The following is a 55,601-nucleotide window of genomic DNA, read 5'->3' on the forward strand; positions in this document are numbered from 1 at the left end:
CATAACGTTGTCAGTTGCCATTCCCTATAAACGGAAAAACACATTGAGAAACAGGGTGTTTTCTTGATGCGCATTGATCCGATATCGGGAGATACTGACATGAGTTACGCGGAAAATCTCTGGCTTTTCTTTCTGGTGCTTTTTGGCATCGTCATTCTGCCGGGCATGGACATGCTGTTCGTTCTGGCGAGCGCGTTGACGGGCGGCAGGCGAACCGGCCTGTCGGCGGCAAGTGGCATGAGTGCGGGCGGCATTGTGCATTCCCTGTACGGTGCCGTTGGTGTGGGGGCGCTTGCTGTCTGGATACCATCGCTGTTCAAACCGCTGTTGATCGCCGGTGCAGTCTATATGGTCTGGATCGGAATCAGCCTCGCGCGCAGTTCCATCGTCGTGAACGGTGGCGAAGCGGATGCCAGCGCCTCGGCCAGAAAAGCGTTCTGGCGCGCCATGCTCACCTGCCTGTCGAACCCCAAAGCCTATCTCTTCATGATGGCGATCTATCCACAATTTCTCAAACCCGCCTATGGGCCGATCTGGATGCAGGGCGCGGTGATGGGCCTCATGGTCGCGGTAACCCAGTTTGCGGTCTATGGCGGGCTGGCATTAACGGCGGACAGAAGCAGGGCATGGCTTGTTTCCTCACCTGCTACCACTGTTTTCATCGGTCGCGCTGCGGGTGTGATGCTGGTTGCAGTCGCATTGCTGACACTCTGGGAAGGGTTGTCTTAGGCTTCTGTTTTCACGCGAAATTTCACTTCAATGTGACTTCTTTTTGCCTGACGGAACGGGCATCCTCGCCCCGTTCGTATCAAGCCCGTTACCTGTCGGGATCAAGGAGAGAGTTCATGAAACCGAAAACCATCACGGCAGCGATGCTGTTCGGCTGTCTGTGCGCCGGTGCGGTTTACGCAGCCGGCGAAGTCGAAAAGCGCGAAGGCATGATGAAGCAGATTGGCGGTGCGATGGGGTCGCTCGCCGCCATTTCCAAGGGGCAGAAGCCTTTTGACGCCGAGGCGGTCAAGACTGCCGTGACGACAATCAGCACCAACGCCAAGGCTTTCCCGGACCAGTTCCCGGCTGGCTCCGAAGCTGGCAGTGCGGCAGCACCCGCCATCTGGGAAAACTTCGAGGACTTCAAGGCCAAGTCTGCAAAGCTCGGTGAAGATGCGGACGCGATTCTTGCCAGCCTGCCCGTGGATCAGGCCGGCGTCGCAACCGCCATGCAGAAACTCGGCGCCGATTGCGGCACCTGCCATCAGACCTATCGTCTGAAGAAGTGATGTTCATCGCATCGGGAAAGTCGCCTTCGGGCGACTTTCCCTTGAGGCGTCGGATCGATCCGGTGCGCTCAGTGCAAATGTGAATGTCGATTGGTCTGAGAGGGGAGAGGGGTATGCCTTCCATCTGGACGAAACTTGCGGGCGGCGCCGTATTGGCCGCAGCCGCTGGTTTCTGTATTTTTATGGTCGTTACGGCGCCGGAGCGGCAGGCGCCAAGCCACTGGGCGAGCCTTGGAGAGCCGGACCTCGCCAACGGCGAGACGCTGTTCTGGGCAGGCGGTTGCGCAAGCTGTCATGCTGCGCCCGGTGTAACAGGTGATGCACTTCTGACGCTTGCTGGCGGTCAGGATCTGCCGAGCCCTTTCGGAACCTTCCGTGTGCCGAACATCTCGTCTGATCCGCAGCACGGTATTGGTGGGTGGACGCTGGCGCAGTTTGGCGACGCCATGACACGGGGCGTCGGCAAGGATGGTGAACATCTTTATCCGTCCTTCCCCTATGCATCCTATGCCAGGATGACCTCCAAGGACATCAACGATCTCTTCGGTTACCTCAAGGCGCTTCCCGCGAGCCAGAACGATGCACCGGGACACGACCTGCCATTCCCGTTCAACATGCGTGTCACCTTGGGTGGCTGGAAATTCCTTTATTTCGATAAGGGCGCCCCTCGTGTCGAACTTGCCAATGCCGATGCCGAACTGCTGCGTGGCCAGTATCTGGTGGAGGGCCCTGGCCATTGTGGCGAATGCCATACGCCGCGAAATGCGCTTGGCGGCTTCCTTGCGGACAAATGGCTGGCGGGCGGTCTCAACCCGGAAGGTGAGGGCAGAATTCCTGACATTACGCCAGCATCTGAAAGCATCGGCGGTTGGGCCGCCGAGGATATCGCAAGCTACCTCGAGACCGGCTTTACACCGGAGTTCGACAGCGTCGGCGGCTCCATGGTCAAGGTCCAGCAGAACATGGCACGGTTGACGGCGGACGACCGGGACGCGATTGCCGCCTATCTGAAGGCTGTTCCGGCGCGTTGAGGTGGAGAGGCATTGACTCTCCACTATCGCCGTCGGATAACAAAACTGTGATGGTTCCTTCCGGAAATCCGGAAGGTGAAAAGGGAACACGATAAGGAGCAATCCCCATTCGTGGCTGCCCCCGCAACTGTGAGCGGAGAGCCTGAAACGGAAATACCACTGGTCGGCTGCATGGCTGGAACCGAAAGGTTGGGCTCATGCGGGGGATAACCCGGCCGGGAAGGTGTTTCAGGTTTTGACCCGCGAGCCAGGAGACCTGCCCTCACGGAAATGTTTATGCCGGCGGGGTGTCCGGAGCAGCAGGATTACAGGGGCAGGTGACTGCGCCTGTGTCAGTCTCGCATTCCCCGTGGTGAATTGTATCGATGCGGTCCTGCGCCTGGATTGGACGCTTGCCCGCTCACAATGGCGCGAATGCGCCGGGAGAGGCTCACCATGTCTACCATCAATCAAAATACCGCCAATGCCGCTGTAACAGCGAAAAGCAGCAGCATTGCCCAATCGCTGACAGCGATCGTTCTCGGCCTGTTCATCGTCGGTTTCGTCGGCTTCTCGCATGTCGAAGCTGTTCACAACGCAGCGCATGATACGCGCCACGCCAATGCGTTTCCCTGCCACTAAAGCTGAATGATTTCGGGGACTTTGTACCCTGAACGCGAAGCTGCTCCAGAATTTGAGGAAACAGGGCATGATGACGTTCGAAAGCCACCGATGCTTTCGGGTTCATGCTCCTGAGGGGGAAATTGCATGTCGTCTTTTCGCAATATTGTTTTTACGTCGGTGCTGGTCGGCTTGATTGGCGGCGTCGCCGTTTCGGCCATGCAGGCCGTTGGCACCACACCGCTGATCCTGCAGGCGGAAACCTACGAAAGCGCTGGTGGTGAAGCTCCACACAGCCATGACACAGCGCCGGCAACTGATGCACAAACGACCGCACAGGCTCCAGCCCACACACATGAACATGACGAAGACGCCTGGGCTCCGGCTGATGGTTTCGAACGTGCGGCCTATACAGTCGCAGTCAATGTTCTGACGGCCATCGGTTATGCACTCGTCTTGACCGGCCTCTTGTCGTTGCGCGGCACCAACGGTGGTTGGCGTGAGGGCCTGTTGTGGGGTGTAGCGGGGTTTGCTGCCGTCATGCTGGCGCCGATGATCGGTCTTCCGCCAGAACTGCCTGGAAGCCCGGCTGCCGCACTCGCCGCTCGTCAAACCTGGTGGATCGCAACCGTTGCCGCGACTGGCGGCGGTATTGCGCTGATCGCTTTCCGGCGTGAACCCTGGACGGCGGTTCTGGCTCTGGTGCTGATTATCGCGCCGCATGTGGTGGGTGCGCCGCTTCCGCCGGAAGGTGAACATGCGCTGGCGCCTCTGCCGCTGGAGCGTCAGTTCATCGTTGCCGCGACGGTGACGAGTTTCGTCTTCTGGGCATTGATTGGAACGCTGAGCGCCTTCTTCCTGAAGCGTTTCCAGTCGGTTTGACACCATGCGGGACGCGGCAGAATGGAGCGACGAACTCGACGCGCTGCGTTTCGCCGTTCCCGGTCACGGCGCGACCTGCGCCGTGCACCGCCTGGCCTTCAAGGCGTTGTTGAAGGGCGAGCCGGATCAGATGGCCGTTCTTGAGTATTTTCAGCAACACAGTGTCGAGTTCATTGCCGCTGCAAAGGCCAAGATCGCCCGCCTGGACCTTCCTCTCGATCGCAGTCTGCATCTCAACAGCCGCGATATTCGTCGCGTGTTAGCTGGCGAGGGCGACGCTGTTACCCCTCGCATCTGCCGCGTTCTGGATCGCGGCAGATAGCTTCTGTCCTACTTCGTGTGTTCCGCTGCGAAAATTCTCAATTCCGCTTCGGCCTCCGGACCAAAGAGGCCAAGGGCTTTGAGAATTTCCGTTGCGAAACTGACCGGTGCGCTGCCCGGTGCCGTGACGATACCGCCGTCGCTGACGGCTTGCGGTTGATCGCGATAAAGACCTTCACCCAGATAGGCTTGATAGGCACGATGCGATGCCAGCGAGTTGCCGGTATGAGCGACATCGTTGAGGATGCCGGTTCCCGCAAGTGCGCTTGCGGCGGCGCAGATCCCACCGATCACACGCCCCCCGTTTCGAAACCGGTGCACAAGGTCACTGATATCCGCGGCCTCGCCTTTTTCCCAACTGAGACCACCGGGGATCACCAGGGCATCGATATTATCTGGATCAAGCGCGTCGTAGCGCATGTCGGGTACGACGTGCATCCCGCCCATGGAAACCACCGGCTGTCCGCTTGGCGACGCATGAACGATGTTCACGCCCAGATAGCGGCGGGCTGCTGCGGTGAGCAGTGCGGGCTCCCAGTCGGCAAAGTCTTGCGCCAAGGCGATAGCGATCCGAGTCATGGCCTTCTCCGTTGAGGATAATCAGGCGATGGATTGCATGTAACGCATGCCGGTGACGGGGCGCGGCACGAAATCCATGTTTTCATAGAAACGATGGGCAGCGACGTTGCCGGTAGCCGCACCAACGGAAAGGTAGTCGCATCCGAGGCGCTTGGCGATATCGCGAGCCCGCGATACGAGGTGCTGCCCGGTTCCATGGCCGCGATGGCCGTCACGCACGAAGAGATGGTGCAGTTCAAGGCCGCGTCGACCTTCCTGCGCCCTGTAGAGCGGCAGAAGCAGTGCGTAACCGATCAGCTCGCCGTCCGCTTCAGCAACAAGACCGTGAACCCAGGGAAGGGCGCCAAACAGATCGCGTTCCAGCTTTTCGGGTGTCATCACAGATGCATCACCGTGATGAGCGGCAAGCAAGGTGATCATTTCGTTGAGTTCGGGAAGATCGGTCTTGCGCGCGCCGCGAATGATGACGACGGGCGGTCTGGGCAGTGTAAGGGCGCTATCTTCGGTCATTTTTCTGGTCCTTCGGTTCTATTTTTGCCGTCAGGACGCTTGAAAACAACAAAGCCGCCTGACGGCGGCTTGTTGACAATATGATCTGTCGAGCCGCCCTTTACAGGTAGGCCCAAAAGTACGAGCAGGAGATGGGTGCGCGTTCGTTGATCATGCGCAATGGATGCTCTCGAATCGGAAATCTGTCAAGGCCGTTTACAATGCAAATCGTGCGGTCGCTGAAAGAATGGCATCTTCCATCCCCGTGTCACTCGTTGCGTGCCCGGCGCCGTCGACGAGTACGAGTTCACTCCCAGGCCAGGCGGCAGCAAGTTCAAAGGCGGTCACAGGCGGACCCTGCAAATCCTGCGTGCCCTGAACAAGCACGCCAGGGATGCCCGCGAGCACCTCTGCCTCTCGGATCAAGGCCCCGTCCTCAATCCAGGCGGCGTGTTGGAAATAATGCGCACAAAGGCGCGCGCGGGTTAGCCTGTAACCATTGTCTTGCCATTTCGCAGGAAAGGCAGCCCCGGGCGAGGATGTTATCGAGCCGGATTCCCAAAGGTGCCATTCCAACGCGGCGGCTTCGCGAATGGTGACATCGGCATCGGTCAGGAGCTTGTAGTAGGCTGCTACCGGATCGCACTGCATCTCCGCATCCGGTATGGCGGCGATAAATCGCTGCCACTGCCGGGGGAGAAAAATCGATAGGCCTTTGTAGAGCCACTCGATTTCCATTTTTCGCGTTGTGGTGACGCCGGCCAGCACCATGGCGCGGACATGTCGGGGGAAGCGTTGGGCATAGGCCAGCGCCAAGGTCGTCCCCCACGACGTGCCAAACACCATCCAGCTTTCAATGCCGATGGATGCCCTGATGGCCTCCATATCGTCGATCAGATGATGAGTCGTATTATGTTCGAGGCTCTTCGCTGCGTTCGGGGTGCTGAGCCCGCATCCTCGTTGGTCGAACTGTATGATGTGATAACGCGACGGATCGAAATATCGCCGCGCTGATGCCGACATGCCGGAACCAGGACCGCCATGCAGCAGCAGAGCTGGAAGTCCCTTTGGCGTACCAGACAGGGCCACGTGCAGTCGGTGTCCATCGGAAACGTCGAGGAACCGCGTTTCATAGGGTTCGATGGCGGGGAAGATTTCGGTCATGCAGCCTATCTCTTTGAGGGGAGAGGAGCGCAGTACATGCGGTGAGTGACAGTTGCGTGTCACCAGCCAAGGTCAATGTTCGCCGTGGCACATGCCGTGGTCGGAGAGCGCGCGGATCACATAGCAATCCTCGATCGAATGGCCGTCGCAGTGCGAGACGATACGCTCAAGCTCATGTTCGAGCTTTTTCAGCCGCGCAATTTTTTCTCGGACGTCTGCGAGATGTTCGGCGGCGATACGGTCCGCACCCTCGCAGGGCATTTCGCGGTGTTGGCTGAGCGCAATGAGTTCGCGAATAGTGTCGATATTAAGTCCGAGATCGCGGGCATGGCGGATGAAGGCCAGACGTTCCAGATCGGTCTTTTCGTAACGGCGCTGATTGCCCTCGGAGCGATCCGCCTCGCGGATAAGTCCCATCTGTTCGTAATAGCGGATGGTCGGCACCTTGACGCCGGTGCGTTTGGAAAGTTCACCGATCGAATACATCTATCTCTCCAGAGCTATAGTGACTGGAGAGATAGGTTTTTCCTGGAGAATTGCAATATTACAGCGACAATACCGTCCGCTGTTCGTCACCGGCCTGCTCGGCTTTTTGATTGTCAGGGTCGAGCGACCGCTTGATCACGTCTGCAATCTTGTCCTCGATGGCCTTGCGTTCGTCAGCCGGCATTGCCGCAAGTTCGTCTTCCGAAATACCCATCTGCTCAAGAGCTCTTGCGCGGATCATTTCGGCAGGCGTCATTTGCGACCATTCCTGCAGTTCGGCCAGCAGGCGGTCGTCGGAAGAGGTGTCTGCCGCCTCGCCCGAGAGCGTGGTACGGACCGCATTCGCGCTGTCCAGTTCCCAAAGTGCAGAAGCAAGAGACGAAGAGCTGATGCTGGCGATGCTGTCGCCACTGTCGGATGCGGACTGGCCGGCGGTGGCTGGTTGCGCCGTCGACACGCTGGGAGAGGTGAACCCGGCATCGGCTATCGACTCACGCGTTCTGTATCGTGTCAGATAGTAGCTGTCTGAAGTCGAGATGGTGGTCACTGCGATTCTCCTTCCTGCGACCCGAATGACCAACAGGTAGATTCCGAAGCATTCGCGAGGGTTGCGTCCCACCGGCGCAGCGCAAGAGAATGCAGCTTCTCATTCTGATATCCTTATAGTATACCCCCCTATTCTATATGGAGGGTGACGATGTCCCACACGATCAGAGACAAGGACAAGCTTCTGGCTCGCATCCGCCGCCTCAAAGGGCAGATGGAGGCCGTGGAACGAGCGCTTGAGGCGGGCAAGCCCTGCGGTGACGTCCTGCAACTGTTGGCGTCCGTGCGTGGTGCCCTGACCGGTCTGACAGGGGAAATCATGCAGGAGCACCTGCATGAGCATGTCGTGCATGCTGAAAATGAAGACGAGCGGGCAAAGGCGGCGGAAGAGCTGGCTGCGGTGCTCAAGACCTATATCCGGTAATTGAAGACGGGGCGCTGCATCATGACGATGACGACAGACACATTGACAACAGCTTCACACGAGCACGTTTTTCTTGGCGATAATCACGAGCGCAACGAAAAGCGTGTCTGGATGGTCATCGCGTTGACGACGGTGATGATGGTGGCCGAAATCGTCGCGGGCAACTGGTTCGGTTCCATGGCGCTGACCGCAGACGGCTGGCACATGTCGACCCATGCCGGTGCCATGTTGATCTCTGCACTGGCCTATATGTATGCCCGCCGCGAGATCAAAAATCCGCGCTTCACCTTCGGGACCGGCAAGTTCGGTGATCTCGCAGGTTTTGCCAGCGCGGTCGTGCTGGCCGTTGTTGCGCTGATGATTGCCTGGGAAAGCGCCCTGCGGTTTGTCTCTCCGGTCGAGATCGATTTCAATCAGGCGATCCTCGTCGCCATCATCGGTCTCATCGTCAACCTTGTCAGCGCCTGGTTGCTTAAGGATGATCATCGCCATCACATAGGTCATGACCACGATCATGGAAGTCATGCGCATCACGACAGCCACGCCCATCATGGAGATCATGCCCATCACGGTGAACACGCGCATCATGGCGGCAAGGATAACAACTTGCGCGCTGCCTACCTGCATGTGCTGGCCGATGCACTAACCTCTGTTCTGGCCATCGTTGCGCTGCTGCTTGGCAAGTGGAATGGCTGGTCGTTTCTCGATCCTGCCATGGGCATCGTCGGCGGGTTGGTGATTGCCCGTTGGTCGTGGGGTCTGATCCGCGTCACGGCGGCGACACTTGTTGATGCCGTGCCGATGACGGAAGATCTGCCGAAGGAAATTCGAGAGAAGGTAGAGACGGCCGAAGACCGGATTACCGATCTGCACGTCTGGCAGGTCGGCCCGGGGCATCATGCCGCAATCGTCGCCATTCGTTCCGAGGTACCAAAGGCGCCTGCCTTCTACAAACAGAAGCTTGCGGCGATACATGAGCTTTCGCACATAACGGTCGAAGTCAGTCCGCTAACGGCCTGAAAAGAATCGACCTAGTCGTCGTACTCGGAATAGGCGCTTCGAACCCACTGGACCTGTGCTTCCGCCTTGTCCTCGGCGGAGGCCGGTGTGGGGCTGTCCTGATAGGTGGGGGCGTTCGCGCTGCCTACGGCCCACAGCACATTGGCCAGCGAGGTGGAGAGCACTGTACTGGAAACAGTGGGGTTGCCAGGGCCGCGCTTCACGGCCTGTTCTTCGGCGGCATTCTGTTGGCTGCCGCCCTTGTCTATGTCCCGGACACGTCCTTGATAATTGTATCCGCTGAGGCTGCTATCGATCTGCATGGCAGTGATTCCGCGTTTAAAAGTTAACAAATGGTTAACGCGGACAGCTTGTGCGAAGCTTGCAGATGCTGCGTTGCAGCGACGTATTGGCTTGACAGCAGAGGAAGTGCTGCTTCGTTTTTGCGTTTCCGGGGCTTGCAAAACAGCAAAATGACGGGAGCCGGACCGATTCCCTCAAAAAACGCCGCGCGTCCTTTCGAACGCACGGCACTTGAATAGTCGCGTATGGCGCATCGCAATACGCCAATCAGGCCAGTTGTTTCTCCGGCGCTTTCTCCGGGGTCTCGTCGTCTGCTACGACCTGATCTTCCGGTTCCTGATCAGGCTCTGCTTCCGGTTCCTGCGCTGCAGGCGTTACCATCGCAGCCACCAGGGTTTCGATGCCAATGGTGCCGACCGGCTTGCCATCTTCGTCAACCACGTGCGCGGTTGTTTCATTGGCTTCGGAAAGATCGCGAGCAATGGTTTCCAGCGTTGCCGTTTCCGGCACCGGCATACCTTCCGGCTTGGCCACCAGCGGCTCCATTACCGTCGTCGCCTGCAACACACGGCCGCGATTGACGTCACGCACGAAGTCGCTGACATAGCCGTCGGCCGGCGAAAGGATGATGCTCTGGCCGTCACCCTGCTGCACGACTTCGCCGTCTTTCAGAATGGCGATGTGATCTCCCAGACGCAGCGCTTCATCCAGATCGTGGGTGATGAACACGACCGTCTTTTGCAGTTCCTGCTGCAGTTCAAGCAGCATCGTCTGCATGTCGACACGGATCAGAGGGTCAAGCGCCGAATAGGCTTCGTCCATCAGCAGAATGTCGGCGTCATTGCTCAGTGCGCGGGCAAGGCCAACGCGCTGCTGCATGCCGCCGGAAAGCTGGTTCGGGTAGTAATCCTCATATCCTGCCAGGCCGACCCGCTCCAGCCAGTAACGGCCTTTCTCTTCGCTCGTCTTGCGCGGCACGCCCTGGATATCGAGTCCGTAGACGCTGTTTTCCAGCACGGTACGGTGCGGTAGCAGGCCGAACTTCTGGAACACCATTGCCGTCTTGTGGCGGCGAAACTGGCGTAGCGCCGAGGCATTCATCGAGCAGATGTCTTCCCCGTCATACAATACCTCGCCGGCGGTCGGGTCGATCAACCGGTTGATGTGACGGATCAGGGTGGATTTACCGGAGCCCGAAAGACCCATCACAACAGTAATCTTGCCGCCCGGCATAGTGATGTTGATGTTGTTCAGACCGAGCACGTGGTTGTGCTTGTCGTTCAGCTCGGTCTTGTCCATGCCGGCGCGAACCGCTTCGAGATATTTCTCAGGATGCTTGCCGAAGATCTTGTAGAGATTCTTGATTTCGATGCTTTTAGCCATGGCTGACCTCGCGATGTTTCTGGAGACGTTTGCCGAATGCCTGGCTGGCGCGGTCGAACATGATGGCGATGGCCACCAGCGCGAAACCGTTCAGGAAACCGATTGTGAAGAACTGATTGTTGATGGCTTGCAGCACGTTTTTGCCAAGACCGCCGACGCCGACCATGGAGGCCACGACGACCATGGCAAGTGCCATCATGATGGTCTGGTTGATGCCGGTCATGATCGTGGGCAGCGCCAACGGAAGCTGGACATTGAACAGCTTCTGGCGGTTTGACGAACCGAAAGCATCGGCCGCTTCAAGCACTTCACGATCCACCAGCCGGATGCCGAGGCTCGTCAGTCGAATGACCGGCGGAATGGCGTAGATGACAACCGCGATCAGGCCGGGCACCTTGCCGATGCCGAAGATCACCACGACTGGGATGAGATAAACGAAACTCGGCAACGTCTGCATCACGTCGAGCACCGGATTGATGATGCGCTGCATGCGATCCGAGCGGCCCATGACGATGCCAAGTGGCAGGCCAATGACCATGGCGATGAGGGTGGCGATGGCGACAATGGAAAGCGTCGTCATCGCATCACGCCATAGACCAACCGCGCCTATCAGGCAGAGCGAGAGAGCGGTGCCGGCGGTGATGCGGAAACTGCGACCTGCAAGATGCACAAGGGCGAGAATACAGAGAAAGATGATGATCCATGGCGTCTGGATGAAAAAACGTTCCGATGCGTTCAGGAAGAGCTGCAGCGGGTGCACGACCGTATCGATGATGTCGCCATAATTGCGAACGATGTCGCGGAACCCGTCATCGATTGTTTTGCGCGCCACGCGCATGGTGCTGTTGCCAATAGCCGGAAACTTGCACAGCATGTCCGGCATGTAATCACATAAGGCCATTATTGTTGTTTTCCTTATTGTCGCTCACGGGAGCGGAGTAGCGGCCGCCAAAGGGGGCGGCATGTCTTGGACATGCCCATAGCCGCTCAAACCACGGGCGGTTTGAAGGGATAGGGGCGAACGAAGGCTTCCGCCGGGTGGTGTTCCCGGCGGCTGCATGGTTTTGTCTGTTCAGGCTCAGATCGATGCCTTGATCTTTTCGGCGACTTCCGGCGAAACCCACTTCGTCCAGATTTCCTCGTGGTTTTCGAGGAAGTACTGTGCGCCGTCTTCGTTGGTGCCCTGATTTTCATCCATCCAGGCAAGGATTTCGGCGACGGTGGTGTTGTCCCACTGGCGCGCCTTGACGTAGTCGGCAGAGGCGCCGGCCTTTTCGGCAAAGTCCTTGGTCACGACGGTAAACACATCCGCGACCGGATAGGCGTTCGGCTTTGGATCGGCACAATCCACTTTGGCCGTGCAGGCATCAAAAGCTGCACGATCGAGTTCCACGCCGTCATCCAGCTTTACCATCTCGTATTTGCCGAGGATGGCCGTCGGTGCCCAATAGTAACCAAGCCAGCCCTGCTTCTTCTCGAAAGCATTGGCGATGGATCCATCGAGACCTGCGGCAGAGCCGGTGTCGACGAGCGTGAAGCCCTTCTTGTCGCCTTCGCGCGCCTTGTAGAGGTTAGCCGTCGTCACCTGGCAATTCCAGCCAGACGGGCAATTGTGGACGGCGCCCTTGCTGGCATCTTCCGGGGCAGGGAAGAGTTCGGGATGCTTCAGTGCGTCCTCGACGGTCTTGATCTCAGGATTTGCGTCTGCAACGAATTTCGGGATCCACCATCCTTCAACGCCGCCGTCAGTCAGGATTTTGGTGGCTTCAACCAGGCGGCCTTCCTTGATGGCCGCATCGAGCGGATCACGAACGGCGTTGACCCAGAGTTCCGGCGCCATGTCCGGTTGCCCCTTTTCGTTCATGGAAGCGAAGGTCGGCATGGTATCGCCGCTGACGATGCTGACCGTGCAGTCGTAACCGTTTTCCATGATGAACTTGTCGACATACGCTGCGACACCGGCCGATGCCCAGTTCATTTCGGCGATGGAGATTGAGCCGCATTCTTCGGCGGCGTTGGCGGAACTTGCTGCACCGGCAGCGACGAAAAAGCCCGTTACGAGAATGGTCGAGGCGAGGAGTTTCTTCATGGTTATAAGACCCCCAAGTCTAATGCAGTGTTTTCAAAAGGCATACCGGGGCACTGCAAAGCCCGGCCTGCCAGAACATCGGCGCGAAAATCACGATGATTTTCGAAAAGCGCGATGCATTGCGAAACCCACGAAGAACCGTTCATGCCGGTGCTCCAGGGCAGACTGACATGGCGCTGGAAAAGCTGGAAAAGACCAGCCGAAAGAATAGTCGCAAGGCAAGCGACGAGAGCGCCGCGAAACCAGCGGCGAAAATGCGCATAAATATGTCAACGAGCTGAATAATACGGCTGAAACGTGATATTGCAACCCGAAACGCCGCATTGCTGCCATGCGCATGATTGGCGGAACATTTTCGGGATTCGATTATACTTTGAATTTTGGTGATTTATTCTTTTTGTTTTCTTGATCTATAAATACAAAAGAATAAAAATTCTACCGTTCAGAATGGAGTGTTTAATATCCGGCAAGTAGTAAAATTATTTGGAAAAATTGTCTCTCAAAGCGCCATACATCGGAATTTTTTCTCCGACAGTGCGGTGGCGACGGCCCGTTTCGGCCGTCCGCCACTCTTTTCGTCAGATGGCAGTCTTGTTCGCCACCTTCAGCGCGAAGGCATATTCGAAGGCTATTTCTTCAAGCCGCTGGAAACGGCCGGATTTACCGCCATGGCCCGCTGCCATATTGGTCTTGAGCAGGATCGGGGCGCTGCCAACGGTCTTTTCGCGCAGCTTCGCCACCCACTTTGTCGGTTCCCAATAGGTGACGCGTGGATCGGTCAGACCGGAAATGGCAAGGATCGGCGGATAGGGCTTCGCAGCGACATTGTCATACGGCGAATAGGCGGCGATCCACTGATATTCCTCTTCCGACTCCAGCGGGTTACCCCATTCGGGCCACTCCGGCGGTGTCAGCGGAAGGGTGTCGTCCAGCATTGTGGTGAGAACGTCCACGAAGGGCACTGCGGCGATAATGCCCGCGAATTTCTCCGGTGCCATGTTGGCGATGGCGCCCATCAGCATGCCGCCTGCCGAACCACCCTCGGCAATGATACCGGCATAGGCGGTGAAACCTTCCTGAACCAGATAATCCGCGGCCGCGATGAAGTCCTTGAAGGTGTTCTGCTTGTGCTCCATCTTGCCGGTCTCATACCATTCGAAACCCTTTTCCTTGCCGCCGCGAATATGCGCGATCGCATAAACGAAACCGCGATCTGCCAGCGACAGATTGTTGGTGCTGAAGGAGGCGGGAATGGTGATGCCATAGGCGCCATAACCATAGAGCAGGCAAGGTGCCGAGCCGTCGAGCGGGGTGTCCTTGCGATAGAGCAGAGACACCGGCACCAGCGCACCGTCATGCGATGTGGCCATGACGCGTCGCGTCACATAGTCATCCGGGTTATGGCCTGACGGCACTTCCTGGGTTTTCAGAAGCGTGCGCTCACGTGTCACCATGTTGTAGTCGAAGAGCTGCGACGGCGTCGTCATCGAGGAGTAGGAGAAACGGATGACGTCGGTATCGTATTCCGCCGCGCCGTGCAGGCCAAGCGAATAGGCTTCTTCAGCAAAAGCAATGGAATGTTCTTCACCGCTCTGACGATCGCGGATGATGATGCGTGGCAGGCCGTCACGGCGTTCCAGCCAGATCAGGTGACGAGCATAGGCATCGACGGAAAGAATGAGGCGGCCTGGTTCATGCGGAACGACTTCCTTCCAGCTTTCCTTGCCGGGGGCAGTGATCGGCGCCTCCATGATCCGGAAATCCTTGGCATCGCCATCATTGGTCAGAATGAAAAAGACGTCACCGCCTTCAGCCATCGAATATTCGATGCCCTCTTCACGCTCCGCCACGACCTTCGGTTCTGCAAGCAGGTCTTTCGTGGAGAGAAGACGATATTCGCTCGTCTCATGGTCGTGGATATCGATGAAGATGAAGTCATCGAGCACCGAGGCACCCACGCCCATGAAGAAGCCTGGATCTTTCTCTTCGTAAACCAGACGGTCGGCTGACTGCGGTTCGCCGATAATATGGTGGAAGACCTTGGAAGGGCGATGGTTTTCGTCTTGCAGCGTATAGAAAAAGCTCTTGCCATCGGGTGCCCAGGCACCACCGCCACCGGTGTTTTCGATGACGTCGGTCAGGTCTTCACCTGTTGCCAGATCGCGGATGCGCAGCGTGAAATATTCCGAGCCCTTGTCGTCGTAGCTCCAGATGCCGCGATTGTGATCGGTGGACTGGTCCAGACCACCAAGACGGAAATAGTCCTTCCCCTCGGCTTCCTTGTCACCATCAAGCAGAATGTGCTTCTCGCCCCCGTCGCGCGGGGTGCGGAAATAATGCGGCTGCTCGCCACCGGTAACGAACAGCGTGCCGTAGGCATAGGGGCCGTCATTGACCGGGACGGAGGAATCGTCCTGCTTGATGCGCCCCTTCATCTCCTCGAACAGCTTTTCCTGCAGCGGCTTCGTATCGCCCATTGCCGCTTCCATATAGGCATTTTCCGCTTCCAGATGGGTGCGGATGGCCGGGTCCAGAAGGCTGGGGTCCTTGAACATCGCCTGCCAGTTGTCAGCCCGGAACCAGGCATAGTCGTCAGTGCGGGTAATGCCGTGATGCGTGTCGCTGACCGGCTTTTTTTCAGCGATCGGCGCGGCGGGCAGGTTCTTGAAAATCGACAAGGGAAACTCGCTTTCGTAACAAAAATCAGTCTGCGTTGGCCAAGATGTAGAGTGCGCCTCAAGGCCGATCAAGTTTCAAATCTCCACAGGCCTTTGGAGCGGCGGGCACATTTTCGTCAGTTTTCGATCACATTTTGGCAATATGCGGCAAACAAGGCCTCTCGGGTCGCCGTGAGTCGAAAGAAGAAACGAAAGAATCTGACTGAACCCATGCGAACGCTTTTCCCACTTGTCTTCTCTACCGTGTTTGCCTCCCTGTCTGTTTTGTCCCCAGCCTTTGCAATCGACGCCAGCGTCATGCGCCAGTTGAACAAACTTGCGCCGGAGGAGCGTCTTGAGCAGCGCTGCGATATCGAGGCGATGGAACGCATCGCCACGGAACAGAAAGGCATGCGGCCGGACAAGGTAATCGCCTACACCTTCGGCGATCCGCAGGTCGGCAAGAACTCGATAAAGGCGCCGGGCGCCGCGTTCAGGAGTTCTGGGGAATGGTACAAGCTGAAATACAAGTGCCAGCTCAAGTCGGATTCTCTCAGCATCCAGTCTTTCGACTACCGCGTCGGTGACAAGATCCCCGAGGCACAGTGGAAGAAGTTGTATCTTTATGACTGACCGCTGATATTTTCACGACTACCGGTTTTTGTTGACCGCTTCGCTTGTCGGGGCGGTCTTTGACTTGTACCCCTTGTTCGGAAGCGAATGCGAGGGGAAGCAGCATGCCATCACGGTTCAAGGGACTTTCGGCATTTCCGATCACACCGGCCGAAGAAAACGGTCGTGTTGATGCCGAGGCGTTTTCGGCGTTGCTCGAACGTCTTGTTGCCGCCGAAGTCGATTCCGTTGGCATTCTCGGCAGCACCGGCAGCTACATGTATCTGTCCCGGGAAGAAAAGCGCCGTGCAGTGGAGACTGCGGCCTCCGTCGTCAAGGGTAAGCGTACGCTGATGGCGGGTGTTGGTGCGTTGCGAACGGATGAGGCCGTGACGCTGGCGAAGGATGCGGAGGCCGCCGGGGCTGACGCCCTGTTGCTGGCGCCGGTGTCCTATACACCGCTGACGCAGGAAGAGGCCTATCATCACTTTGCAGCGGTTGCGGGGGCGACCGCGCTGCCACTGGCGATCTACAACAATCCAGGCACCACGCGTTTCCTATTCAGCGACGAACTCCTGGTTCGTCTTGCCTATATCCCGAACATTCGTGCCATCAAGATGCCGTTGCCGGCCGATCAGGATTTCGCCGCAGAACTTGAGCGGTTACGGCCGAAACTGCCTGACGATTTTGCCATCGGTTATAGCGGCGACTGGGGCTGTGCTGCGGCTACTCTTGCGGGTGGTGACGCCTGGTACAGCGTTGTTGCCGGTTTGCTTCCCGTCCCAGCCCTGAAGCTGATGCGTGCTGCGCAAGCTGGCAACGTCGATGAGGTGCAGCGGGTCGATGCGGCGTTCCAGCCCTTGTGGACGCTGTTCAAGGAATTCGGCAGCTTCCGGGTTGTTTATGCAGCCGCAAATCTGATGTCGGTAACCTTGATGGAGCCGCCACGTCCGATCCTGCCACTCACCAGCGCGGAACGTCAGCGGGTTGAAGAGGCGTTGAACGTGCTGTCGGGACTGGAAGATTTGCCATAATTCAGGCGCTTTGCGGGCCGATGCCGATGCCGCCTCTTATCTGGAATACAATCATGTCCCGCCACCTTCTCATTGCTGCCCTGCTTTTTTCAGCCTCGACATCTGCTTACGCCGGTTCCGGCCTGGTCGAGCCGACGCTGAAAATGACACCGCATCGCGACGGCGCTGTGCATGTGGCAATCACGCTCGATGCCTGCATGGGCAAGACCGATCACCGTATTCTGGATACCTTGGTCAATGAAAAAATACCGGCGACGATCTTCGTCACCGCACGCTGGCTCAAGCACAATGCGGATGCGCTGGCTGTAATGCAGTCGCATCCGGATCTGTTTGAAATCGAAAACCACGGCGAGAACCATGTTCCTGCCGTCGACAAACCGGTTTCGATCTATGGCATAGCTGCGGCCGGTTCGGCCGAGGCCGTCAAGCAGGAAGTGGAGGGCGGCCGCCTGGCCATCGTTGCCGCAACCGGCATACAGCCTCAGTGGTTCCGAGGCGCAACCGCCAAATACACGGCATCGTCGATGGCTGAAATCAATCGCCTGGGCATGCGCGTCGCGGGGTACTCGGTCAATGGCGATGGCGGCTCGCTGCTGGGTGCTGCCGCAACCGCAAAACATATTGCGTCCGCTAGAGATGGCGATGTCATTATCTCGCATATCAACCAGCCGACCCATGAGGCGGGTGAGGGCGTTGTGAAGGGTCTGTTGGCTTTGAAAGCCCGCGGCGTGATCTTTACACGGCTGGATGATCCGGCCTTCGCTCCACCCGGTAACTGACACTTCAGGGACGCGTGACGGTTCCCACATCGATGCCCGTTTTTCGGCGGCATGTCGTTTCGATTTGCGCTAGCATCCTCTCATGTTGTTCAAACGCCCCGACACCGAAACCCTGTATTCTGCCCTTGTGAACAAGGACCCCGCCTATGAGGGCGTGGCCTATGTCTGTGTCACCTCGACGAAGATCTTCTGTCGTTTCACCTGCACAGCGCGCAAGCCGAAGCCGGAAAACTGCCTGTTTCAGGATAACATTGCGCAGTGCCTGGAGGCTGGCTTCCGCCCCTGCAAGCGGTGCAAGCCGATGCTGGCTTACGGCTCGGCCGATGCCACAGTCACCGATCTGTTGACTGCGCTTGAAAAGGAACCGCAGCGTCGTTGGCGCGAGGAAGATGTCTCTGACATGGGTTATGATACCTCGACGGTACGCCGGGTATTCAAGCGCCGTTTCGGCATGAGCTTCCTTGAGATCGCACGATTGCGCCGGGTGGGTGACGCGGCGACAAGCCTCGCATCAGGCGATGCTGTGATCTGCGCGCAGCTTGACGCCGGATATGAATCAGGCAGCGGTTTCCGCTCGGCAATCAACCAGTTTTTCGGCACGTCGCCGGCTGCACTCAAGGGCAAGGCATTTTTGAAAGGCGACTGGATCGAAACGCCGATCGGCCCAATGCTGGCGGTGGCCGACGACCACGCGCTGCATCTCCTCGAGTTCGCTGACAGGCCAGCACTGCCCGCGGAACTCAAGCGGCTGACTGCCCGAACCGGCGCGGATATGGTTCTCGGTCGCACACCTGTCACCGATGCGATCGGCCGGGAACTCGACGCCTACTTTGCCGGGAGGTTGACGACGTTTGAAGCGCGCCTTGCTGGTCACGGCACACCTTTTGAACGAACGGTCTGGGATGAGTTACGGAGAATTCCATCCGGTGCAATTGCCAGCTATTCGGCAATTGCCGAACGACTGGAAAAGCCATCCGCCGTCCGCGCCGTGGCCCGTGCCAATGGTGCAAACCAGATTGCCATCGTCATTCCGTGCCACCGCGTTCTCGGCGCTGATGGCAGCCTGACCGGATATGGCGGCGGGTTATGGCGCAAGAAATGGCTGCTTGAGCACGAGCGCCGTGTCGCGGAAAAAGAGACTGTGGCTCTGGCCTCCTGAATCACATCAATCCGGCAGGTGCGGCACGATCCGGCGTGACGGAAACAGGTCGCGGCTTACCGTCATGGCGATCAGTGAAAGCGGCAGCGCCAGCATGGCGCCAGCCGCGCCCCACATCCACGTCCAGAAGATAATCATCACGAAGACGAGGAAGGGATTGATCTCCATGTTGCGGCCCACCACCGCCGGAAAGGCGAGATTTTCCATCAGCAGGTGAATGGTGAAGAAGATGGCTGCAGGGAGCAGGGCGAAGAAAAGATTGTCGTGGGTGATGATGCCGGCGACAGTCAGCGCTATGGTCATGGCCGTGATGCCGAGAAATGGCACGAAGCTGGAGAGAAAGGCAAACAGCCCCCACAACAGCGGCATTGCCAGTCCACCGAAATAGGCAATCACCACCATCGTCACGCCAAGCCCCGCGTAGATCAGCGCCGCCGTGGCAAAATAAGTGCCGAGCACTTCCTCGATAGAGGCAATCACCCGGATGGTCCTAAGCCGCTGGTGGCGGGCCGGAAAGGCCATGATGAGGGCCTTGCGCAGGCGCGTGCGGCTGTAGAGAAACATCAAAAGTGCGGCGAAGAAAATCAGTCCTTGTATGATCGCTGGAGTGACGTTGGCGCCAAGTACGGAAATGATTTCGCCACTTCTCGCCAGCAGCGATTCCATCGACATCGACCCCATGCTGAAGGTCGCGGCCGAAATGTTCAGCCAACTCAGTCGCTGCAGATAAGGGAGAAAGCGATCGATGCTGCGTTCGATGAGGGCTGGACCTTCCGATGCCAGCAACGACAGCGGGTCAACAAGGGAATTGATGACGAAGAAGATAACGGCCGCGACCAGTGTCGAGAGGATAAGCGCGACACCGGAACCCGGAATACCGTACGAACCGAGTTTTTCAGCCGCAATACCAAGGATCATGCCAACGACGATCGCCATGACGACCGGAATGAGGATCAGCGAAAGTTCGTGAATGATCGCCATCATCATGATGATGAAGATGCCGATGATTGACCAGGCAACGGCCACATCCAGAGCCTCGCGACCCAGAGGTTGCTGGCTTCGTGCGTCGTCGCGTTTTGACGTCGCTTGCGGCATGTCGGGTTTCACACCCGGGATAGATGCCGCGACACCATGGCCGGGCTTGGCATTTTCATTCATCAAACGGTCCCCCAAATCAGGACAAAAACGTTCGAGGAATGTGCAGGTTCCGAGGCGACGCAAATTTTGCGGCGCCTCGGCAAAACATTAGGCAGAAAGCTTGAGGCTGATGCCCCAGGGGTCGCGGATCGCGATACCGTCGCTCTTGCGTTCCGTTGCGATCTCCAGCCGGTCGAGCGCTGCAATTGCGTTATCCAGGCTTCCCTGCTCGTTGAATTTCAACGAATAACCGGAGAGCCCAGTCATGTTTGCCTTGCGCGCCTGCGCGCCCCGGCTGTTCCAGATATTCGCAGCAACATGGTGGTGATAGGCACCCGAACCGAAGAAGCTGGCGCCGGGATAGCGAGCCATGATCTTTAGGCCGAGAACGTCCTGATAGAACTCGTCAGCTTGAGGAATATTGCCGACCTGCAAATGGATATGGCCGATTGCCGTACCTTCGGGAGCGCCTTCCCATGCCGTTTTCGGTGCGCTGTTATAGAGCTCCTGGAGGTTGAGCCCGAGGGTTGCCATCTCCACTGTGCCGTCCTGTTGGTAGTTCCACTCCATTGGCGCGCGGTCGCGATAGACCTCGATGCCATTGCCTTCGGGATCGGCGAGATAGATAGCTTCACTGACAAGGTGATCAGATGCGCCTTGAAGCTGAACGTTGTTATGCGCCGCATTCGCCAGCCAATGAGCCAGGTCCTTTCGGCTGGGCAACAGGAAAGCGGTATGGAACAGGCCGGCTGCATTGCGTGGCGCCCGCTCCGCCGTATCGGAGGTTTCAAGTGTCAACAGTGGTTGACCATGCGCGCCCAGAATTTCACCGCTCGGGCTCCGTTCAAGCACGGAAAGACCGATCATTTTCTGGTAGAAATCGGAGACGCGTGGCAAATCGCGCACGACCAGATGGGCCTGCCCCACATAGGCTGGTCGCGTCAGGGCGAATTGTTTGATTTCACTCATCATAATCTCCATATTGATTGTGACGCACTGACGATGCGAGTTTTTCGCCCGGGTCACGGAACGCCGCTTCGCGGCGATTGTTGACAGGGAATATGAAGGCTTTTCGTCGTTCAGCAAAGATCGCCGTTTGGCGATTGACCGTCCATTATTTGTTGACAATACCCCTTCACGACTTTGACTTCGATCAAGGCACTGAGGGCACCGCTAGGGAAGTATGAACTGGTCCGATAACTGAAACGGCGCATTTCGCCGAAAGAAGGAGACACCATGTATAAGAAGATCATAGTAGCCGTCGATTTGAGCGCCATCGAAAAAGGCGAGAAAATCCTCGACAAGGCCAAGTCGCTTCTCGATGTCGACGGCGAGATTGTTCTCATCAATGTTGTCGAGGAACTGCCCGGCTATCTGGCTGTCGATCTTCCCGTCGACCTGATCGAGAATGCGCTCAAGGACGCCAAGGCGAAACTTGCCGCCCTGAAAGCAAAGGTATCCTTCCAGGGCAAGGAAGAGATCAGAAGCGGCGCACCGGCACGCGAGATCATTGCCGCTGCCGCCGACCACAAGGCCGATCTTATCATCATTGCCTCGCACACACCGGACTTCAGCAATTATTTCATCGGCGCGACTGCTGATCGCGTAGTCCGCCATGCGAAATGCTCGGTGCTGGTTGATCGTTGAACGTGCCGTGAAAACGGGGCTGTGGTCGACATCGTCCACAGCCTGCCGGAGGAAAAACAGATGAACGTTGAGACCTACGAAAAAATTCTGCGCGACCGCCAGCGTGAACTCTATCGACGCCTTCACCGGATCGAGGCTGATTTCGAAGAGCCGCGCAACCCCGACGACGAAGACCGGGCCGTTGAGCGCAATAATGACGAGGTGCTGGACGAACTCGGCCAGGTGGGGCAGGACGAACTGCGCGCCATAGACGCCGCCCTCGACCGTGTTGCTCAAGGCACCTTCGGCAAATGCGTCAGATGCGGCAAGCAGATTTCCGAAGACCGGCTGAAAGCCGTGCCCTATACGCCTTTCTGCCAGAAGTGTGCATCCGAGCTCTGACAGACGTGTGACTTCCGCTTTTGCAACAATTGTGAACGCAATTTGATTGCAGTTAACCGGTCGTTGTCTTGTTCCCGTCGAATATTGCCGTCATGCTTCAATAAAAGCATGCAGACGGGAACGGACTATGAGTGACGTTTGGCGGTTCGGACGCCAGTATGATTTTCACGAGATTGTCGCCGATGGCATTGTCCACGGCGTCGGCATCGTTTTTGCGCTGATTGGCGCAACGGCGCTGATTTTCTATGCGACCGTTTGGGACAGTGTGAGCGCCATTGCCGCTGCCTGGATTTATGGTCTTGGGCTCGTTGCCTGTCTATCGGTTTCCTTCACCTATAACATCTGGCCGCACTCCCAAGTGAAATGGGTTTTAAGGCGCTTTGATCATTCGGCTATCTTCGTTCTGATCGCCGCGACCTACACGCCGTTTTTGCAACGCGGCATCCACGAGCCGCTGATCGCCGTAACGCTGGCGCTGATCTGGCTTGCGGCTATTGGTGGCGTGTTGCTCAAGTGTCTTTACCCCGGCCGCTACGACAAGGTTGCCATCCTGCTTTATCTCGGCATGGGCTGGAGCGGTGTCATGGTGGCGGAGCCGCTGTCGACACACCTTGCTCCCGTCACGCTATGGCTGATCGTTATTGGTGGCATCATCTATTCGCTCGGCGTCATTTTTCACGTCTGGGAAAAATTGCGGTTCCAGAACGCCATCTGGCATGGGTTCGTGGTCTCCGCTGCCATGGTGCACTATGTAGCGGTGCTGACATCCTTCTCCATCGCGCCGGTCATTTCCTGATGGCGACGCAAAACGTCTGCTGGACAGTTGTCCCGTACGTCGCCTAAACCATGTTTCGGCCTGCCGTGACCATACGCAGGATCAGGGCTTTATGGCCCGGAAGCAAAAGGGCGGACGGATAATGACGGTTGAATTGCGTGACGCGACGGTAGACGATCTCTCCAGCATCATGGAGATCTATAACGACGCGGTGTTGAACACGACGGCGATCTGGAACGAAACGCTGGTCGATCTCGAAAACCGCAAGGAATGGTTTGCAGCACGCAAGTCGCGCGGCTTTCCGGTGATTGTCGCGATCCTTGATGGCAAGGTTGCCGGTTATGCGTCCTACGGCGACTGGCGTGCGTTCGACGGTTATCGCCACACCCGCGAGCATTCGGTTTATGTGCACAAGGATGCCCGCGGCCACGGCATCGGCAAACGTCTGATGCAGGCAGTTATCGATCATGCATCAGGCAATGACGTTCATGTGCTGATTGCGGCAATCGAGGCGGAGAACACGGCGTCCATCCGTTTGCACGAAAGCCTTGGCTTCCGCGTAGTCGGTCGTTTTTCGGAAGTTGGCACCAAGTTTGGCCGCTGGCTGGACCTCACCTGCATGGAACTGAAACTTTAAGAGCAGATAGCCTGTGGCATGCCGGATTGGCTCCGGCATGCTGGAGAGAAATTCGTAAACCGTTATATTGCTTCGAACACCATCGAATGGCCGTTGATGCAATAACGAAGGCCTGTCGGGGGCGGGCCGTCGGGGAATACGTGCCCCAGGTGCCCACCGCAATTGGTGCAGCGGATTTCAGTCCGCACCATGCCATAGCTCGCATCCCGGTGCTCTGTCACCGCATCCGGTTTTACCGGCTCGAAGTAGCTCGGCCAGCCGCAACCCGCATCGAATTTGGTGTCAGACAGGAAGAGCGGCTCGTCACAGGCGGCACAGCGATAAAGACCCTTTTCAAAGCTGTTCCAGTAAGGGCCGGTAAAGGCGCGCTCCGTGCCGTGTTCACGCAGGATGTGATATTGCTCGGGCGTCAATTGTTCGCGCCAATCGGCATCCGTCTTGTTCACTTTGGGGGATTTGAGATCGCTCATGGAATGATCCTTTCTGTTCTCGCCAGAAATAGGCATTCGGACGGCAAGTTGAAAGAGGGGGAAGACACAACGCCACTCATAACGAACGCGTTATGGCGGCTTGTTGGAACCGATTTGGGTTGAGGTGGTACGTCCTTTGCCTTAACTGGGACATTCGATTTTAAGGGAGTCGCCAGAGACTGGCGCGGTGGGTCGAATCTGAGGTTGGATTGTGCTGCTGGCGGCGATCTCACCCACAATCGGGTTCGAACATACCACCGGGAACATGAACTTGTTAGTGGTCCTTGAGATTTCGAGATTTGCTCTCGCGCAGGCTGCGAATGGATGCAAATGTCGAAGCTGGATCACAGGGCCGGGAGATACAATGACCGAAAATGTCACGTCGCTGACATTCATTTCGCTATTTCTGCCATTTCTGGCGGCGCTTGCTGCGCCTGCTCTTGTTCGCAAGGTGGGCCACAACGCGGCATGGATATTGGCGATAGCGCCTGCATTGGCTTTCCTGAACTTCGCCGGAATGCTGCCTGAGATTGCCGCGGGCGGCGTCGTGACAGGCGGCTATAGCTGGGTCCCGAGCTTCAATCTCAGTTTTTCCTGGTTCATCGACGGTCTGTCGCTCACCTTCGCGCTGCTGATTACCGGTATCGGCCTGCTGATCGTGCTTTATGCAGGCGGCTACATGAAAGGCCATCCGCAGCAGGGTCGGTTCTTGTCTTTCCTGCTGCTGTTCATGGGCGCGATGCTTGGCGTCGTGGTTTCGGACAGTCTGATGATGCTGTTCGTCTATTGGGAACTGACCTCGATTACATCGTTCCTGTTGATCGGCTTCGATCATGAACGTGCTGCCTCCCGTCGCGCCGCTCTTCAAGCACTTGTCGTCACCGGGGGCGGCGGTCTGCTTTTGCTCGCCGGTCTGATCTTCATCTGGAATATCAGCGGCGTAACGCAACTGTCGATCCTGGTGCATGGGGGCGACGTCCTGCGCGAAAGCCCCTTCTATCTGGCTGCGCTGCTTTTGGTCCTCGGCGGCGCTTTCACCAAATCAGCACAGTTTCCGTTCCATTTCTGGCTACCCAACGCCATGGAAGCGCCAACACCGGTTTCGGCCTATCTGCATTCGGCAACCATGGTGAAGGCGGGCGTCTACTTGCTGATGCGCCTCAACCCGGTGCTTGGCGATACGGCCGCCTGGCAAATCCTTCTGCCGTTCTTCGGTGGCCTGACGATGCTGGTTGGTGCGTTGCTTGCGGTGCGCCAGACCGATCTCAAGCTGATGCTGGCTTACACCACGGTCTCGTCGCTTGGCCTTCTCGTCATGCTGACAGGTTTTGGGTCGGAACACGCCATCGAAGCAGCGGCGCTCTATCTCGTGGCGCATTCGCTGTTCAAAGGTGCGTTGTTCATGGTTGCCGGTATCATCGACCACGAAACGGGAACCCGCGACCTGACGAAGCTTGGTGGCTTGCGCAAGGCAATGCCAATTACCTTTGCTGCCGCGCTGGGCGCTGCCATTTCCATGGCGGGACTGCCGCCGTTTTTTGGTTTTCTCGCCAAGGAAGAGATTTATTACGCACTAGCCCACGGTGATCCGCGCAGTGTGCTGTTTACCGGTGTTGCCATTCTTGGCAATGCGCTGATGTTTGCCGTGGCTTTCGCGGTAGCCCTCAAGCCTTTCCTCGGCAAGCCGGTAAAAACCCCGAAACACGCCCATGAAGGTCCGGTTCTGCTATGGCTTGGGCCAGCGCTCCTGGCAGTCAAGGGACTGACCATCGCTCTGTTTTCGGGCATCGCACATTTTTATGTTTCGACGCCGATGGCGAGTGCCATCGCTGCCAAACCGCGTGAGGTCGATATCTCGCTCATCCCACACATAGGTGTGCCGCTTGGTCTGTCGCTGTTGACCATTGCGGCAGGCATACTGATTTTTTCGAAACTGGACGCAATCCGCGGTCTGGTGGCCCGCTCGCTCGAAGCCATCGGACCCGGGCCGGACAGAGGTTTCGACGCTTTTATCTCTGCACTCGTAAAACTGTCGTTTCATGTGACACGGTTCCTGCAGCCGGGCCGGCTGGAATTCTATGTCACTGCGACATTCGCGGTGGTAGCCGCTGCTCTGCTGGTGCCGCTTTTCGTGTATGGCGAGCTTCCAGCCATGCCGGCTTGGCCGCATGACATTCTCATCCATGAACTGACATTCGTGGTGATTGCTGTGGCCGGTCTTGTTGCCGTCCTGACAGCGTCGAGCCGCCTGACGGCAATCATTGCGCTTGGCATTCAGGGGTTTGCGGTCGCCGTGATCTTTCTGCTGTTTGGCGCACCGGACCTGTCTTTCACGCAGTTCATGGTCGAGACGCTGTCCGTCGTTATCCTCACGCTCGTGATGACGCGATTGCGTCTGTCGCTTTCCGATCATCGCGGTCTTGGCCAGAAGCTGCTCGACAGCAGTATTGCCATTGCCTGCGGAATGGGCTTCGCGCTGTTTCTGCTACGCGCCACGCAAGCGACTTTCGACAACCGCCTGACCGATTTCTATAACGCCTATTCCAAGATCATCGCTCACGGCGCCAATGTCGTGAACGTCATCATCGTCGACTTCCGTGGAACGGATACGTTGGGCGAGATCGCAGTGGTGATGATTACCGGTCTTGCTATTCTTGCCCTCATCCGCATCCGCCCGGCTGCCGCGATACCAGGCAAAACGAAAAAGACCTTGAAGAAGGGGGCGGGCGCATGAACACGTTGATCCTGCGCACCGTCGCACCCGTCATTACAAGCCTCATGGGGCTGTTTTCGATCTTCGTGCTGTTGCGCGGTCACAATGAACCGGGCGGCGGTTTTATCGGTGGGCTGATTGCCGTGTCAGCGCTGGCAATCTATGGCATTGCCTATGGCGTTGTCGCGGTCAGACGCGCGATCATCTTCCATCCGCTGTCGATTGCCGGTGCAGGGCTGCTTCTATCGCTGCTTTCAGGTGTCATCTCGATTGCCGCCGGTGTTCCCTTCATGACTGGTCTGTGGATCTACCCGGAAGTGTTCGGCGTCGAGATCCCGCTTTCGACCGTCATGTCGTTCGATATCGGCGTCTATCTCGTCGTGGTAGGCGCAATCACCTCCATTGCGCTGGCTTTGGAAGAAAGGGAGAGCGACTGATGGAAGCGATCTTCTCTATTCTCGTCGGCATCTTCTTTTCGGTTGCGATCTACCTCATGTTGTCGCGCCACAGCATCCGTATCCTGCTGGGCATTGCGGTTCTCGGCAACGCCGTGAACCTGCTGCTGTTCACGGCCGGAAGGCTGACGCGCGAGGTGCCTCCAATCATTCCGGCTGGAATGGACACCTTGCCCGCAGGCACGGCCAACCCCTTGCCGCAGGCGTTGATCCTGACGGCTATCGTCATTTCCTTTTCGTTCTTCTGCTTCCTTCTCGTCCTTACCTGGCGCGCTTTCCAGGAGTTGAACACCGACGATACGGATGAGATGCGCACCGCAGAACCCGCAGGCGAGCCCTTGCCGCCGCTCGGCTATTGAGCAAGGCAGGGTAGTAAAAACATGGCTTCACCGACGACCACTGTCATTTCCGATCTTTCCGTCGCGCTCGTTCTCGACAAGGTGCCGCTTGCCGACTGGCTCGTTATCCTGCCGATCGCGCTTTGCATCGGCACGGGTGCCGTGCTGATGATGTTGCGAAAATCCATTCGCCTGCATGCGACGATCGCCATTTCATCTCTTGGCCTTCTGGTTTTCCTGAATGCGGCGCTGTTGCGCAAAGTTGTTTTCGACGGCCCATTCACTATGGTCATGGGACGCTGGCTGCCGCCCTTCGGCATTGCTTTCACTGCCGATCTGACAGGCGCGCTTCTGGCGCTGGCCGCCTCCATTGTAGCCTTTGCCGCTGCCATCCATGCCAGCGTCGATATCGACAATAGCGGCCGACGCTATGGGTTTTTTCCGTTCCTGATGTTGCTGATGGCGGGCGTCAACGGCGCCTTTCTCACCGGCGACATCTTCAATCTCTATGTCTGGTTCGAGGTGCTGCTGATCTCGTCTTTCGGCCTGATCGTACTCGGTTCGACGCGTGAGCAGATCGATGGCGCGCTGAAATACGCCATCCTGAACCTCATCGGCACAACGCTGTTCCTGATCTCTGTTGGTTATCTCTACGCCATATTCGGTACGCTCAACATGGCCGATATCGCGCTCAAGGCGACCGAGTTGCGCGCCACGGCGCCGCTGATGACACTGGCCACCCTGTTCGCGCTCGCCTTTGCGATGAAGGCTGCGGCCTTCCCGGTGAATTTCTGGCTGCCTGCTTCCTACCATACACCACGTATCGTCGTGTCGGCGCTGTTTGGTGGTCTGTTGACCAAGGTCGGCATCTATTCGCTGCTGCGCGTCATGGTCATGTTGTTCCCCGTGGAGCGGGAGGAACTCAGCCTGGTCATCGCCATTTCCGCCGTTCTGACCATGGTGCTTGGCGCGATGGGAGCGCTCGCCCAGAACGATATTCGCCGTATGCTCGGCTACATCGTCATTTCGGGCATCGGCTACATGATGGCGGGTGTGGCGATCGGCACGCCGGCCGGTGTTGGTGGTGCGATCTTCTACGCACTGCATTCAGTCGTGCTGATGACCGCGCTTTATCTTGTTGCAGGTCATGCCGCCCGTCTGGGCGGCGGCTGGACGTTGACGGCATTGGGCGGTCTTTATAAGCGCGCGCCCTGGTTCTCCGCCGCGGCGCTGGCGCTGTTCTTTGCCGGTTCTGGTCTGCCACCATTTTCAGGTTTCTGGCCGAAGGCCGTCCTGGTGAAATCCGCGCTCGATATTGGAGCGTGGTGGCTTGCAGCCGGCATCCTCCTGTCCGGCTTTATCGCCACCATTGCCTTTGGGCGGGTGTTCATTCTGTGCTTTTGGTGTCCGCAAACCGTGGAAACGCCCGTTCCGTCAATACCCGCGCCTAAACCGCCATCCTTCGCACCGGTGGTGATCCTGACCTTGTTCGTCGTATTCTTCGGGTTGTTCCCGCAAACACTCCTGGACCTCAGCCAGCAGGCGGCGGAGGGGCTCGGTAATCCGGCGCGCTATATTCAGTCCGTCTTCCCACAGGGGGGCAATCCATGAGCCTCTACGTTGTCCAACTGCTGTTCGTGATTGTCTGGCTTGCCGTGACTGGTAGCCTGACCCTGGCGAATATCCTTTTCGGCCTCGTCGTATCGACGCTGGCACTCGGCCTGATCCGCCACCAGATTCCCGGTGGCAGCAATTACTGGATCAGGCTGGTGCGTGTTCTGTCGCTGGTCATACTATTCTTCAAGGAACTGGCGCTGTCCGCATGGAAGGTTGCCGTCATGGTGGTCAAGCCGAAGCTGGACGTAAAACCCGGTATCTTTGCCTATCCGTTGACGGTGACGAGCGATTTCGAAATCACGCTTCTTGCCAATCTCATCACTCTGACACCCGGAACGCTTTCCGTTGATGTCTCTGATGACCGAAAGACGCTATTTGTTCACGCGATCGACTGTGCTGATATCGAGGCGACCAAAAACGACATCAGAAACGGTTTCGAAAAGAAAATCATGGAGGCGTTTCACTGATGACGCCCGAACTGCTTGTTTCCTATACGACGATCCTGGCTTCCGGCCTTTTGTCCGTTGCCTTTCTGGCGACGGTCTATCGGGTCGTTGTCGGACCGACGCTACCTGACCGCATCATCGCGCTCGATATGCTCGTGGGTATCGCCATCGGTTTCATTGCCGTCATCGCCATCCGCACCGGCTTCAATCTCTATGTCGATATCGCCATTGCGCTTGGACTGGTCGGCTTTCTGGCGACGGTCGCCTTTGCGCGTTTCGTTTTGTCGCGTGGCCCGGACGGAAAACGTCGCAGCAGCACACCACTCGACGGGGAAAAGACACCCGACAAGTCCACGAAGGCGAGTGACATCGGAACTGGCGCGAACGGGCGCAGCAAGCCGAAAGGCAACACGGCAAGGGGCAGAAACTGATGGACTGGATTATCGCTGTTCTGGTGGTTGTTCTGATGATGTCGGGCGCTGCCTTTTCGCTGATCGCCGCGATTGGCATCAACAGGCTGCCAGACCTCTATACGCGCATGCACGCAGCTTCAAAGGCGGGCACTGTCGGCTCGGGACTGCTGCTTCTGGCTGTCGGCATCCACTCCATGGAGCTTTCAACTCTGGCGCGATCTTTGGCGGGTTTTCTTTTCTTTGTTCTGACAGCACCAGTTTCGGCACATCTTCTTGCAATGGCGGCGCATAAGGCAGGTTATTTGCTTGATAAGAACTCGGTTGTCGATGATTTAAAGAAAATGCAAAGTTGAATTTACCCCAAATAATCAGGGGTACTTATTTTTAATTATACTACGGGTGATTATTTTATTACCCGTTATTTTTTGTATTGCAGTTAGACTGTTTTGAACTGGAAAAGCAGTAAATAGCAATTTGACTTTCGTTGTTTTAATGTTATCCAAAACAAGTGTAAGATTGCTGATCGCGATTTGCATTTGATCTTTTCATAGTCAGCTTAGGCATTTTATTGATGGCTAAACTGTGGCCCAATTGGCCATTGCTGTCTGTGTTCATGACCAAATGTCAAATTGCGCTGAATTCACGTTCAGTCTTTCGCCAGAAATCTAGGGGTGGGTTTCACGTTGGTTCCAACGCGGCGAAGGTAGGGGGATCGAGTAACTTCACATCACTCGAAGCGGCGTCTTCCGCTACTTCTAGGGGTAAATGAACAGGAGATACTTAAATGACGGAAACTGCATACGGTAACGCCCAGGATCTGCTGGTCGAACTGACTGCGGATATTGTGGCTGCCTATGTTAGCAACCACGTCGTTCCGGTAACTGAACTTCCCAGCCTCATCTCGGATGTCCATACAGCGCTCAGCGGCACCTCTGCTCCGGCATCGGTTGCGATCAATGTCGAAAAGCAGAAGCCTGCCGTTTCTGTCCGCAAGTCGGTACAGGACGATCACATCGTTTGTCTCGAATGCGGTGGCTCGTTCAAGTCGCTCAAGCGCCATCTGACAACGCATCACAGCATGACACCCGAGGAATATCGCGAGAAGTGGGACCTGCCGGTCGACTATCCGATGGTTGCGCCTGCCTATGCTGAAGCCCGTTCGCGGCTCGCAAAGGAAATGGGTTTGGGCCAGCGTCGCAAGTCCAGCCGTTAACATCAGCAGGCATCGAAACAGAAAAAAGCCGGTCGAAAGACCGGCTTTTTTGTTGTCACGGATATGTCTTGGTCTGGGCCGTTAGAACACGCTTATCAAGCGGTGAGAAGCCGCGCCTCGCTACGGATACGGTTGACCATCGAGCGCAAGCCATTGGCACGCTGCGAGGACAGGTGTTCGACAAGGCCGATCTTGTCAAAGACTTCGATCGCGTCGAGGGCCGCGATATCGGATGCCTTTTTGCCGGAGTAGACGGCAAGAACAATGGCCACAAGGCCCCGCACGATGTGGGCGTCGGAATCGCCTTCAAAAGTCATGACCGGATCGTCAGCGCCATCCCGGTGGCTGACAAGCCAAACCTGACTGGCGCAACCCTGAACCTTGTTCTCGGCCGTACGTTTGTCATCCGAAAGTTCCGGCAATGCCTTGCCCAGTTCGATCACGTAGCGATAGCGGTCTTCCCAGTCATCGAGGAAGGAAAAATCGTCGAGGATCGTTTCAAGCGAGGTCATTGGTATCCGCCATTGTGGTCTATCAAGCACCATATAGGCGAAGCGCGGCGAAAATTGAACCGTGGCTGATATGAAAAAGCGATTTGAACAACAGAACGCCAGGCGCAGACTGAAAACTTAGAGTGCAGGGCGTTTCTGAGGCAGGGGAATGATCGTACCGGTTTTGACCGCGTCGGCGTTCTTTTCGAATTCGGCGCTGGCAACCGGTGTCTCGGCACGCTCTGCTTCGGCCTGGATGGCTGCGGCAACGGCGTCAGGCTTGTCCTCGGTCGCAAGCTGTGAGTCGATCAGTTGATAGGCAACCTTGGCGCCTTCGCGAGCCCGTTCACCAAGCGCGTGGAAGGTTTCTGCGCCCTTGACGCAGACATCGGGCTTTTCAGCGCAGATCGCACTGACATAACGGTATGCGTCGCCTGCGGCCGAAACGGCACTGGTAATGTCGAATGTCGACGGTTCCTTGGATGCATCGTTGCTGCCGCCAAAATAGGACAGCGCTACCAGCACCAGCGAAAACCAGAATGTTCCTTTAATCAGAAACCACATGTCAGACTACCCTGCCAGACGAACCCGTTTTACCGCCCCGTTCATTTCGAATCATCGGCGTTTGCCCCGTTTTTGGGCTTGGGAGGAAGCTACCTGCAACCGGCGAACGTGCGATTGCAAAAAGCGGCGCAATTTAATTCAAATTGTATCTATTCTCCTCGCAGCATTGTGCCGCCAGCCAATTCGTTCGCATTTTAACGACTGATGTTAAGCATAATTGCGACGCTTGCCATAGAATGTCGGCAAAAGCAGCAGGCGCGTTTGCCTTAAAGGTTAACATGACGGCAAAAATAAAGCGAAATCCGTCGCTTACCCGTCATTAACCATGAATTCCAAAGCTTGTTCCGAATGCCCCGTTATGGGACTCGTCGGGCATTTGCGACCGTTTGGCGGCTTTCATTTTATCCATTCCTTAAGCCGCGCTCTTCTATTGTCGGCACCGTTAGATCCGTCTCAGGGATTCGGTGTGCTGGTATTGCGTAACATTACAGAAAAAGCGGTCGCATTTGTTGACCATGCTGCAGGCAGATGGCTCGCCCGCATGGAAGAGGACGCCGAACGGCGTGCCGCAACAGTTGCGCAACTGCGCCGACTGATCGCCTTTGCAGGCGCCAGCCTTCTGGTTGTTCCCGCTGTCTTTAGCCTGGTGTTCAGACCGGCGCTGGCCATGCCCATTGGTGCTGCTCTGGTCCTGGCGCTGTTTCTTGCTGCCGCTGCCCTGCTGATTGCTTTTTCCCATTCGGCACGCGCGCCGTCGGTCGCCTCCAGCAGCGATGAGAGTGATGTCGTTCTGGCTTCGCAGGTACCGGGTCTTCTCATGTTCCTGAATGAGAACGGTATCGTCGAGCGCGTATCCGGCAGAGACCGAGAAAGCTTTCCTGGCTACCTGCGGGATTGTGCAGGGCAGATTTTCGCCGAACATATTTACGTCTCCGACCGCATCCCTTTGATGCAGGCTTTCGATCTGCTTCGGCAGGGCGAGGACAGCGCCAGCGCCGAACTGCGGGTCGAAATCGGATCGAAATCGCGCAACACGGCGCAGTTCATGCATTTGCGTGCTGAAATGACGGCCGTACGCAATGCGACCGGACGTCTCCGCCGCATCGTCGCGCAGCTTTCGGACGTCACTGAGATTGAAGAGCTTCGCTGCGAAGCCGTACGCAAAACGGCGGAAGCCGAATCTGCCAACGACGCCAAATCGCGGTTTCTGGCGGCTGTCAGTCACGAACTGCGCACGCCACTCAACGCGGTTCTCGGCTTTTCCGATATTCTGGCCGGCGAATATTTCGGCAGGCTGGAGAATGACCGCCAGCGCGAGTATGTCGCGCTCATCCGTCAGTCCGGCGCGCATCTCCTGTCGGTCGTCAATACCATGCTTGATATGAGCAAGCTGGAAGCTGGCCGCTACGAATTGATGATGGAAGCCTTCCCAATCGCTGAATCGATCGAATCCTGTGAAGCGATGCTTGGTCTTCAGGCAAAGGAGAAGGGGGTCACGTTGACCACTCGCATCCAGCGCGGTATCGGCGAGGTTACGGCTGACCAGCGCGCAATTCGTCAGGTTCTGATCAATCTGGCCGGCAACGCCATCAAGTTCACGGATGCCGGTGGTGTCATCTCGATGGACGCGGCGCGCGAAGGCGCTATGCTGAAGCTGACAGTCAGTGACACCGGTATCGGTATCGCTGCCGACAAGATAGAATTTCTGGGCCAGCCCTTCATGCAGGTCCAGAACGAATACACCCGTCGCTATGAAGGCACGGGACTGGGACTTTCGCTGGTCAAGGGATTGGTGGCATTGCATGGCGGTACGTTCGCCATTGCCAGCAAGCCGGGCGAAGGTACGGTCGTAACGATCATGCTGCCTGCGGATGGCTCCGGTGTCGCAGGTGGAGGTGAAGGCGCCGACGCTGGCCGCATGGTGGAGTTTCCGCCGCGCATCAGGCAGCTTGGCGACCTTGCCGAAGTTATGAAGAAGGATGTTGAGGATGGCCCCGCGAAAGCGAAAATCGCCTAAGAAAACAGCCGCCCAGACTGGGGCAGGCGTTGTTTACTTGGTGGTTTCGGCCATCGGGCGCGAGATCATGCGTCGTCCAAAACTGGTTGGCGGTATAGGCGCGTTTTCTGTCGTCTTTGGTTTCGTCGCCGCCAATGCACTTTGGTATCAGCCGGGTGTCCATCCCTCGCCATTTCTCAGAACGCGCGATGCAGCCGATCCGAATGGCATTGCCGGTTACCGTATGGCGCAAACCCTTGGCACCGAGGGCAACGTAACGACCTTCCGCATTGAACGTCCTGAAGAAACGGCTGCCGCGACACAGCCTGTCGCTGGGGCAGACCCCGTGCAGCAGCAGGTTCAACAGACAGCCCCAGTTGCTCATCAGCGCCAGCAGATCGTCGCCGACATCCAGGCAGAGTTGAAACGGCGCGGTCTTTATGACGGCGAGGCAGACGGTTTGATGGGGCCAAGAACGGCCGCCGCCATCATGTTCTTCGAGGAAACCGTCGGTATGGAACAGACCGGCGAACCGACCAGCCGTGTCTTGTCCGCCTTGAAGATCGATGGTGCGACGGTCGCCGCCATTCCGAAGGACCGCCCCTCTGATAACGTCGCAAGCGGTGGGGTCGAGGTTGATCCGGTCGCTGCCGCCATTCGCAAGGCGGAGACATCAACGCCCAAAGCCGAACCGGTGTCGTTGACAAGCAAGGCGCCTGCCGGAAAACCGGTCTCGCGAGAAATGGTCGCAAAGATTCAGCAGGGCCTGGTCAATATCGCTTATGCTGGCGTGAAGGTTGACGGTTTTGCTGGCGAACAGACCCGCATGGCCATCCGTCAGTTTGAAAAGCATTATCGGCTGCCCGAAACCGGTGAGCCGAGCGAAGCCGTGTTGAAAAAGCTGAAATCCATCGGCGCCTTGTAGGCGTCGACGGCTGCAAGGGGCTTCGCATCATGCGCCTGAAATCCGAACTATTCGTTTCAGCTCTGGTCCGGCGCGTTTTCTCGTCTGGCGGTTTTGCAGCCGTTGAGAAAAAAGGTGCGGAGGAAGCGGGGGCCATCTTCATCCGCCAGCGTTTTCGTGACGGTACGGAAAACCTCTATGGCCCCGCACCGCAAAGCTTTGCGGAAGACGACGAGATCAGGGCTGAGCGACGTTTCGAAACCAGGCTTTCGGGCGCCGACGCGTTGGAAAGCAGTACGTTGCTGGACCGTGAACGTCGTTTTGACAGCGACCTGTGGATCGTCGAACTTGAGACCGATGACATTTCCGCACTTCTGACCCTGGTGGATCAACCCAAAAAATAAGGGCGGTCAGACCGCCCTTGATCCTTAACTTGCCGCCGTCTTGCGCGGGGCAGGGGTGAACTGCCGTTCGCCGCGCTGGCTATGGGTGTAACTGTCTGCCCGTCGCCAGTTTTCAACGCGCTCTTCGCACTCCACGATATCAAGGCGGTCGATCAGCGCTTCCGCACGGCTCATGTCGCCTTCAGCGGCAGCAAGGTGCGGATAGAAGCATTGCAGCACAAAGGCTGCCTCGGAAAACTCCATACCAAGACCCGTCAGCGTCGTGGCAAGCTGGCTTCCGGAGATGTCGAGCATGATGCGTTCGGAAAGCCAGTAGCTGGAAGACAGTGAATCCGCCAGCGCAATGGCAAACTGACGCGCATCGCGTTCACGGGCAAAACGGATGAGCAGCGCTTCTTGCACCTCGGTCAGTCGGCGCAGACCAAGAACATCGTGTTCCGGCCGGTTGAGATGGCGTGCCATGTCCCGGATCTGCCGACGCATTTGCTCTTCCAGATCGGAAACCACCTGCTTCTCGATATCGGCTTCAGTCACGGTCGTGGCCGGTTCCTCCGCAGGCAACGTGTTGTCGCTGGTCTGCCGCGTGACATCGCGTGTATGGCGCAGGCCAACCAGTGCATCGATCACCGTCGGTGAAAGATCGTCGCGACGTACGATGGCACGCGCATGCGCTGCCCCTTGCGTGCGGGCAATGGTAATCAGCGTATCGTCGTCAAGGCATTTCGACGAAATGAGGAAAGGCGCAGCAAGCGCAATCGGCTGGCTGGCAATGAAGAAAGCGACAGCCGATGGTATCATCGGATGCTGGGAGAGGGCGGCAATCGCTTCCCGTTTCGCCTCATCGGTAGAGGCGTTGAAAAGCGGCATGAAGAGTTCGGCAAACTGCCGCAGATCGGATTTAGACGGACGAGCTACGCCTTCAAAATTCGTCACGGTGGCCATCAGCACCACATCTTTCTTCCTCACGGCTCTTGGCCTCTCAAGTTCTCGAAACCGGTCGGTCAACGCACTACCCAACAAAAACGCGAACACAATATCCGTTCAAGTTAGAGCAAATCCGTTGACGTCCTGTTAACTATGGAGGGGAGCAAGAGATGTTTGATGCTTATCAACAACGAAATTTTAAGGCTGCTGAATTGCCGGAAATCGTGGAACTTTGCTGGATTTGCAGGGTTTCCAACGGGTGAAATGCGGCTGAGATGAAACGACTGGTCGTAAATTAAGGTTAACGGATCATTAACCTGTCCGTGTTTGTAATTTCATGGGCAATATTAGGATTCCATGTTATCCTCGACGCCGGAATAAAAAGCCCGAATGGCATGCGCTGATATGTGAATGGTGATGAAATTCCCGATGCAAGACGAGGCTTGCGCGGTTCCCAGTAGCAACAACAATCATGTCCCGAAGAGGAGATGAGCATGGCAGAGATTATTCCGCTGGACGAAGCCCGTCGAAGTTCACGTTCCGGCGCAGACGCAGGGGCGCGGGGAATCGGTCCGGCAAAAGTGTTGCTGTTTACCGGCGTGCACTATGAAAAGCGCGATACGCATCCGAAGAAAGCAGCGCGTAAAAGCAAGTCAAACACCGAAACCGCGCTCAAATCCTGATCGCATCTCTTATCGGCGTCACTTCCACGGCGTCGGCTGGCATTTTGCCTCGTTCAAAAAGCGTTCCGCTTCTTCCCCAAAGCTCGGCTGCGGCACCATCGTCCGCAACACCACATAGCCCTCGGTTTGATCCGCTTCCACCAGAATGGCCTGTGACAACGCTGGCGGTTGCGCCTTGCGGATGGCTGCGATCTGGACCGCATCGGCAACAAGAATGTCCATGACGCCACCCGCTGACGTACGGTCGTTCATGCTGAAAACCTCATTGGAAGCCTTATCGTAAACAGCGACCGACCAGAAAGGCACAGCGCCGATGGCGGTGAGCCGCACTGGTTTTTCTTCGATGTCGAAGGTGCATACCGCGACCCGCATGAAGGGATCACCGCTGCCTAGCGAAGGCTTTTCCACCGTCTCTTCCAGGAGATGAAAATCATGAAGCTTGCCCTCGGCCACCGCGCGTGTATTGGCATCGCGGTTGGAAAAGTGCGGGATCGACAGCAGGATGACGAGGTGCAGCGCCGCTGCTCCCACCAGACCGGTCACAATGGCAAGCAGGAACCTAAGCATTGCCGCACTCCAGCTTGCGGATTTCTGGCATCGAGATATCGATAAGCCCCGAGCTTCCGGCAACAGGCGTGTCGAGCAGTGTCATCACCAGTTTGAAGGTCTGGCCTTGCGGCACCGAAAGCCAGTTATAGGTCTGAGCCGTTGCAGCGATTGCGACATCAATCCCGCCCTCAGGCTCACGCAACAGCGTGCGGGAGTTGAGCGCGAACGGCCGACCGGACGCATCCGCAAGTACGTTACCCTGTTGGTCCGCCGCATAAAGCGTCCAGAAGCGCGAGGGTGGAACGGTGCCAGCCAGACGGTAGCGGCACTCACCTGTCAGGCGTTGACCTTCGCTGTCGACCGAAGCGGTAAAGCTTAGCCCCTCGGCAGTGCCGTACAGCAACTTGCCTGCATCGGCGCGATGCGATTTGGCATAGGGGTCGGCCTCGATCGTCTGTGCTTCGGGGAACGCATCCCATGGGCCGATGCGGATCGAACCGAACCCGGAGGTGGCTTCGAGCGCAACCAGCGTTGACGCGATGCCGCCGCCGAAAGCGATCAGAAGGGCGATACCGACGAGGAATGGAACTCGAAACACGCTGTCTTCCTGTTTTTGAACAGGTCGAGGGTTATCACTGATTCCCCCTTTGGAAAATGCCGGGGCTTGTCTAGTCTCAGTAAAAATCAACGGAAACGGGAACTTCATGATGACGCGACAGGCCGCAATCGACCACGCAACCGCCTATTTTGATGAGGGCGGCTTCGTCCGGGACCTCGCCCGGCGGGTTGGCTTGCGCACGGAAAGCCAGAACGAGGCGAGCGCCGACGCCCTGTCGCTCTATCTCGAAGCCGAAATGAAGCCCGCTTTCACCGACATGGGATTTACCAGCGAAATTGTCATCGATCCTGCCTCCGGTCTGCCATTTCTGATGGCTGAGCGTTTCGAGGGAAAGAGTTTGCCGACAGTGCTGGGTTACGGCCATGGCGATGTTGTGCGCGGTCTGGATGAAGGCTGGGCAGACGGGCTTTCACCGTGGCGCATGACCGAGCTGAACGGCAAGTGGTACGGCCGCGGCACGGCCGATAACAAGGGGCAACATTCCATCAATATGGCGGCGCTCAAAGCTGTCATTGAGACGCGTGGAAAGCTGGGCTTCAATGCCAAATATTTGATCGAAATGGGGGAGGAACGCGGCTCGCCGGGGCTCAGGGAAGTCTGCCGCGACCATGGTGAGCGGCTGAAGGCCGATCTTCTGATTGCTTCCGACGGGCCGCGATTGAACGCGGAGCGGCCGACCGTGTTTCTCGGTGCGCGTGGCGGTATCACGTTCGACCTGGTGATCGAAGCCCGAGAGGGCGGACATCATTCCGGCAACTGGGGAGGGGCGCTTTCCAATCCGGGCGTGCAACTTGCCCATGCCATCGCGAGCCTTGTTGGCCCGACCGGGCAGATCCGCGTGCCGGAACTGGTGCCAGACGCCTTGCCGCAAGCGGTGCGTGATGCTCTGGCCGATTGTGAAATCGACGGCGGGCCAGACGGACCCGCGATTGACGCGGATTGGGGAGAGCCCGGTCTTTCCACGGCAGAGCGGGTTTTCGGCTGGTGTGCACTGGAAGTGCTGGCTTTCGAGACTGGTAATCCGCGTTCGCCCGTCAACGCAATCCCGCCGCGGGCATGGGCGCGACTGCAGCTGCGTTTCGTTGTCGGCATCGATCCGGAAGCTGTCGTCCCCGCCGTGCGCCGGCATCTCGATCGACAGGGGTTTCCCATGGTGAAGATCGTTGCTGCAGGTGACGAGATTTTCCGTGCAACCCGGCTCGACCCGAATGATCCGTGGGTCGGTTGGGCGGTGGACTCCATCGCATTGAGTTCAGGCAAGAGGCCCGCGTTGCTGCCCAACCTTGGCGGCTCCCTGCCAAATGACATCTTCGCCGATATCCTCAAGCTGCGGACCATATGGGTTCCCCACTCCTATCCCGGTTGTTCGCAGCATGCACCGAACGAACATCTCCCGAAGCAGATTGCCCGAGAAGGACTGGCAATCATGGCGGGGCTCTACTGGGACCTGGGCGAGGCCGATGTCCCCGACCTTTAAGCGCCCTTGAGGAGCGTGAAGGCGATGATCCACATGGTGACGGCAATCAGCCCTTCGAGAATTCGCCAGGCGGCGGGTTTTTCGAACAGGGGCCGCAGCCACCGTGCGCCGTAACCGAGCGAGAAGAAAAACACGAGCGAGCCGGTCGCCGCGCCGGCTGCGAAGGTTTTTTCCAAGCCGGGAAACTGTGTCGATAGCGAACCGAGCAGGACTACGGTGTCGAGATAGACATGCGGGTTGAGGAAGGTGAGCGCCAGACAGATGGCGAGTGTCTGCCACAGGCTGACCTCTTTACGCTCCGCAACGGAGAGCGCTCCGGACGAGCGGAATGCTGAATGGAGGCTTTTTGCGCCGTACCAGATGAGGAAGGCGGCACCCGCATACCGCATTATCGGATCGAGCGCCGGCATTACGGCGCTGATCTGCCGAAACCCGGTGACCCCGACAATAATCAGCAGGGCATCCGATAAGGCGCAGGTCAGGCAGACAGCAAAGACGTGCGAGCGCATCAGCCCCTGTTTCAGAACAAAGGCGTTCTGTGCGCCGATGGCGACGATCAGGCTGAGGCCCATCATCAGGCCGGTGAAGAAAACCTGTAAATCCACGCGTTGGTAGCCCCTCAACAGAAAACGAAGCCTTGGATAATTGTTTGGCCTGCATTAATCCAGTTAAACAAGTTTATCCGGATTAAGGAAAACTAATGATCGACTATCCCTCTATGCGGGCTGTGGCGTTGGTGGCGCAAACTGGCAGTTTCGAGAAGGCGGCGGCAGCGCTGTTTGTCACGCCATCTGCCGTCTCGCAGCGGGTCAAACAGCTCGAAGAACGGCTTGGTGTCGTGCTTATTGTCCGCGGAACCCCTTGCACGGCCACGGAAAAGGGGGAGTGGCTCTGTCGCCATATGGAGCAGGTGGGCATGCTGGAAACTGAGTTGTTCCGGCAACTGCCCACGCTCGCGGAGGAAGGGGCGACGCACACGCGCGTTACGCTGAATGTCGCCACCAACGCCGACAGTCTCGGCACGTGGTTTCTCGATGCCGTCTCTGCTTTCAGCCGGACATCCGATTTTCTTGTCAACATCGCCGTGGATGATCAGGACCATACCGTCGAGTGGTTGCAGCGTGGCAAAGTCCTGGCCGCCGTCACGGCACACGCCAAGCCGGTGCAGGGTTGCCGGGTCACGCCGCTCGGTATTCTGCGGTTTCATGCGACAGCCAGTCCCGATTTCATGCGGCGCTTTTTTCCCGATGGCGTTACAGCGACATCGCTTGCTGCGGCTCCGGGCATCACCTTCAATCAGAAGGATCGGCTGCAAAATCGCTGGATCAAATCCGCGCTCGGTCGGGACATGTCCTATCCAACCCACTGGTTGCCATCGACTGATGGCTTCGTGAAGGCGAGCCTTTCCGGCATAGGGTGGGGCATGAACCCCAACCTGCTCGTTAAGGATCATCTTGAGGCCGGGCGATTGTTGGAATTGATACCGGGCATCCCGCTCGACATTCCACTCTACTGGCAGGTGAACCGCATGGCCGCCGACCGCCTGTCCGGTTTGACGGCGAGTGTGGTAAGCGCCGCACGCGCGGCGCTGCTGGGCGAAGTTTGAAATTGTAGTTGCGGGCTAACGACGGATAGCCTGCCACTCGGTCCAGCTTTTTACCTGCGGTATATCTGCTCTGGGCTTGTCCTCGAGAAAGGCGATATATTCCAGTGAGTGGCCGTCGGGATCGTCGAAATAGACGCTCGCCGCCGGCATCCAGGGAAAGACAACCGGTTCTTCGATGTTGGGGGCGCCGGCAAAGCCGAGAGGCTCGACCTTCTTGGACCTGAGATAATCTGGAGCAGCGAGAACCTGATCGAGTTCAACGCTGAATGCCAGATGCAATCTGGTGTTGATCGGTGCGGAATGAATCGACCAAAGGCCAAGCATCGACTGACCACGTGCACCAATCCAGAAAAATGCCAGATGTCTGTCTGGGACCCTGTGCGCCAGTTCCAGACCCACAACATTGCGATAAAAATCGATTGAGCGTTCCAGGTTTGAAACCGTCAAATGGGTTTCGAACAGCGTATTTATTTTCACCATATGTCTTCCTCGATCGTCATGCGAAATGCGATTGCAAGCGCCGGATCGCGTTTGCGATGGCACTCTGCAACCTCAAGCGCAGTTGAGGTCAAGCATGAAATGGGCATGTGAAGGTTCTGCTTCAGAGGCGGAAAACGCCTCTTGCCTGCCGCTGGAAAAAGGAGTTGTCAGCGCCGTTCCGGTTCTTCCGACCCGTTACGCAAAGCAGCGGCCGCCACCTTCTGTGTCGTCAGCGTCAGTGGAGTGGCTTCTTTCATCTTCTTGGCGATGGAGCGAATGACACGGGTCGCTTCGGCGGAAAGCGACCGCGGGCGGGTGAGCGCCGGCATCGTCTGTCCGGCGGCAGACGCGGTTGCCGCCTCGGCGGAAGGCTGCGGGCGAACCCCTGTCGGCAGCGGGTTCTGAATGCCGGGAATGGCGCGCAGCTCCATGCCCTGGTGCGCATAATCCATCAATCGCTTATAGGTCATGGCCGGAAGAGCGCCGCCGGTCATCTCGTTGGTTGGCGTGAAGTCGTCATTACCGAACCAGACAGCCGTTGTGTAGTTGCCGGTAAAGCCCACGTACCAGGCGTCACGATAGGCCTGCGATGTGCCGGTCTTGCCGCCCGACACGATGCCGTTTTCGAGCGCGCCACGCCGTGCCGTTCCCATGACCGGGATCGTCACCAGCATCTGGTTCATCTTCGAATTGGCTTCTTCGGACAACACGCGTTTGGCCGGTGGTTCATCGCGGCCGAAGTCATAGAGAACGTCACCCTCGTAATTCAGCACCTGTTCGATGCCGTGACGGCGGGACTGCATGCCGTCTGCCGGAAATACCGCGTAGGCTGTTGCCTGATCGAGCACAGTTACTTCCGAGGTGCCAAGCGGAATGGTTTTGTCGCTGCGAAGTGGTGTCGTGACACCCATCGCCTTGGCCGTATCGACGATGACCTGCGTGCCGAGCACGTCCTTGGCCAGTCGCACAGGCACCGTGTTGTAGGATTTGGCGAGCGCCACCTGCAAAGTCACCTTGCCCGCATAGGAGCGGCCGTAGTTCTGCGGTGACCAGCCGCGCCAGGTCACGGGCGCATCGGAAATCAGTGTATCCGGCTTCATGCCCTTTTCCATGGCAGCGGAGTAGGTATAGACCTTGAAGGAAGAGCCGGGTTGGCGCATTGCCGCGGTTGCACGGTTGAACTGGCTTTCGCCGTAGTCACGACCGCCAACCATGGCGCGCAAGGCACCGCCGTTTTCGATCATCACCATCGCGCCCTGCTTGACGCGGTAACCTTCGCCATATTCGCGCAGACCCATTTCCATCGCCTGTTCGGCGGCCTGTTGCAGGCCGGTATCGATGGTCGTGCGCACGACGACGGTATGGTCCTTGAATTTGCCCTCGGCTGCCAGACGCTGAACCTCATCGAAGGCCCAGTCGAGGAAATAATCGGGGGCCTTCACATCGGCCCGATCGATAACGGTCGCCGGATTGCGGCGTGCCCCGATCACCTGTCCTTCGGTCATCAGGCCGCTCTGTACAAGGTTGGAAAGAACGGTGTTGGCGCGGGCGCGGGCCGCGGGAAGGTTGACGTGCGGCGCGTATTTTGCCGGTGCCTTGAAGAGGCCAGCCAGAATGACGGATTCCGCCAGCGTCACGTCGGTCAGGTTCTTGCCGAAATAGAATTGCGACGCTGCGGCCGCGCCAAAGGTGCCGCCGCCCATATAGGCGCGGTCGAGATAAAGGCTGAGAATTTCCTTCTTCGACATGTTGGTTTCGAGCCACAATGCCAGGAAGGCTTCCTTGATCTTGCGTTCCAGCGAGCGCTCATTGGTCAGGAACAGGTTTTTGGCGAGCTGTTGCGTCAGCGTCGAGCCACCCTGGACCACGCCACCGGCACGAGCGTTTTCGCTCATGGCGCGCGCCAGGCCAATGAAGTCGATGCCGAAATGCTCGAAGAAGCGCCGGTCTTCCGTCGCGAGGACGGCCTTGATGAAATGATCCGGCATCTGATCGATTGGCACGGAGCCTTCATGGATGATGCCGCGATGGCCGATCGTATTGCCGTAACGGTCGAGGAAGGTGACGGCAAAGTCGCCACGATAACGCCAGTCCTTCTTCGTTTCCTCGAAGGCGGGCATGGCAAGCGCCAGAAGCACCACGGAACCGGCGGTTCCAAAGGTCAGCGCATCGCCGGTCAGGTTGACGAGAAGTTTTTTCCAGCCGCGCACGTGCAGTTTGCGCGACGCAATGGTAACTTCCTCCCAGAAATCGACAAACCTCGCTGCAGCCGTCCACAGGCCCGAGTCGATGAATGAATCGATCCGAAGCAGAATGTGGCGTTTGCGTCTCGCCTGTTTCTTGTCTTTTTCTTCCTGCACCTGAAGCGAATTCCTGTTCGATGGGGCGAGCAATGCTTGACGCAGTAACCTTGCGCGGGTCATTCCTCATCACCACTCTGCCGGAATTAAGGAATATCTTATATTCCAGCCGATTGCGATACGACAAACGGGCTAAGCTATGCGTAGCCTGATGGATCAAAATGAGACGAAAATGTTAACGATAAATGATGCCCCGTTCTGGAAAACCAAAACGCTGGAGCAAATGACCGGCGAGGAATGGGAAAGCCTGTGCGATGGCTGCGGGCTCTGTTGTCTCAACAAGCTGGAAGATTGGGACACCGGTGAAGTCGTCTTCACCTCGGTGCGATGTCAGTTGCTGGATGGCGAGAGCTGTCGTTGCTCCGACTATGAAAATCGCCGCGCCACAGTGCCCGATTGCATCCAGCTTGACCTGAAGAAAGTGGATGAGATTGGCTGGCTTCCGCCGACCTGCGCCTACGCGCTGGTGCGGGATGGCAAGGATCTTTACTGGTGGCACTATCTGGTTTCCGGCGATACGGAAACGGTCCATCAGGCAGGCATTTCCGCACGCGGTCGCACCGTCAGCGAAACGGACGTCGATGTTGACGACTTTGAGGATTATGTGGTCGATTGGCCGCTGACGGTGGGTGAGAAAGACGAAGACTGACGGGAAACCCGCTTGGCCCTAATCCTGCCCCATGGTTTTCCTAGGCCGTAGGTCATTCTGGCAAAAAAGTCCGCGAACGACGGACAAGGGACATCAAAACGCATGCGCTATCGGCTGACTGCCACGGTTTTATCCTGTCTGGTTCTTGCGGGTACCTCACCCCATGCCGCATCTGCTCAGCAGCCAAAACCGCAGGCTTTCGAATGCACGCTTGTCACGTCGATTGAGACCGGCGCAGTCATCAACCAGCAAGGCGCCTGTGATCAGCGCGTCGCACCTGCCTCCACCTTCAAGGTGCCGCTGGCTGTCATCGGCTTCGATAGCGGCATTCTGCAGGATGAGAAAACACCCGCTTGGGACTGGAAGCCGGGCATTGAAGCGCGCGCTGAGGATCGCAAGACGGTTGATCCGACCATGTGGGAACAGGATTCGGTGCTGTGGTATTCGCGGGAATTGACCCGCAGGCTCGGTCCCGAAAAATTTGCAGCCTATGTAAAGCGACTGGGCTACGGCAATGCCGACGTATCGGGTGATCCCGGCAAGGACAATGGCCTTACCCACTCCTGGCTCGGCTCGTCGCTGACCATTTCTCCTGTCGAGCAGGTGGGCTTTCTTCGCCGTCTTCTGGCGGGCAACCTGCCGATTTCGCGTGACGCGCAAGCCAAGACCCGTGCGCTTGTTCCAGTGTTTGACGCACCGGAAAGCTGGAAGGTGCATGGCAAGACCGGAAGCGGCGTGATGCGTGATGCCAACGGTAATCCCGATAACAACCGTCCCTTCGGCTGGTTTGTCGGCTGGGCGGAACGCGAAGGTCAGCATATCGTTTTCGCCCGCTTGCAGGTTTCCGACAAGCCATCGACGGAACCGCTAGGGCCACTTGTTCGCGATGCTTTCCTGCGTGATGTCCCACGCCTGGCCGTGCACCGGTGACCGCCTGGATGGCAATCCGACTATAAAATGAGGAGGGCCATGATGAACGCTTCCAACGAGATCATTGCCCTCTATACCGACCACGCCGCTGATTTCGACGCCCAGCGAGGGCGCGGGCTGGCCGAAAAAACCTGGCTCGACAGGTTCCTTTCTCTTTTGCCCGCAAATGGCTCCATTCTCGATATCGGCTGCGGGGCGGGTGATCCCATCGCGCGCTACTTTATCGAAAGCGGATATGAGGTGACCGGGATCGACGCTTCCGGCCCGCTGATTGCCCTTTGCCGGACCCGTTTTCCGGATAGCCTTTGGGCTATCGCCGATATGCGCGACCTGGCGCTTGGCCGGCGCTTCGATGGCCTGATTGCCTGGCATAGTTTTTTCCATCTGACGGTGGAAGATCAGCGGCATATGTTCGATGTGTTTCGCAGGCACGCCAGTCCCGGCGCGGCGCTGATGTTTACGGCAGGCCCAGAACACGGCGAGGCAATCGGGCTCTTTCAGGGTAAGCCGCTCTACCATGCAAGCCTTGCCCGCAGCGAATATGAAAGCCTTTTGTCACAGCATGATTTTCGTTTGGTGGATCATGTTGAAAATGACCCCGATTGCGGTGGCGCGACGGTGTTTTTGGCAAAATGTAAAAACGGCTGATCGGGCCTTGACCTTCCCATGATGGGAAGCATTACATGGGGTATGCCGAGCAGGACTGCTAAGCGGTTTCGTGACACGGCATGCTGCAACAAAGCTCCTCGAAAGGGGAATTCCCATGAACGAGACAGTCAGACACCCCAGCGCCCATGCACACTCCCATGAGCCGGTTTCCATCCCCGTTGAAGGCATGACATGCGCATCCTGTGTGCGTCGCGTCGAGACCGCAGCGGCGAAAGTGCCGGGCGTTGCGGCGAGTTCGGTCAATTTTGCCACCAAAAAGCTGACGGTTGAACCGGCAGAGGGTTTTTCGGCAAAGACGTTAGGCGCAGCAATCAAGAAGATTGGTTATGAAGTCGCCCCGGAACGTCACGAATTTTCCGTCGAAGGACTGAAAAGCGCGGTGGATGCTGATCGTCTGAAGGGAATTCTGACCGCAATCGCGACGACTTTTTCTGCGGACGTGGACCTGGCAAACGGCAAGGTCTTCGTTGACGGTATTGGTGGACGTCGCGAACGCGACATGCTGGTAGAAACGGCAAAGACCGCCGGATTTGTCTTGCGGGCGCCTATGGCGGCACATCACCATTCCCATTCTGAGCGCGCCCATCATCCAGATGCGGGCGGCGGTCACGATCATATGCGTCACGCCGGTGAGGAGGGTGTGCTGAAGCGCGATCTGACGATTGCCGCCATACTCACTGCGCCGCTGTTCGTGCTGGAAATGGGTGGGCATCTTTATGAACCGATGCACCACTGGCTGATGGGCATCATCGACACACAAAATCTCTATTACCTCTATTTCCTGCTGGCGACGGCGGTGATCTTCGGGCCAGGCTTGCGGTTCCTGAGAGCCGGTTTCCCGGCTTTGTTGCGCGGTGCGCCGGAAATGAACTCGCTGGTGGCACTCGGCGTCACCGCAGCCTATCTCTACTCGGCCGTTGTGACCTTTGCGCCATCGCTTCTGCCTGAAGAGGCGCACTATGTTTATTACGAAGCCGCGACTGTCATCGTGACGTTGATCCTGACTGGTCGTTTGCTGGAAGCCCGCGCCAGCGGCAAGACCGGCGATGCCATTCGCAAACTGGCAAGCCTGCAGGCCAAGGCTGCGCGTGTCGAACGCGACGGCAAGACGCTCGAGATTGCACCGGAAGATGTGCGGGAAGGTGATATCGTCGTCATTCGTCCGGGCGAACGGCTGGCGGTGGATGGCGAGGTCATCGAAGGATCGTCCTATGTCGACGAATCGATGATTTCCGGCGAACCGGTGCCGGTTGAAAAACTTGCCGGTGCGAAAGTTGTCGGTGGTACGATCAACAAGACAGGTGCCTTCAAGTTTCGCGCCACCAAGGTTGGTGCCGACACGATGCTGGCGCAGATTATCCGCATGGTCGAGGAAGCGCAGGGCTCGAAACTGCCGATCCAGTTGCTGGTTGACCGTGTGACTGCGCTGTTCGTGCCGGTGGTGATCGCCATTGCTGTTCTGACCTTTGCAGTCTGGGCGATCTTTGGTCCGGAACCCGCCTATAGCTTCGCTCTGGTCAATGCGGTTGCCGTCCTCATCATCGCATGCCCATGCGCCATGGGCCTGGCCACACCGACCTCGATCATGGTCGGAACCGGTCGCGCCGCTGAACTTGGCGTGCTTTTCCGCAAGGGACAGGCACTGCAGGAACTGCGCTCGGCAAACATCGTCGTGGTCGACAAGACCGGGACCATTACCAAAGGCCGTCCTGAATTGACCGATCTGGTCGTTGCTGACGGTTTTGAGGAAAACGAGGTTCTGACGCTGGTTGCAGCCGTGGAGGCCCACTCGGAACATCCAATAGCCGAAGCCATCGTCAAGGCGGCGGAGGAGCGGCAGCTGTTGGGCCCGGAGGGACTCGAACCCCAAACTGTTGAGAGCTTTGAGAGCGTGACAGGCTATGGCATTGCGGCCATCGTCAACGGCCGCAGGGTCGAGGTGGGTGCAGACAGATATATGACCAGGCTTGGGCTTGCTGTCGATGCCTTTACCAATGCGGCCGCAAGGATGGGTGATGAAGGCAAGACACCGCTTTACGCCGCCATTGATGGCAAGCTCGCCGGTGCCATGGCTGTGGCCGATCCGCTGAAGCCATCGAGCGTCAGTGCCATCAAGGCTCTGCAGGACATGGACATCGAGGTTGTGATGGTGACGGGCGACAATGCGCGAACAGCAAATGCCATCGCCAGACAGGTCGGGATCGACAAGGTGGTGGCCGAGGTGTTGCCGGAAGGCAAGGTAAAAGCAATCCACACGCTGCGCGAAGGTGGAAAGACGGTGGCCTTTGTCGGAGATGGTATCAACGATGCGCCGGCACTGGCCGAGGCCGATATCGGCATTGCCATTGGTACCGGCACTGACGTTGCGATTGAAAGCGCGGATGTTGTTCTGGTCGGCGGCGATCTGACTGGCGCGGTCAATGCCGTCGAGATGAGCCGGGCGACGATCCGCAATATCAAGGAGAACCTGTTCTGGGCGTTTGGTTACAACGTGGCGCTGATCCCCGTTGCCGCCGGAGTTCTTTATCCGGCCTTCGGCATTACCTTGTCGCCGATGATCGGCGCAGGCGCCATGGCGCTTTCCAGCGTGTTCGTGCTGGCCAATGCCCTTCGGCTCAAAACGGCCAGAGTTTCTGCAAAGGAGGCAACGGCATGAATATCGGACAGGCATCGGATGCGTCCGGCGTTTCGGCCAAGATGATCCGTTATTACGAACAGATCGGCCTCGTTACCCCGGCCGCCCGCACGGGGAACAATTATCGGGTCTACGGCGAGCAGGACGTTCACAACCTGCGCTTCATCAAGCGCGCCCGCACACTCGGATTCTCGCTTGAAGAGACAGAGACGCTGCTGAAACTCTGGCAGGATAAAAGCCGTGAGAGCGCCGCTGTGAAGGACATTGCTCTTGCCCATGTCGCTGATCTCGAACGCAAGATCGCCGAGATGAAGGGCATGGTGAAGACGCTTTCGCATCTCGCCCATTGCTGCGGCGGTGACCATCGGCCGGATTGTCCCATTCTCGACGATCTGGCTGGCATTGAATCGGTGCACCACAGCTCAGCGAAAACCGCTTGACCTTGCCACTATGGCAAGGTGCACAACCACAAAAGACAATCCTCACTGGAGAAGACCATGACCACCACGTTCCTCGTGCCTGATATGACCTGCGACCATTGCGAAAAGACCGTACGTGGTGCCCTCGCCGAAGCACTGCCTGGCAGCTCGGTCAACATCGACCTCGCTGCCCACACAGTCACCGTCGCCGGTGATGCGGCAAAAGCGGAAGATGCAATTCGCGACGTGGGTTACTCGCCGGAACGAGCTGCTTGAAACTGGCAGGCAGCATGCCTGCTTCATTGATCAGAAATGTCGCTTGACCTCAACTGCGCTTGAGGTTCTAGTTTGCCCGCCGTATCGAAAAACAGAAAGGATACGGCAGTGGTGAATTCGGAAATGGTCGAGCGCAACGGGTGGCTGGAATTGTTGAGCGGCGCGAACCTCGCGCTTCTGACGGTTATTTCCTCCGGTATCGGCCTGCACGCCTTCAATCAGTTCGCGGTGGTAACGGCGCTGCCCGTTGCTGTCAGTGAGATTGGCGGGGCGGCCTTCTATAGCTGGGCTTACAGTGTTTATTTTGTCGGCTCTGTTGCAGGTGGCGTTACCGCTGTTCTGTTCCGCCAGCGCTTTGGCGCACGCTTCGTTCTTCTGCTTTGCTGCCTGATCTTTTCACTCGGATCGATCCTGTCCGCCATCGCTGGCGACTTTCTCTGGGTGGTGATGGGAAGAGCTCTGCAAGGTGTTGCGGATGGTTTGATCGTTGCCGTCTGCTACAGCCTCATTCCCGCTGGCTTCAGATCAGATCTTCTGCCGAAAGTCTTCGCCATCGAAGCAGCGATCTGGGCGATTGCCTCCTTCGTTGGACCGCTGACCGGCGGTTTTGCCACCGAACACTTGTCCTGGCGGGCAACATTCCTGCTGTCCGCGCCGCTGATCCTATTACTCGTCGTTTATACTGTTATGGCCGTTGCAACTGAAAAGCCGGTTGTGTCATCGCGCAGGCCCTTCGTGCCGCTTTTTCTGTGCCTTGCGGGCGCACTTGCCTTTTCAGCGCCGTCGGCCTTTGACGGCACGCTGTTGCGTGTCCTTGCACTTGTTGGCGGTGCAATGCTGTTGTGGGCATCGCTCAAATCAGGCACGCGTCCTTCTATCGGGTTGTTTCCGAGAAATGCGTTTCGCCTGAACAGCGTACTCGGCAGTTGTTTCTGGGTGCTGTTCTTGATGTCTTATGCGCACGCGCTGGGCAATGTTTACCTCGCTTATGTCGCGATCAATCTCTGGGGCTATGAGCCGACATTCGCCGGGTTCATCGTGGTCACGATGCCACTGTCCTGGAGCTTCATTGCTATGGTCATTGGCAGTCTCAGATCAGCGAGATTGCGGGCAATTTGCCTGCATTATGGCCCATGGCAAATGGTGCCGGGATGCGCGCTCCTCGGGCTTGGCCTCGTTAATGGCAACTGGTTGGAGATGCTCGCTGGCCAGATATTGATCGGTTCCGCCTTCGGCATGTCCTGGGCAGGCATCAGTCAGGCGGCGATGGAAGCCGCACCCGATACCGAACGGGAAATGACCGGCGCACTTTTGCCCACGGTCTCAACGCTTGGCGCTGCCGCCGGAGCAGGGGCGAGTGGAACCGTCGCCGCCGCCAGCAATCTTGTTGCGGAAATGGAACGCGGCGACATCCTGATGCCGATGGTCTATCTCTACGGCCTTGGAGTGCTGGTCTCGATCCTGGCGCTCGTGACCGCCCGCGGCTTGCGTGGCAGGCGGACTTGAGGCGCGACGAAGACTAGAGTTTCAGCGCCCAGCACGTCGCATGATCGATCGTGCCGGGCTCGGCCTTCAGGATAGCCGAGCGGACGGGCTCGAAACCCTCGATCCGCTTCGTGCCGACATAACGCCCACGGTTCACGAAAACCTCCAGCGAACCGTAGTCGAGGAAGATGCGCACGCGTGACGCCCGCGCCCCTTTGGCGATATAGAGCGGCGAGGGGCCGTCACGCCCATCTTCATGTCGTATCCACAGGCCGCTTTCATCCGAGACGACGCCAAGGCGCACTGTTGGATGATCGAATTGCAGTTCGAAAGGTTGGCCGGGTGAAGTCAGCTCGAACAGGATTTCGACGGCGCCATTGAGGAAGGTGACGCGTTCGCCGGACGCCAGCCGGGTACGGTCGAGAATATGGCTGCGCAGGCTCTCGGCCGCGCCGATCGGGGGCGTTAGAAGTTCGCCATGGGCATAATGCAATCGGCGAGGCAAGGTCATCGAGGTCGGAAAATCGATTTCCGGATTGGCATCGGCCCAATTGGCAAGCCAGCCGATCCCCACGATGTCGTCACCATCCAGAAACGCCTGGAACGCGTAATTGTCGGTGCCAAAATCCAGTTCCTGTCCTGTTTCCTTCGTAAAGGTCTTGCCGTCGAACCAGCCGACATCTGCCATGGTCAGGTTCTTGCGGCCGGTCTGCGGATCTTCGGAATGCATCAGCCCATAGATCAGCACCCATCGCGTTGTACGCGCGTTCGCCGGTCCATCGAGCGGCAGCAGACAGGGGCATTCGATGGCGGTCGTCTTGTAGCGTGTTTCGACCCAAAGCTTGCCCACGTAGGTCCAGCCGGATGATGCCGTCGGGTCCTGGGTCTCGTAAAGTAGAATGACGCCACCGCTGTCGCTCTGGCTTCCCAGCAGCATCTTCCACAAGCCATCCGGTCCCCGGACGACGTAAGGATCGCGAAAGTCCGGTGTCAGTCCCTGTCCATCCGGGCGCAGTCCAAGAACGACGTCGGCCTGTCCAGCCATGATGAGATCGGAAGAGGTTGCTGTGAGCTGGATCTGTTGTTCCGGAACGCGGTCCTGCACCTGCTCGGTAAAGAATACCCTGATGCCCGGTCCTTCGACCAGAGGAATGGTCGAGCCGGAATAGGCGCCGCCACGTTTGTCCGGACGCGTTGTCAGATCTTCGGACGGAAAGAGGAAAATCGGCAGATGCCGCCAGCGCAGATAATCGGACGAGACCGCATGCCCCCAGTGCATGGTGTTCCAGCGCAACCCGTGGGAATAATGCTGATAGAACAGATGCGGGCGTCCCTCAAACCGCCCGAAACCATTCGGATCATTCATCCAGCCGAATGGCGGACGGAAGTGATAACTTTGCGGTAGTTCGGGCGGGGCGTTGTCCGGTTTGGTGTGGACAACGGTGATGCCGGTTTCCAGAACGTCCGAGGCTGTGAACCAGTAGATGACAGAAACGGCTGTTGTCACGGTGTCGTAACTCAGCTCCACATGCCCGCCGCCAAAGATCTGGTAGATTCGAAAACTGAATTCTTCAGTATTGATACTTGAAACTTCGGCGAATTTTCCGTTGGCATTGGAAAACGAAACAGAGCCTGGCTCCGCTGTTTTTTTCGCCTTCAGCCAGATATGAAAGGTCGTGTTGACGGGAAGATCGGTGTGGATGGTGCGGATGGCGCTTTCCGGTTCTGCCAGCACGGCTTCAACGACGGTCATTCCTCTTCCTTTCCTTCTCATGGTCCCGCCCAATGTATCATCCCGTCTGTCAGGAATGAGGCACAACGCGTGGTAGCGGACGTCAATTGCTGACTTGGACTGGCAGCACAGTCAAAACGAAGGTTCGCGGTAAAAGTTCACTGAGTTGTGCAACCTGGTTTTGTGTTTGTTAGGAGTTTCCCTCTATTCAGAAGACGGCTGGAATAGTCATTCTGCATAACTTTTTTGACGGATAAGCGTGGATGTCCTCAACCTACCCTGAAACTCATGGTTCTGCCGTTTCGGCGGAGCTGAGGGCATTCAATCAGCTTTTCGCAACGCTTCGCTTCGACGGACAAGGGCGCATCGTTGGCGCCAACCACCAATTCTTGCGACTACTTGGCTATGATCTTCAAGAACTTCTTGGTCAGGAAGATACGTTTTTTGTCTCCAAGAGCTATGAAAGAAGCCAGCAGCTCGCGCTCTGGCGAAATGTGCGCAAGGGCAAACCACAACAGCAGACGGCCTTGTGGGTCAGCAAATCCGGCAAGGAACTATGGTTGAATTGCCGTTACATGCCGCTGGCGGATGAAGAAGGAACGATCACCGAGGTCGTACAGGTCATCGAGGACATCACCGAGCGCGAAGCGCGCGAAGCGGACGCACGCGGTCAGCTCATGGCCATCAACCGCACACAGGCGGTCGTGCATTTCTCGCTGGACGGTCATGTGCTTGAAGCAAACGAGCTTTTCCTGAATGCCGTCGGCTACGACCATGATACGCTTGTCGGTAAACATCATTCCGTGCTGGTGGATAACGATGAACGCGCAAGCGAGGCCTATCGCGCCTTCTGGGCTGGGCTGGGGCAGGGCGAACATCGCTCAGGCGAATATCGCCGTATCCGCCAGGATGGTCGGGAGGTATGGCTCCAAGCCGTTTATAGCCCCATTCTCGATGCTGCCGGGCGTCCGTTGAAGGTGGTGAAATACGCCACCGACATTACCGAAGCGAAGATGCGGCAGGCAGACTATCAGTGGCAGATCACTGCTATTCACAAATCCAACCTCGTCATTACCTTCGATATGTTCGGTGCAATTCTCGACGCCAATGATCTCTTCCTAGAAGCGACCGGCTACGATCTTGCCGAGATCGAGGGCCGCCATCACCGCATGTTTGTCGATCCGGCTTACGCTCACGGCAGCGAATACCAGACTTTCTGGCGTGAGCTACGGCAGGGCAAGCATCGCATGGGGCATTACAAGCGGTTCGGAAAGAATGGCCGCGAAGTGTGGCTGCATGCGACCTACAATCCGATCTTCGATGCCGACGGCAAGCCGGTGAAGGTGGTGAAATACGCCTCCGTCGTCACCGACGAGAAGTTGATCGAGGCGGAGTGCCAGGGCCAGATCGCTGCCATTCACAAGGCGCAATGCGTCATCTCCTTCGCGCTGGACGGGACGATCCTCGACGTCAACGAAAACTTCCTCGATGCGACCGGCTACCGTTACGCCGACGTCATGGGGCGCCATCACCGCATGTTCGTTTCGGAAACCGATGCCGTTTCGGAAGAATACCAGGCCTTCTGGCGCGATCTGGCCGCAGGGTGCCACCAGGCCGGCGAATACCGACGCGTCTGCAAGGACGGCAGCGAAATCTGGCTGCAGGCGACATACAGCCCGATCTTCGACATGAACGGCAGGCCCTTCAAGGTTGTGAAATACGCAATCGACGTCACCGCCGACAAACTCATGCAGGCCGGATATCGCGGCCAGATCGAAGCCATCAACAAGTCGCAGGCCGTTGCCGTCTTCGGACTTGATGGCGTTCTGTCTGACGCCAACGAGAATTTTCTCGACCTCTTCGGATACGGTATCGATGAATTGAAGGGGGCCCATCACTCGATGTTTGTCGAGCGGGATTTCTACGTCAGCGATGAATATGTGACGTTCTGGGAGATGCTCAGAAGCGGCAAATATCATAGCGGATTGTACAAGCGTCTCGCCAAGAACGGCCGCGAGGTCTGGATACAAGCCTCCTACAATCCGGTCCTCGACCTGAATGGCAAGCCGGTCAGCGTCATCAAATATGCGACCGACGTCAGCTCGAATGTGGCACTGGCCGAAGCCTTCGAGGATGCACGTCGTCAGGCACACCACGATGCCGCGACGTCGCTTCCCAACCGCGTCAAGCTGGCCTCCTTCATGGATGCCTCGCTTGCCGGACCGGGAGCGGCTTTGACTGTCTTCTACATCGATCTCGATCGCTTCAAGCCGGTCAACGACACCTATGGCCACCATGTTGGCGACCGCGTTCTCGGCGAAGTGGCGGACCGCATGCGGCGCATGATCGATGAAGATCAAATGGTGGCACGCGTCGGTGGCGATGAGTTTGTCATCGTTGCGCCGGGTATGGCGGTCGAAAACATAGAGGCATTCTGCCGCCGACTGATCGAGACGGTGACAAAACCCATTCCTTATGAGAGCGGTGAAATCAGCATTGGCATGTCAATCGGTATTGCCGTTGCCCCGACAGATGGGGAGACACCGGACGATCTTCTACGCGCCGCCGATGCCGCGCTCTATCGCTCCAAGCAGAATGGCCGCGGCGTCTACAGCTTCTTCTCGATGGAGATGAACGACAGGATCGTCAGCCAGAGACGGCTTGCCGAAGATATGCGTCACAGCCTCGCT

Annotated in this window: 60 protein-coding genes and 1 riboswitch (1 of these 61 running past the window's edge); of the genes, 38 read left to right on the plus strand and 22 right to left on the minus strand. The window is 57.6% G+C overall.

What is annotated here, in order from left to right; all coding sequences use genetic code 11:
* The first annotated feature begins 99 nt into the window (after positions 1-99).
* From HWX89_RS12810 to HWX89_RS12835, 6 genes are all read left to right on the plus strand, one after another.
* The gene (locus tag HWX89_RS12810; RefSeq protein WP_138794836.1) at positions 100-729 is read left to right on the plus strand and encodes a LysE family translocator; all 630 of its coding nucleotides are present in this window, start codon (positions 100-102) and stop codon (positions 727-729) included.
* Positions 730-845: 116 nt separating this feature from the next.
* Positions 846-1,280: a c-type cytochrome gene (locus tag HWX89_RS12815; RefSeq protein ID WP_178340731.1), complete on the plus strand. Its 435-nt coding sequence runs from the start codon at positions 846-848 to the stop codon at positions 1,278-1,280.
* Between the two features lie 113 nt (positions 1,281-1,393).
* Positions 1,394-2,311: a c-type cytochrome gene (locus tag HWX89_RS12820; protein WP_138794837.1), complete on the plus strand. Its 918-nt coding sequence runs from the start codon at positions 1,394-1,396 to the stop codon at positions 2,309-2,311.
* A 34-nt stretch (positions 2,312-2,345) separates the two neighbouring features.
* A riboswitch (cobalamin riboswitch) is annotated at positions 2,346-2,589 on the plus strand.
* A gap of 157 nt (positions 2,590-2,746) precedes the next feature.
* Positions 2,747-2,932, plus strand: coding sequence for a CbtB domain-containing protein (locus HWX89_RS12825; protein ID WP_138794838.1), 186 nt, complete (start codon positions 2,747-2,749; stop codon positions 2,930-2,932).
* 126 nt (positions 2,933-3,058) lie between these two features.
* On the plus strand, positions 3,059-3,793 hold the full coding sequence (locus HWX89_RS12830) for a CbtA family protein (RefSeq protein ID WP_138794839.1): 735 nt from the start codon (positions 3,059-3,061) through the stop codon (positions 3,791-3,793).
* Between the two features lie 4 nt (positions 3,794-3,797).
* Complete coding sequence (locus HWX89_RS12835; RefSeq protein ID WP_138794840.1) at positions 3,798-4,115, plus strand: hypothetical protein; 318 nt, start codon at positions 3,798-3,800, stop codon at positions 4,113-4,115.
* 8 nt (positions 4,116-4,123) lie between these two features.
* Here HWX89_RS12835 and HWX89_RS12840 read toward each other — a convergent pair whose 3' ends face one another.
* From HWX89_RS12840 to HWX89_RS12860, 5 genes are all read right to left on the minus strand, one after another.
* Positions 4,124-4,693 carry a type 1 glutamine amidotransferase family protein gene (locus HWX89_RS12840; RefSeq protein ID WP_138794841.1) on the minus strand — a complete coding sequence of 190 codons (570 nt, stop codon included), beginning with the start codon at positions 4,691-4,693 and terminating at the stop codon, positions 4,124-4,126.
* A gap of 21 nt (positions 4,694-4,714) precedes the next feature.
* Entirely contained in the window at positions 4,715-5,203 is a 489-nt protein-coding gene (locus HWX89_RS12845; protein ID WP_138794842.1) for a GNAT family N-acetyltransferase, read from the minus strand.
* A 195-nt stretch (positions 5,204-5,398) separates the two neighbouring features.
* Positions 5,399-6,346, minus strand: coding sequence for a prolyl aminopeptidase (gene pip, locus HWX89_RS12850; RefSeq protein ID WP_138794843.1), 948 nt, complete (start codon positions 6,344-6,346; stop codon positions 5,399-5,401).
* A gap of 72 nt (positions 6,347-6,418) precedes the next feature.
* On the minus strand, positions 6,419-6,832 hold the full coding sequence (locus HWX89_RS12855; RefSeq protein WP_138794844.1) for a MerR family transcriptional regulator: 414 nt from the start codon (positions 6,830-6,832) through the stop codon (positions 6,419-6,421).
* A 58-nt stretch (positions 6,833-6,890) separates the two neighbouring features.
* Complete coding sequence (locus HWX89_RS12860; RefSeq protein WP_138794845.1) at positions 6,891-7,379, minus strand: hypothetical protein; 489 nt, start codon at positions 7,377-7,379, stop codon at positions 6,891-6,893.
* Positions 7,380-7,529: 150 nt separating this feature from the next.
* On the opposite strand from HWX89_RS12860, the gene dmeR reads away from it, so the two are divergent.
* Both dmeR and dmeF read left to right on the plus strand, forming a co-directional pair.
* Positions 7,530-7,802, plus strand: a complete 273-nt coding sequence (dmeR, locus tag HWX89_RS12865) for a Ni(II)/Co(II)-sensing transcriptional repressor DmeR (RefSeq protein ID WP_138794846.1) — start codon at positions 7,530-7,532, stop codon at positions 7,800-7,802.
* A gap of 21 nt (positions 7,803-7,823) precedes the next feature.
* On the plus strand, positions 7,824-8,822 hold the full coding sequence (gene dmeF / locus HWX89_RS12870; protein ID WP_138794847.1) for a CDF family Co(II)/Ni(II) efflux transporter DmeF: 999 nt from the start codon (positions 7,824-7,826) through the stop codon (positions 8,820-8,822).
* Between the two features lie 11 nt (positions 8,823-8,833).
* On the opposite strand, the gene HWX89_RS12875 is transcribed toward dmeF, so the two are convergent.
* The 5 genes from HWX89_RS12875 to HWX89_RS12895 form a co-directional block, all read right to left on the minus strand.
* A complete protein-coding gene (locus HWX89_RS12875) occupies positions 8,834-9,124 on the minus strand; it encodes a hypothetical protein (protein WP_138794848.1) in 291 nt (96 codons plus the stop codon).
* Between the two features lie 247 nt (positions 9,125-9,371).
* On the minus strand, positions 9,372-10,487 hold the full coding sequence (locus HWX89_RS12880; RefSeq protein WP_138794849.1) for a quaternary amine ABC transporter ATP-binding protein: 1,116 nt from the start codon (positions 10,485-10,487) through the stop codon (positions 9,372-9,374).
* The gene (locus HWX89_RS12885) at positions 10,480-11,388 is read right to left on the minus strand and encodes an ABC transporter permease (RefSeq protein ID WP_138794850.1); all 909 of its coding nucleotides are present in this window, start codon (positions 11,386-11,388) and stop codon (positions 10,480-10,482) included. The genes HWX89_RS12880 and HWX89_RS12885 overlap by 8 nt, the downstream gene beginning before the upstream one ends.
* Before the next feature lie 177 nt (positions 11,389-11,565).
* Complete coding sequence (locus tag HWX89_RS12890) at positions 11,566-12,576, minus strand: ABC transporter substrate-binding protein (protein WP_138794851.1); 1,011 nt, start codon at positions 12,574-12,576, stop codon at positions 11,566-11,568.
* Positions 12,577-13,154: 578 nt separating this feature from the next.
* Positions 13,155-15,254, minus strand: coding sequence for a S9 family peptidase (locus HWX89_RS12895; RefSeq protein WP_138794852.1), 2,100 nt, complete (start codon positions 15,252-15,254; stop codon positions 13,155-13,157).
* 210 nt (positions 15,255-15,464) lie between these two features.
* Here HWX89_RS12895 and HWX89_RS12900 point away from each other — a divergent pair, with 210 nt between their 5' ends.
* From HWX89_RS12900 to HWX89_RS12915, 4 genes are all read left to right on the plus strand, one after another.
* Positions 15,465-15,866, plus strand: coding sequence for a DUF930 domain-containing protein (locus HWX89_RS12900; protein WP_138794974.1), 402 nt, complete (start codon positions 15,465-15,467; stop codon positions 15,864-15,866).
* A 104-nt stretch (positions 15,867-15,970) separates the two neighbouring features.
* Positions 15,971-16,879 (plus strand): dihydrodipicolinate synthase family protein, encoded by a 909-nt coding sequence (locus HWX89_RS12905; protein ID WP_138794853.1) that lies wholly within the window; start codon positions 15,971-15,973, stop codon positions 16,877-16,879.
* A 53-nt stretch (positions 16,880-16,932) separates the two neighbouring features.
* Positions 16,933-17,658 (plus strand): polysaccharide deacetylase family protein, encoded by a 726-nt coding sequence (locus HWX89_RS12910; RefSeq protein ID WP_138794854.1) that lies wholly within the window; start codon positions 16,933-16,935, stop codon positions 17,656-17,658.
* 82 nt (positions 17,659-17,740) lie between these two features.
* A complete protein-coding gene (locus tag HWX89_RS12915) occupies positions 17,741-18,817 on the plus strand; it encodes a bifunctional transcriptional activator/DNA repair enzyme AdaA (RefSeq protein ID WP_138794855.1) in 1,077 nt (358 codons plus the stop codon).
* Positions 18,818-18,823: 6 nt separating this feature from the next.
* On the opposite strand, the gene HWX89_RS12920 is transcribed toward HWX89_RS12915, so the two are convergent.
* Positions 18,824-19,975, minus strand: coding sequence for an AI-2E family transporter (locus HWX89_RS12920; protein WP_138794856.1), 1,152 nt, complete (start codon positions 19,973-19,975; stop codon positions 18,824-18,826).
* Between the two features lie 87 nt (positions 19,976-20,062).
* Positions 20,063-20,923 carry a VOC family protein gene (locus tag HWX89_RS12925; RefSeq protein WP_138794857.1) on the minus strand — a complete coding sequence of 287 codons (861 nt, stop codon included), beginning with the start codon at positions 20,921-20,923 and terminating at the stop codon, positions 20,063-20,065.
* A 267-nt stretch (positions 20,924-21,190) separates the two neighbouring features.
* On the opposite strand from HWX89_RS12925, the gene HWX89_RS12930 reads away from it, so the two are divergent.
* From HWX89_RS12930 to HWX89_RS12945, 4 genes are all read left to right on the plus strand, one after another.
* On the plus strand, positions 21,191-21,601 hold the full coding sequence (locus HWX89_RS12930; protein ID WP_138794858.1) for a universal stress protein: 411 nt from the start codon (positions 21,191-21,193) through the stop codon (positions 21,599-21,601).
* A gap of 60 nt (positions 21,602-21,661) precedes the next feature.
* Positions 21,662-21,982 (plus strand): TraR/DksA family transcriptional regulator, encoded by a 321-nt coding sequence (locus tag HWX89_RS12935; protein WP_138794859.1) that lies wholly within the window; start codon positions 21,662-21,664, stop codon positions 21,980-21,982.
* A gap of 127 nt (positions 21,983-22,109) precedes the next feature.
* Positions 22,110-22,778: a PAQR family membrane homeostasis protein TrhA gene (gene trhA, locus HWX89_RS12940; protein WP_138794860.1), complete on the plus strand. Its 669-nt coding sequence runs from the start codon at positions 22,110-22,112 to the stop codon at positions 22,776-22,778.
* Between the two features lie 121 nt (positions 22,779-22,899).
* Positions 22,900-23,394: a GNAT family N-acetyltransferase gene (locus HWX89_RS12945; RefSeq protein WP_138794861.1), complete on the plus strand. Its 495-nt coding sequence runs from the start codon at positions 22,900-22,902 to the stop codon at positions 23,392-23,394.
* 62 nt (positions 23,395-23,456) lie between these two features.
* Here the strand turns inward: HWX89_RS12945 and msrB are convergent, their stop codons facing one another.
* A complete protein-coding gene (msrB, locus tag HWX89_RS12950; protein ID WP_138794862.1) occupies positions 23,457-23,864 on the minus strand; it encodes a peptide-methionine (R)-S-oxide reductase MsrB in 408 nt (135 codons plus the stop codon).
* Positions 23,865-24,228: 364 nt separating this feature from the next.
* On the opposite strand from msrB, the gene HWX89_RS12955 reads away from it, so the two are divergent.
* The 8 genes from HWX89_RS12955 (at position 24,229) to ros (ending at position 31,059) form a co-directional block, all read left to right on the plus strand.
* Positions 24,229-26,598: a putative monovalent cation/H+ antiporter subunit A gene (locus HWX89_RS12955; RefSeq protein ID WP_138794863.1), complete on the plus strand. Its 2,370-nt coding sequence runs from the start codon at positions 24,229-24,231 to the stop codon at positions 26,596-26,598.
* Positions 26,595-27,014 carry a Na(+)/H(+) antiporter subunit B gene (locus HWX89_RS12960; protein WP_138794864.1) on the plus strand — a complete coding sequence of 140 codons (420 nt, stop codon included), beginning with the start codon at positions 26,595-26,597 and terminating at the stop codon, positions 27,012-27,014. Before HWX89_RS12955 ends, HWX89_RS12960 begins: the two co-directional genes overlap by 4 nt.
* Positions 27,014-27,391, plus strand: a complete 378-nt coding sequence (locus HWX89_RS12965) for a Na+/H+ antiporter subunit C (protein ID WP_138794865.1) — start codon at positions 27,014-27,016, stop codon at positions 27,389-27,391. The genes HWX89_RS12960 and HWX89_RS12965 overlap by 1 nt, the downstream gene beginning before the upstream one ends.
* 21 nt (positions 27,392-27,412) lie before the next feature.
* Positions 27,413-28,981: a Na+/H+ antiporter subunit D gene (locus HWX89_RS12970; protein WP_138794866.1), complete on the plus strand. Its 1,569-nt coding sequence runs from the start codon at positions 27,413-27,415 to the stop codon at positions 28,979-28,981.
* Positions 28,978-29,454, plus strand: a complete 477-nt coding sequence (locus HWX89_RS12975; RefSeq protein ID WP_138794867.1) for a Na+/H+ antiporter subunit E — start codon at positions 28,978-28,980, stop codon at positions 29,452-29,454. Before HWX89_RS12970 ends, HWX89_RS12975 begins: the two co-directional genes overlap by 4 nt.
* Positions 29,454-29,864 carry a cation:proton antiporter gene (locus HWX89_RS12980; protein WP_138794868.1) on the plus strand — a complete coding sequence of 137 codons (411 nt, stop codon included), beginning with the start codon at positions 29,454-29,456 and terminating at the stop codon, positions 29,862-29,864. The genes HWX89_RS12975 and HWX89_RS12980 overlap by 1 nt, the downstream gene beginning before the upstream one ends.
* Positions 29,861-30,199, plus strand: coding sequence for a monovalent cation/H(+) antiporter subunit G (gene mnhG, locus HWX89_RS12985; RefSeq protein ID WP_138794869.1), 339 nt, complete (start codon positions 29,861-29,863; stop codon positions 30,197-30,199). Before HWX89_RS12980 ends, mnhG begins: the two co-directional genes overlap by 4 nt.
* A 431-nt stretch (positions 30,200-30,630) precedes the next feature.
* Complete coding sequence (gene ros, locus HWX89_RS12990; RefSeq protein WP_138794870.1) at positions 30,631-31,059, plus strand: MucR family transcriptional regulator Ros; 429 nt, start codon at positions 30,631-30,633, stop codon at positions 31,057-31,059.
* Between the two features lie 95 nt (positions 31,060-31,154).
* Here ros and HWX89_RS12995 read toward each other — a convergent pair whose 3' ends face one another.
* Together HWX89_RS12995 and HWX89_RS13000 are read right to left on the minus strand one after the other, a co-directional pair.
* Positions 31,155-31,571 carry a SufE family protein gene (locus HWX89_RS12995; protein ID WP_138794871.1) on the minus strand — a complete coding sequence of 139 codons (417 nt, stop codon included), beginning with the start codon at positions 31,569-31,571 and terminating at the stop codon, positions 31,155-31,157.
* Positions 31,572-31,688: 117 nt separating this feature from the next.
* Positions 31,689-32,114, minus strand: coding sequence for a DUF5330 domain-containing protein (locus HWX89_RS13000; RefSeq protein ID WP_138794872.1), 426 nt, complete (start codon positions 32,112-32,114; stop codon positions 31,689-31,691).
* 484 nt (positions 32,115-32,598) lie between these two features.
* On the opposite strand from HWX89_RS13000, the gene HWX89_RS13005 reads away from it, so the two are divergent.
* The 3 genes from HWX89_RS13005 to HWX89_RS13015 are packed head-to-tail and all read left to right on the plus strand — an operon-like array spanning position 32,599 to position 35,418.
* Positions 32,599-34,131 (plus strand): sensor histidine kinase, encoded by a 1,533-nt coding sequence (locus HWX89_RS13005; protein WP_138794975.1) that lies wholly within the window; start codon positions 32,599-32,601, stop codon positions 34,129-34,131.
* Positions 34,103-35,035: a peptidoglycan-binding domain-containing protein gene (locus HWX89_RS13010; protein WP_178340732.1), complete on the plus strand. Its 933-nt coding sequence runs from the start codon at positions 34,103-34,105 to the stop codon at positions 35,033-35,035. Before HWX89_RS13005 ends, HWX89_RS13010 begins: the two co-directional genes overlap by 29 nt.
* A gap of 29 nt (positions 35,036-35,064) precedes the next feature.
* Positions 35,065-35,418 carry a DUF1491 family protein gene (locus tag HWX89_RS13015; protein ID WP_138794874.1) on the plus strand — a complete coding sequence of 118 codons (354 nt, stop codon included), beginning with the start codon at positions 35,065-35,067 and terminating at the stop codon, positions 35,416-35,418.
* A gap of 24 nt (positions 35,419-35,442) precedes the next feature.
* On the opposite strand, the gene HWX89_RS13020 is transcribed toward HWX89_RS13015, so the two are convergent.
* Positions 35,443-36,360 (minus strand): DUF2336 domain-containing protein, encoded by a 918-nt coding sequence (locus HWX89_RS13020; RefSeq protein WP_210271387.1) that lies wholly within the window; start codon positions 36,358-36,360, stop codon positions 35,443-35,445.
* Positions 36,361-36,836: 476 nt separating this feature from the next.
* Here HWX89_RS13020 and HWX89_RS13025 point away from each other — a divergent pair, with 476 nt between their 5' ends.
* Positions 36,837-37,025, plus strand: a complete 189-nt coding sequence (locus tag HWX89_RS13025) for a hypothetical protein (RefSeq protein WP_138794875.1) — start codon at positions 36,837-36,839, stop codon at positions 37,023-37,025.
* Positions 37,026-37,043: 18 nt separating this feature from the next.
* Here HWX89_RS13025 and HWX89_RS13030 read toward each other — a convergent pair whose 3' ends face one another.
* Together HWX89_RS13030 and HWX89_RS13035 are read right to left on the minus strand one after the other, a co-directional pair.
* Entirely contained in the window at positions 37,044-37,592 is a 549-nt protein-coding gene (locus HWX89_RS13030; RefSeq protein WP_138794876.1) for a DUF1254 domain-containing protein, read from the minus strand.
* Positions 37,585-38,172, minus strand: coding sequence for a DUF1214 domain-containing protein (locus tag HWX89_RS13035; protein ID WP_138794877.1), 588 nt, complete (start codon positions 38,170-38,172; stop codon positions 37,585-37,587). Before HWX89_RS13035 ends, HWX89_RS13030 begins: the two co-directional genes overlap by 8 nt.
* A gap of 109 nt (positions 38,173-38,281) precedes the next feature.
* On the opposite strand from HWX89_RS13035, the gene HWX89_RS13040 reads away from it, so the two are divergent.
* Entirely contained in the window at positions 38,282-39,670 is a 1,389-nt protein-coding gene (locus HWX89_RS13040) for a M20 family metallopeptidase (protein WP_138794977.1), read from the plus strand.
* On the opposite strand, the gene HWX89_RS13045 is transcribed toward HWX89_RS13040, so the two are convergent.
* A complete protein-coding gene (locus HWX89_RS13045) occupies positions 39,667-40,275 on the minus strand; it encodes a LysE/ArgO family amino acid transporter (RefSeq protein WP_138794878.1) in 609 nt (202 codons plus the stop codon). The two genes, HWX89_RS13040 and HWX89_RS13045, sit on opposite strands and share 4 nt — an antisense overlap.
* Before the next feature lie 95 nt (positions 40,276-40,370).
* Here HWX89_RS13045 and HWX89_RS13050 point away from each other — a divergent pair, with 95 nt between their 5' ends.
* Positions 40,371-41,276: a LysR family transcriptional regulator ArgP gene (locus tag HWX89_RS13050; RefSeq protein WP_138794879.1), complete on the plus strand. Its 906-nt coding sequence runs from the start codon at positions 40,371-40,373 to the stop codon at positions 41,274-41,276.
* A gap of 15 nt (positions 41,277-41,291) precedes the next feature.
* On the opposite strand, the gene HWX89_RS13055 is transcribed toward HWX89_RS13050, so the two are convergent.
* Positions 41,292-41,756, minus strand: coding sequence for a VOC family protein (locus HWX89_RS13055; RefSeq protein ID WP_138794880.1), 465 nt, complete (start codon positions 41,754-41,756; stop codon positions 41,292-41,294).
* 167 nt (positions 41,757-41,923) lie between these two features.
* Positions 41,924-44,116, minus strand: coding sequence for a transglycosylase domain-containing protein (locus tag HWX89_RS13060; RefSeq protein ID WP_138794881.1), 2,193 nt, complete (start codon positions 44,114-44,116; stop codon positions 41,924-41,926).
* A gap of 181 nt (positions 44,117-44,297) precedes the next feature.
* On the opposite strand from HWX89_RS13060, the gene HWX89_RS13065 reads away from it, so the two are divergent.
* The 7 genes from HWX89_RS13065 (at position 44,298) to HWX89_RS13095 (ending at position 51,200) form a co-directional block, all read left to right on the plus strand.
* Positions 44,298-44,765 (plus strand): YcgN family cysteine cluster protein, encoded by a 468-nt coding sequence (locus tag HWX89_RS13065; protein ID WP_138794978.1) that lies wholly within the window; start codon positions 44,298-44,300, stop codon positions 44,763-44,765.
* 102 nt (positions 44,766-44,867) lie between these two features.
* A complete protein-coding gene (gene blaOXA, locus HWX89_RS13070; protein WP_138794882.1) occupies positions 44,868-45,695 on the plus strand; it encodes a class D beta-lactamase in 828 nt (275 codons plus the stop codon).
* Positions 45,696-45,734: 39 nt separating this feature from the next.
* On the plus strand, positions 45,735-46,343 hold the full coding sequence (locus tag HWX89_RS13075; RefSeq protein WP_138794883.1) for a class I SAM-dependent DNA methyltransferase: 609 nt from the start codon (positions 45,735-45,737) through the stop codon (positions 46,341-46,343).
* A gap of 115 nt (positions 46,344-46,458) precedes the next feature.
* Positions 46,459-49,020 carry a heavy metal translocating P-type ATPase gene (locus HWX89_RS13080; protein ID WP_178340733.1) on the plus strand — a complete coding sequence of 854 codons (2,562 nt, stop codon included), beginning with the start codon at positions 46,459-46,461 and terminating at the stop codon, positions 49,018-49,020.
* Positions 49,017-49,439, plus strand: coding sequence for a Cu(I)-responsive transcriptional regulator (gene cueR, locus HWX89_RS13085; RefSeq protein WP_138794884.1), 423 nt, complete (start codon positions 49,017-49,019; stop codon positions 49,437-49,439). The genes HWX89_RS13080 and cueR overlap by 4 nt, the downstream gene beginning before the upstream one ends.
* Before the next feature lie 57 nt (positions 49,440-49,496).
* The gene (locus HWX89_RS13090) at positions 49,497-49,694 is read left to right on the plus strand and encodes a heavy-metal-associated domain-containing protein (RefSeq protein WP_138794885.1); all 198 of its coding nucleotides are present in this window, start codon (positions 49,497-49,499) and stop codon (positions 49,692-49,694) included.
* A gap of 123 nt (positions 49,695-49,817) precedes the next feature.
* Positions 49,818-51,200 (plus strand): MFS transporter, encoded by a 1,383-nt coding sequence (locus HWX89_RS13095; RefSeq protein WP_138794980.1) that lies wholly within the window; start codon positions 49,818-49,820, stop codon positions 51,198-51,200.
* 13 nt (positions 51,201-51,213) lie between these two features.
* Here HWX89_RS13095 and HWX89_RS13100 read toward each other — a convergent pair whose 3' ends face one another.
* On the minus strand, positions 51,214-52,932 hold the full coding sequence (locus HWX89_RS13100; protein ID WP_138794886.1) for a glycoside hydrolase family protein: 1,719 nt from the start codon (positions 52,930-52,932) through the stop codon (positions 51,214-51,216).
* A 242-nt stretch (positions 52,933-53,174) separates the two neighbouring features.
* Here HWX89_RS13100 and HWX89_RS13105 point away from each other — a divergent pair, with 242 nt between their 5' ends.
* Positions 53,175-55,601: the 5' portion of a GGDEF and EAL domain-containing protein gene (locus tag HWX89_RS13105; protein ID WP_138794887.1), read on the plus strand. The gene runs 756 nt beyond the window's last position; the window shows 2,427 of its 3,183 coding nt (coding positions 1-2,427); the start codon lies at positions 53,175-53,177; its stop codon lies off the right edge, out of view.

Source organism: Rhizobium sp. RM, from assembly GCF_013390595.1.
Taxonomy (GTDB): domain Bacteria; phylum Pseudomonadota; class Alphaproteobacteria; order Rhizobiales; family Rhizobiaceae; genus Agrobacterium.

Coding starts and splice junctions, on each gene's coding strand:
- HWX89_RS13000 (WP_138794872.1), bottom strand. CDS start 32,114: ATGTGGTTTCTGATTAAAGGAACATTCTGGTTTTCGCTGGTGCTGGTA.
- HWX89_RS12820 (WP_138794837.1), top strand. CDS start 1,394: ATGCCTTCCATCTGGACGAAACTTGCGGGCGGCGCCGTATTGGCCGCA.
- HWX89_RS12900 (WP_138794974.1), top strand. CDS start 15,465: ATGCGAACGCTTTTCCCACTTGTCTTCTCTACCGTGTTTGCCTCCCTG.
- msrB (WP_138794862.1), bottom strand. CDS start 23,864: ATGAGCGATCTCAAATCCCCCAAAGTGAACAAGACGGATGCCGATTGG.
- HWX89_RS13040 (WP_138794977.1), top strand. CDS start 38,282: ATGACGCGACAGGCCGCAATCGACCACGCAACCGCCTATTTTGATGAG.
- HWX89_RS12930 (WP_138794858.1), top strand. CDS start 21,191: ATGTATAAGAAGATCATAGTAGCCGTCGATTTGAGCGCCATCGAAAAA.
- HWX89_RS12885 (WP_138794850.1), bottom strand. CDS start 11,388: ATGGCCTTATGTGATTACATGCCGGACATGCTGTGCAAGTTTCCGGCT.
- dmeF (WP_138794847.1), top strand. CDS start 7,824: ATGACGATGACGACAGACACATTGACAACAGCTTCACACGAGCACGTT.
- HWX89_RS13010 (WP_178340732.1), top strand. CDS start 34,103: ATGGCCCCGCGAAAGCGAAAATCGCCTAAGAAAACAGCCGCCCAGACT.
- dmeR (WP_138794846.1), top strand. CDS start 7,530: ATGTCCCACACGATCAGAGACAAGGACAAGCTTCTGGCTCGCATCCGC.
- HWX89_RS13050 (WP_138794879.1), top strand. CDS start 40,371: ATGATCGACTATCCCTCTATGCGGGCTGTGGCGTTGGTGGCGCAAACT.
- HWX89_RS12810 (WP_138794836.1), top strand. CDS start 100: ATGAGTTACGCGGAAAATCTCTGGCTTTTCTTTCTGGTGCTTTTTGGC.
- HWX89_RS12840 (WP_138794841.1), bottom strand. CDS start 4,693: ATGACTCGGATCGCTATCGCCTTGGCGCAAGACTTTGCCGACTGGGAG.
- HWX89_RS12960 (WP_138794864.1), top strand. CDS start 26,595: ATGAACACGTTGATCCTGCGCACCGTCGCACCCGTCATTACAAGCCTC.
- HWX89_RS12890 (WP_138794851.1), bottom strand. CDS start 12,576: ATGAAGAAACTCCTCGCCTCGACCATTCTCGTAACGGGCTTTTTCGTC.
- HWX89_RS12965 (WP_138794865.1), top strand. CDS start 27,014: ATGGAAGCGATCTTCTCTATTCTCGTCGGCATCTTCTTTTCGGTTGCG.
- HWX89_RS13080 (WP_178340733.1), top strand. CDS start 46,459: ATGAACGAGACAGTCAGACACCCCAGCGCCCATGCACACTCCCATGAG.
- HWX89_RS12815 (WP_178340731.1), top strand. CDS start 846: ATGAAACCGAAAACCATCACGGCAGCGATGCTGTTCGGCTGTCTGTGC.
- HWX89_RS13090 (WP_138794885.1), top strand. CDS start 49,497: ATGACCACCACGTTCCTCGTGCCTGATATGACCTGCGACCATTGCGAA.
- cueR (WP_138794884.1), top strand. CDS start 49,017: ATGAATATCGGACAGGCATCGGATGCGTCCGGCGTTTCGGCCAAGATG.
- HWX89_RS12925 (WP_138794857.1), bottom strand. CDS start 20,923: ATGAGTGAAATCAAACAATTCGCCCTGACGCGACCAGCCTATGTGGGG.
- HWX89_RS12915 (WP_138794855.1), top strand. CDS start 17,741: ATGTTGTTCAAACGCCCCGACACCGAAACCCTGTATTCTGCCCTTGTG.
- HWX89_RS12970 (WP_138794866.1), top strand. CDS start 27,413: ATGGCTTCACCGACGACCACTGTCATTTCCGATCTTTCCGTCGCGCTC.
- HWX89_RS12920 (WP_138794856.1), bottom strand. CDS start 19,975: ATGAATGAAAATGCCAAGCCCGGCCATGGTGTCGCGGCATCTATCCCG.
- HWX89_RS12905 (WP_138794853.1), top strand. CDS start 15,971: ATGCCATCACGGTTCAAGGGACTTTCGGCATTTCCGATCACACCGGCC.
- HWX89_RS12835 (WP_138794840.1), top strand. CDS start 3,798: ATGCGGGACGCGGCAGAATGGAGCGACGAACTCGACGCGCTGCGTTTC.
- blaOXA (WP_138794882.1), top strand. CDS start 44,868: ATGCGCTATCGGCTGACTGCCACGGTTTTATCCTGTCTGGTTCTTGCG.
- HWX89_RS12875 (WP_138794848.1), bottom strand. CDS start 9,124: ATGCAGATCGATAGCAGCCTCAGCGGATACAATTATCAAGGACGTGTC.
- HWX89_RS13025 (WP_138794875.1), top strand. CDS start 36,837: ATGGCAGAGATTATTCCGCTGGACGAAGCCCGTCGAAGTTCACGTTCC.
- HWX89_RS13100 (WP_138794886.1), bottom strand. CDS start 52,932: ATGACCGTCGTTGAAGCCGTGCTGGCAGAACCGGAAAGCGCCATCCGC.
- HWX89_RS13020 (WP_210271387.1), bottom strand. CDS start 36,360: ATGGCCACCGTGACGAATTTTGAAGGCGTAGCTCGTCCGTCTAAATCC.
- HWX89_RS12995 (WP_138794871.1), bottom strand. CDS start 31,571: ATGACCTCGCTTGAAACGATCCTCGACGATTTTTCCTTCCTCGATGAC.
- HWX89_RS13015 (WP_138794874.1), top strand. CDS start 35,065: ATGCGCCTGAAATCCGAACTATTCGTTTCAGCTCTGGTCCGGCGCGTT.
- HWX89_RS12855 (WP_138794844.1), bottom strand. CDS start 6,832: ATGTATTCGATCGGTGAACTTTCCAAACGCACCGGCGTCAAGGTGCCG.
- HWX89_RS12825 (WP_138794838.1), top strand. CDS start 2,747: ATGTCTACCATCAATCAAAATACCGCCAATGCCGCTGTAACAGCGAAA.
- HWX89_RS13095 (WP_138794980.1), top strand. CDS start 49,818: ATGGTCGAGCGCAACGGGTGGCTGGAATTGTTGAGCGGCGCGAACCTC.
- ros (WP_138794870.1), top strand. CDS start 30,631: ATGACGGAAACTGCATACGGTAACGCCCAGGATCTGCTGGTCGAACTG.
- HWX89_RS12935 (WP_138794859.1), top strand. CDS start 21,662: ATGAACGTTGAGACCTACGAAAAAATTCTGCGCGACCGCCAGCGTGAA.
- HWX89_RS12910 (WP_138794854.1), top strand. CDS start 16,933: ATGTCCCGCCACCTTCTCATTGCTGCCCTGCTTTTTTCAGCCTCGACA.
- pip (WP_138794843.1), bottom strand. CDS start 6,346: ATGACCGAAATCTTCCCCGCCATCGAACCCTATGAAACGCGGTTCCTC.
- HWX89_RS13075 (WP_138794883.1), top strand. CDS start 45,735: ATGATGAACGCTTCCAACGAGATCATTGCCCTCTATACCGACCACGCC.
- HWX89_RS12945 (WP_138794861.1), top strand. CDS start 22,900: ATGACGGTTGAATTGCGTGACGCGACGGTAGACGATCTCTCCAGCATC.
- HWX89_RS13030 (WP_138794876.1), bottom strand. CDS start 37,592: ATGCTTAGGTTCCTGCTTGCCATTGTGACCGGTCTGGTGGGAGCAGCG.
- trhA (WP_138794860.1), top strand. CDS start 22,110: ATGAGTGACGTTTGGCGGTTCGGACGCCAGTATGATTTTCACGAGATT.
- HWX89_RS12845 (WP_138794842.1), bottom strand. CDS start 5,203: ATGACCGAAGATAGCGCCCTTACACTGCCCAGACCGCCCGTCGTCATC.
- HWX89_RS12980 (WP_138794868.1), top strand. CDS start 29,454: ATGACGCCCGAACTGCTTGTTTCCTATACGACGATCCTGGCTTCCGGC.
- HWX89_RS13055 (WP_138794880.1), bottom strand. CDS start 41,756: ATGGTGAAAATAAATACGCTGTTCGAAACCCATTTGACGGTTTCAAAC.
- HWX89_RS12830 (WP_138794839.1), top strand. CDS start 3,059: ATGTCGTCTTTTCGCAATATTGTTTTTACGTCGGTGCTGGTCGGCTTG.
- HWX89_RS12880 (WP_138794849.1), bottom strand. CDS start 10,487: ATGGCTAAAAGCATCGAAATCAAGAATCTCTACAAGATCTTCGGCAAG.
- HWX89_RS12975 (WP_138794867.1), top strand. CDS start 28,978: ATGAGCCTCTACGTTGTCCAACTGCTGTTCGTGATTGTCTGGCTTGCC.
- HWX89_RS12955 (WP_138794863.1), top strand. CDS start 24,229: ATGACCGAAAATGTCACGTCGCTGACATTCATTTCGCTATTTCTGCCA.